General features: G+C 45.2%; 40 protein-coding genes and 1 pseudogene. 23 read left to right on the forward strand and 18 right to left on the reverse strand.

What is annotated here, in order from left to right; genetic code table 11:
• Nucleotides 1–271: 271 nt before the first annotated feature.
• The 6 genes from QUB64_RS20995 to QUB64_RS21020 form a co-directional block, all read right to left on the reverse strand.
• Nucleotides 272–1,135 carry a sulfurtransferase gene (locus QUB64_RS20995; RefSeq protein ID WP_333274642.1) on the reverse strand — a complete coding sequence of 288 codons (864 nt, stop codon included), beginning with the start codon at nt 1,133–1,135 and terminating at the stop codon, nt 272–274.
• Between the two features lie 14 nt (nt 1,136–1,149).
• A complete protein-coding gene (locus QUB64_RS21000; protein WP_333274645.1) occupies nt 1,150–1,626 on the reverse strand; it encodes a type IV pilin-like G/H family protein in 477 nt (158 codons plus the stop codon).
• A gap of 175 nt (nt 1,627–1,801) precedes the next feature.
• Complete coding sequence (mtnA, locus tag QUB64_RS21005) at nt 1,802–2,863, reverse strand: S-methyl-5-thioribose-1-phosphate isomerase (RefSeq protein ID WP_333274648.1); 1,062 nt, start codon at nt 2,861–2,863, stop codon at nt 1,802–1,804.
• 293 nt (nt 2,864–3,156) lie between these two features.
• Nucleotides 3,157–3,741, reverse strand: coding sequence for a TIGR04376 family protein (locus QUB64_RS21010; RefSeq protein WP_333274651.1), 585 nt, complete (start codon nt 3,739–3,741; stop codon nt 3,157–3,159).
• Between the two features lie 303 nt (nt 3,742–4,044).
• Nucleotides 4,045–4,209 carry a hypothetical protein gene (locus QUB64_RS21015; RefSeq protein ID WP_333274653.1) on the reverse strand — a complete coding sequence of 55 codons (165 nt, stop codon included), beginning with the start codon at nt 4,207–4,209 and terminating at the stop codon, nt 4,045–4,047.
• Nucleotides 4,175–5,500: a hypothetical protein gene (locus QUB64_RS21020; protein WP_333274655.1), complete on the reverse strand. Its 1,326-nt coding sequence runs from the start codon at nt 5,498–5,500 to the stop codon at nt 4,175–4,177. The genes QUB64_RS21015 and QUB64_RS21020 overlap by 35 nt, the downstream gene beginning before the upstream one ends.
• 1,003 nt (nt 5,501–6,503) lie before the next feature.
• On the opposite strand from QUB64_RS21020, the gene QUB64_RS21025 reads away from it, so the two are divergent.
• The 3 genes from QUB64_RS21025 (at nt 6,504) to QUB64_RS21035 (ending at nt 7,861) form a co-directional block, all read left to right on the forward strand.
• Nucleotides 6,504–6,695, forward strand: a complete 192-nt coding sequence (locus QUB64_RS21025) for a helix-turn-helix domain-containing protein (protein WP_333274658.1) — start codon at nt 6,504–6,506, stop codon at nt 6,693–6,695.
• A 14-nt stretch (nt 6,696–6,709) separates the two neighbouring features.
• Nucleotides 6,710–7,384: an RNA-guided endonuclease InsQ/TnpB family protein gene (locus QUB64_RS21030; protein ID WP_333274660.1), complete on the forward strand. Its 675-nt coding sequence runs from the start codon at nt 6,710–6,712 to the stop codon at nt 7,382–7,384.
• A gap of 153 nt (nt 7,385–7,537) precedes the next feature.
• Nucleotides 7,538–7,861: a zinc ribbon domain-containing protein gene (locus tag QUB64_RS21035; protein WP_333274663.1), complete on the forward strand. Its 324-nt coding sequence runs from the start codon at nt 7,538–7,540 to the stop codon at nt 7,859–7,861.
• A gap of 44 nt (nt 7,862–7,905) precedes the next feature.
• Here the strand turns inward: QUB64_RS21035 and QUB64_RS21040 are convergent, their stop codons facing one another.
• Nucleotides 7,906–9,051, reverse strand: coding sequence for a hypothetical protein (locus QUB64_RS21040; protein ID WP_333274667.1), 1,146 nt, complete (start codon nt 9,049–9,051; stop codon nt 7,906–7,908).
• A gap of 139 nt (nt 9,052–9,190) precedes the next feature.
• Between QUB64_RS21040 and QUB64_RS21045 the strand changes: the two genes are divergently transcribed.
• The gene (locus QUB64_RS21045) at nt 9,191–9,406 is read left to right on the forward strand and encodes a hypothetical protein (RefSeq protein ID WP_333274669.1); all 216 of its coding nucleotides are present in this window, start codon (nt 9,191–9,193) and stop codon (nt 9,404–9,406) included.
• A gap of 925 nt (nt 9,407–10,331) precedes the next feature.
• A complete protein-coding gene (locus QUB64_RS21050) occupies nt 10,332–12,338 on the forward strand; it encodes an MASE1 domain-containing protein (protein WP_333274672.1) in 2,007 nt (668 codons plus the stop codon).
• A gap of 176 nt (nt 12,339–12,514) precedes the next feature.
• Here QUB64_RS21050 and QUB64_RS21055 read toward each other — a convergent pair whose 3' ends face one another.
• From QUB64_RS21055 to QUB64_RS21075, 5 genes are all read right to left on the reverse strand, one after another.
• Nucleotides 12,515–13,072, reverse strand: a complete 558-nt coding sequence (locus QUB64_RS21055) for a hypothetical protein (protein WP_333274674.1) — start codon at nt 13,070–13,072, stop codon at nt 12,515–12,517.
• Nucleotides 13,059–14,177 carry an AAA family ATPase gene (locus QUB64_RS21060; protein WP_333274677.1) on the reverse strand — a complete coding sequence of 373 codons (1,119 nt, stop codon included), beginning with the start codon at nt 14,175–14,177 and terminating at the stop codon, nt 13,059–13,061. The genes QUB64_RS21055 and QUB64_RS21060 overlap by 14 nt, the downstream gene beginning before the upstream one ends.
• Nucleotides 14,178–14,255: 78 nt before the next feature.
• Nucleotides 14,256–16,178 (reverse strand): ABC-F family ATP-binding cassette domain-containing protein, encoded by a 1,923-nt coding sequence (locus tag QUB64_RS21065; RefSeq protein WP_333274680.1) that lies wholly within the window; start codon nt 16,176–16,178, stop codon nt 14,256–14,258.
• A gap of 1,292 nt (nt 16,179–17,470) precedes the next feature.
• A complete protein-coding gene (locus tag QUB64_RS21070; protein WP_333274683.1) occupies nt 17,471–17,719 on the reverse strand; it encodes a DUF5615 family PIN-like protein in 249 nt (82 codons plus the stop codon).
• Nucleotides 17,720–17,740: 21 nt separating this feature from the next.
• Nucleotides 17,741–18,043, reverse strand: coding sequence for a DUF433 domain-containing protein (locus QUB64_RS21075; RefSeq protein ID WP_293129049.1), 303 nt, complete (start codon nt 18,041–18,043; stop codon nt 17,741–17,743).
• 29 nt (nt 18,044–18,072) lie between these two features.
• Here QUB64_RS21075 and QUB64_RS21080 point away from each other — a divergent pair, with 29 nt between their 5' ends.
• The 15 genes and pseudogenes from QUB64_RS21080 (at nt 18,073) to QUB64_RS21150 (ending at nt 36,568) form a co-directional block, all read left to right on the forward strand.
• Nucleotides 18,073–18,243: a hypothetical protein gene (locus QUB64_RS21080; protein ID WP_333274687.1), complete on the forward strand. Its 171-nt coding sequence runs from the start codon at nt 18,073–18,075 to the stop codon at nt 18,241–18,243.
• Between the two features lie 325 nt (nt 18,244–18,568).
• A complete protein-coding gene (locus tag QUB64_RS21085; protein WP_333274689.1) occupies nt 18,569–18,904 on the forward strand; it encodes an NADH-quinone oxidoreductase subunit K in 336 nt (111 codons plus the stop codon).
• 9 nt (nt 18,905–18,913) lie between these two features.
• Nucleotides 18,914–20,356: a cation:proton antiporter gene (locus QUB64_RS21090; RefSeq protein WP_333274691.1), complete on the forward strand. Its 1,443-nt coding sequence runs from the start codon at nt 18,914–18,916 to the stop codon at nt 20,354–20,356.
• Between the two features lie 290 nt (nt 20,357–20,646).
• Nucleotides 20,647–21,033: a Na+/H+ antiporter subunit E gene (locus tag QUB64_RS21095; RefSeq protein ID WP_333274694.1), complete on the forward strand. Its 387-nt coding sequence runs from the start codon at nt 20,647–20,649 to the stop codon at nt 21,031–21,033.
• Nucleotides 21,030–21,296 (forward strand): hypothetical protein, encoded by a 267-nt coding sequence (locus tag QUB64_RS21100; protein ID WP_333274697.1) that lies wholly within the window; start codon nt 21,030–21,032, stop codon nt 21,294–21,296. The genes QUB64_RS21095 and QUB64_RS21100 overlap by 4 nt, the downstream gene beginning before the upstream one ends.
• 224 nt (nt 21,297–21,520) lie before the next feature.
• Nucleotides 21,521–22,792 (forward strand): RNA-guided endonuclease IscB, encoded by a 1,272-nt coding sequence (gene iscB / locus QUB64_RS21105; protein ID WP_333274700.1) that lies wholly within the window; start codon nt 21,521–21,523, stop codon nt 22,790–22,792.
• An 89-nt stretch (nt 22,793–22,881) separates the two neighbouring features.
• On the forward strand, nt 22,882–23,184 hold the full coding sequence (locus tag QUB64_RS21110) for a monovalent cation/H(+) antiporter subunit G (RefSeq protein WP_333274703.1): 303 nt from the start codon (nt 22,882–22,884) through the stop codon (nt 23,182–23,184).
• Nucleotides 23,181–23,795, forward strand: a complete 615-nt coding sequence (locus QUB64_RS21115; RefSeq protein ID WP_333274706.1) for a DUF4040 domain-containing protein — start codon at nt 23,181–23,183, stop codon at nt 23,793–23,795. Before QUB64_RS21110 ends, QUB64_RS21115 begins: the two co-directional genes overlap by 4 nt.
• On the forward strand, nt 23,792–24,454 hold the full coding sequence (locus QUB64_RS21120; RefSeq protein ID WP_333274708.1) for a Na(+)/H(+) antiporter subunit B: 663 nt from the start codon (nt 23,792–23,794) through the stop codon (nt 24,452–24,454). Before QUB64_RS21115 ends, QUB64_RS21120 begins: the two co-directional genes overlap by 4 nt.
• A 256-nt stretch (nt 24,455–24,710) precedes the next feature.
• On the forward strand, nt 24,711–26,438 hold the full coding sequence (locus tag QUB64_RS21125) for a DUF262 domain-containing protein (RefSeq protein WP_333274710.1): 1,728 nt from the start codon (nt 24,711–24,713) through the stop codon (nt 26,436–26,438).
• A gap of 697 nt (nt 26,439–27,135) precedes the next feature.
• Nucleotides 27,136–29,037: a M48 family metallopeptidase gene (locus QUB64_RS21130; RefSeq protein WP_333274712.1), complete on the forward strand. Its 1,902-nt coding sequence runs from the start codon at nt 27,136–27,138 to the stop codon at nt 29,035–29,037.
• Between the two features lie 1,426 nt (nt 29,038–30,463).
• Nucleotides 30,464–31,363 (forward strand): annotated as a pseudogene (locus QUB64_RS21135) (sensor histidine kinase); the annotation flags it as partial.
• Between the two features lie 384 nt (nt 31,364–31,747).
• Nucleotides 31,748–32,917 (forward strand): ABC transporter substrate-binding protein, encoded by a 1,170-nt coding sequence (locus QUB64_RS21140; protein WP_333274717.1) that lies wholly within the window; start codon nt 31,748–31,750, stop codon nt 32,915–32,917.
• Nucleotides 32,914–35,163, forward strand: coding sequence for an ATP-binding response regulator (locus tag QUB64_RS21145; RefSeq protein ID WP_333274720.1), 2,250 nt, complete (start codon nt 32,914–32,916; stop codon nt 35,161–35,163). Before QUB64_RS21140 ends, QUB64_RS21145 begins: the two co-directional genes overlap by 4 nt.
• Before the next feature lie 106 nt (nt 35,164–35,269).
• Nucleotides 35,270–36,568, forward strand: a complete 1,299-nt coding sequence (locus tag QUB64_RS21150; protein WP_333274723.1) for a sensor histidine kinase — start codon at nt 35,270–35,272, stop codon at nt 36,566–36,568.
• Nucleotides 36,569–37,044: 476 nt separating this feature from the next.
• Here the strand turns inward: QUB64_RS21150 and QUB64_RS21155 are convergent, their stop codons facing one another.
• On the reverse strand, nt 37,045–37,842 hold the full coding sequence (locus tag QUB64_RS21155) for a TetR family transcriptional regulator (RefSeq protein ID WP_333274726.1): 798 nt from the start codon (nt 37,840–37,842) through the stop codon (nt 37,045–37,047).
• A gap of 55 nt (nt 37,843–37,897) precedes the next feature.
• On the opposite strand from QUB64_RS21155, the gene QUB64_RS21160 reads away from it, so the two are divergent.
• Together QUB64_RS21160 and QUB64_RS21165 are read left to right on the forward strand one after the other, a co-directional pair.
• Nucleotides 37,898–38,890 (forward strand): Rieske 2Fe-2S domain-containing protein, encoded by a 993-nt coding sequence (locus tag QUB64_RS21160; protein ID WP_333274729.1) that lies wholly within the window; start codon nt 37,898–37,900, stop codon nt 38,888–38,890.
• 467 nt (nt 38,891–39,357) lie between these two features.
• Nucleotides 39,358–39,519, forward strand: coding sequence for a hypothetical protein (locus QUB64_RS21165; RefSeq protein WP_333274733.1), 162 nt, complete (start codon nt 39,358–39,360; stop codon nt 39,517–39,519).
• Here the strand turns inward: QUB64_RS21165 and QUB64_RS21170 are convergent.
• Complete coding sequence (locus QUB64_RS21170; RefSeq protein WP_333274736.1) at nt 39,488–41,749, reverse strand: DUF1796 family putative cysteine peptidase; 2,262 nt, start codon at nt 41,747–41,749, stop codon at nt 39,488–39,490. The genes QUB64_RS21165 and QUB64_RS21170 overlap by 32 nt on opposite strands.
• A 407-nt stretch (nt 41,750–42,156) precedes the next feature.
• Between QUB64_RS21170 and QUB64_RS21175 the strand changes: the two genes are divergently transcribed.
• A complete protein-coding gene (locus QUB64_RS21175; protein ID WP_333274740.1) occupies nt 42,157–43,641 on the forward strand; it encodes an acyl-CoA synthetase in 1,485 nt (494 codons plus the stop codon).
• 231 nt (nt 43,642–43,872) lie between these two features.
• Here the strand turns inward: QUB64_RS21175 and hsdR are convergent, their stop codons facing one another.
• From hsdR to QUB64_RS21195, 4 genes are all read right to left on the reverse strand, one after another.
• Nucleotides 43,873–46,317 (reverse strand): EcoAI/FtnUII family type I restriction enzme subunit R, encoded by a 2,445-nt coding sequence (gene hsdR / locus QUB64_RS21180; RefSeq protein WP_333274743.1) that lies wholly within the window; start codon nt 46,315–46,317, stop codon nt 43,873–43,875.
• A 99-nt stretch (nt 46,318–46,416) separates the two neighbouring features.
• On the reverse strand, nt 46,417–47,835 hold the full coding sequence (locus QUB64_RS21185) for an ATP-binding protein (protein WP_333274746.1): 1,419 nt from the start codon (nt 47,833–47,835) through the stop codon (nt 46,417–46,419).
• Nucleotides 47,832–49,085, reverse strand: coding sequence for a restriction endonuclease subunit S (locus QUB64_RS21190; RefSeq protein WP_333274749.1), 1,254 nt, complete (start codon nt 49,083–49,085; stop codon nt 47,832–47,834). Before QUB64_RS21190 ends, QUB64_RS21185 begins: the two co-directional genes overlap by 4 nt.
• Before the next feature lie 26 nt (nt 49,086–49,111).
• Nucleotides 49,112–49,459, reverse strand: coding sequence for a GIY-YIG nuclease family protein (locus tag QUB64_RS21195; RefSeq protein WP_333274752.1), 348 nt, complete (start codon nt 49,457–49,459; stop codon nt 49,112–49,114).
• Nucleotides 49,460–49,799: the final 340 nt, after the last annotated feature.

Here is a 49,799-nt window from a genome sequence, read left to right on the forward strand (position 1 = left end):
GCGTCAGCGATGGTTATTTCATTTATAATTGAAAATCTCTAAGCTGACGCACCCTACAACTGCGAATAAAACTGTAGGGTGCGTCAGCGATGGTTATTTCATTTATAATTGAAAATCTCTAAGCTGACGCACCCTACAACTGCGAATAAAACTGTAGAAACTGTAGGGTGCGTCAGGTATGGTTATTTCATCTCTAATTGAAAATCTCTAAGCTGACGCACCCTACAACTGCGAATAAAACTGTAGGGTGCGTCAGCTAAGGTTATTTCACCTACAATTGAAAAGCTCTAAGCTGACGCACCCTACGACTTTTTTCCAACGGATAACTATCAGCAGGCGAAGCCGACCATTCCCACATTGAACCTGCATAATTCTTAGCATCAAAGCCTAAATTTGTCAAGACAGAAGTCAACCACGCAGACCTAATTCCGCCACTACAATAACTCACAATCTCAGTTGACAGCGAAACTCCTTTCTGCTGCAAAATAGCGACAATTTCTCCGCGAGCCAGCAGTTGTCCCTGCTTGTCCATCAACTGTTTGTAATAAAGGTGCACCGCACCGGGAATGTGGCCGCCCCGGGTTTCTCCGTAAGGCGTTTGACCTGCATATTCTCGCGGCTCTCGGGCGTCAATAACTGCTAAACTAGCATTGCCTAAAATAGCTTTTAAATCATCTTGCTGAATTTCCCAAGTCGATCGCCGAGATATGATAAAATCTCCGGGCTGAGGTGGATTATTTGCACCTGTTACGCGATCAATTCCAGCTTTGACTAAAGCTCGATATCCTCCACCTACAAAAACGGCTTTTTCGTGTCCCAAAGTCCGCAGCATCCAAACAATCCGCCCGTCTTCGCCCCATCCTTTCACGGAATCGGCGATCGCGATTACAGGTTGGTCTTGACAAATTCCCAGTGCTTGCAGCTTTTGTGTTAAGATTGCGTCATCTTCGAGAATTTTGCCTTGGTGCGGAAAGTGCGATCGCGAAAATTCCTGCCAAGTTACGGGAATAGCTGGCGGGAGACGGCAAAACCACTTTAAAATAGGTTGGCGAGCATCGAGCAAGGTAGCTTTTCTTTCCAGCAATTGCTTGGCTAAATCTGCACCTACAATCCAATTGTCGGACAAATTACACATAAATTAGACATAATTTATTGAGAAAGTTTTACTGTACCAACACCGCAGTTTAAAACCACATTGCTATTGCTCATACCAATAATAGATGGAAGAGCTGGTTTAATCTTGCCAGGAGCAACATTTAGACACAAAATTGTTTGGGTTTTATTTCCTACGAACACGACTCCCCCCACCAAACTTTTGAGATTAGCTTGATTCGACACTGCATAATTAAATACAGCTTTGTTTGCTGTATCAATTGAATATTTGTAATTAGCTGTGTCAGCTTTAATGCCGAGAGCTAGATTAGAAACAGAACTTGTAAAACCCGTATTGTTGCGATAGTAGTCTTGCTGAGCTTTATTCATTTCTATCACATATTGTTTGGCTGCTGATTCCTGAGTTTTAAGGGTTGGCGACAACTGAGCCTGAGCCACTGTAGGAAACAAAACTGGTAGAATTAGAGTGGCGAGGGCAATTTTTATCTGCTGGTTACGAGAGCTATAAATCATGTTTTTACCATTGCTTAAAACTTGTAATTGCGGTAGGACACCGCATTGCCGTGTCCTTACAGATGTCCGGCTTTACCCTACATATTTCACGTTAAATTCATCGATAGACCTACTTGACCAAAGCAGTATTATTCGCAGAAATGACTGATGAATTGAGCGCTTGAGTAACATAGAATTAAACTAATTGTTTTGCTTGAAACTGTTTCAACTCTCCAGGATCAACGGTACCGTATTCTGTGATGATTCCCGAGATTAATGCCGCCGGAGTTACGTCAAAAGCGGGATTGTAAAATTCTACTCCTTCAGGACAAATTCGGGTAGTTCCAACTTGATACATTTCAACAGAATCGCGTTCTTCAATGGGGATTTGCCTACCGTCGGAAAGTTCAAAATCAATCGTTGACAGAGGGGCGGCGACGAAGAAGGGGACGTTGTGAGCTTTGGCAACAATTGCTAAACTGTAAGTGCCAATTTTATTGGCAGCGTCGCCGTTAGCAGCAATTCTGTCTGCACCGACAACTACTGCGTGAATCATGCCGAGTTTCATGCAGTGGGCGGCCATATTGTCGGCGATTAAGGTGACGGGAATTCCTTCTTGCACGCATTCCCAAGTTGTAAGTTTGGCACCTTGGAGGCGGGGGCGAGTTTCGTCTGCAAAAACTCTGCCGAGTCTGCCTTCTCGCCAAGCAGAACGAAATACACCTAAAGCTGTACCGTAGCCGGCTGTGGCTAAGGCACCGGCATTGCAGTGAGTCAGCAAGTTCAATTTTTCTGGTGTTGCTGGTAGAACTTCTAAACCTTTGTCACCGATATCTTTACAAGTTTGTACGTCTTCTGCTTGAATGGTTTTAGCCATTTCTAACAAAGTTTTCTGTACTTGTTCTACGGAACCGCTAGTTTGATTTGCTGTTTTGAGCATTCGGGATATTGCCCAAAACAAATTAACTGCTGTGGGACGAGTCGATCGCAATAATTCACCAACTTGTTCTAGTTTAGCTAGAAATTCCGTGCGATCGCCCGTTGCGATTTCTCGCGCCCCCAAATACATCCCGTAAGCTGCTGCTACCCCAATCGCCGGAGCACCTCGGACGATCATAGTTTTAATCGCCTCAGCCATATCTTGAGAGCTGCTAATTTCGACAGTGCCATATTCTTTCGGCAGTCGGTTTTGGTCAATTAGCAGAACTCGGTCTTCTGTCCAGGTGACGGGGGAAACCGGGGATTTTTGAGCGGTCATCGATTTCAATGATGTGAGGGACAAGTTTCTATGATGCCATGAAGGCGACTATTTCTCTATTTTATGAGGGACACGCTGGATTTGCCAGAAATCAAAGTCATAGGATTGGAGATTTAAGATTGGTTACATCTTTACGACTATATGGCTATAGAATTAACAAAAATTATTGTTAAGGATGGATAGCCTCGATCGGCTGTTGCGCATTTAAATTGTATATTTCAATTTTGATCGAAACTCCTCAAATCCTCTCCCCGAATCCCTCGAACATAGCAGACAATCTCTCCCTTGGCAGCTTATCGACCCATATTGCGCTTCATGCGATCGAGTTCTTCCTCAGCTTCCCAGTTTTGAAACTTTTGTTCTAGAGGGTCTGCCGCCTTAAAACTGTTATAATTAGAACTCTGATTCCAACCCTTTGTATCCCAATTCTGCTCAGTTTTATCTGCTTTAGCGGTAGTTTGAGTTTTCGCTTCCGCTGCTTTGGCGCGGACTTCTTTTCGGCGCAATTGAATTTGGCGGTACAATTCTTTGGCTTTCTCAATCCGTTCTTTGCAGCCTTGCATTTGTCCCCAGCGCTGATTTCCCTGACGCAGCAAAGCTGCTTGTCGCTCTTGGGCGGCTTGAGCTAGATCGAGCCTTTGAGCTGCTTTGGCTTTGTTGGCTCGATCGTTCCAGCGCTGAATTTCTTGGGCGGCGGATAGAATTTCGGCTTGCAGTTGTTTCTCTTGTTTCTGGATATCGAGAATCAGCCGCAGGGTGTCTTCTTCTTGTTCTTTCAGTTGTTCTTCTATTGCTTGCAATTCCAGGTGGGGGTTGCTGCGCAAAAATTCTTCTAATCTGGTTTCTAGAAAGCGGCTGACATCATCAAATATGCTCATTTTTTATAAGTCCTGAGTCATCGGTCATTGGTCATTGGTCATTGGTCATTGGTCATTGGTCATTAGTCATTGGTCACTAGCGATCGATTATCGGTCATTAGTTGTTAGTTATCGCAGAAGGAAGTTCGGCTTCCGTCGCAGTGTAAGGGATTTAATAATATAGAAGTTAAAAGCAATTAGAGCAATGGTTTCAGCAATATTATAACTGTTGTCATCGCTCGTGAGGTACAGCCCGATCGCTGCCCATTACCAATTGCCAATTACCAACTCCCAATTATCGATTACCCATTACCAAAATCTTAACTAATGCCCTGTTTGCCCTGTTTGGCCTGTTTGGCCTGTTTGGCCCATGCCCATGCCCGATGCCCGATGCCCCATGCCCGATGCCCCATGCCCCATGCCCGATGCCCCATCCCCCATCCCCCATGCCTGATTAGAACTTTTGTCCGACAAAAACCGATCGCACATCTCCACCCTTGCGGATAACTGCTTCTTGATTTTTGATTTCTGCCAGCGTCCAACCGCTAGCGCCGATGCTTTCGCCGACATAAATTCTGCGGGCTACCCCGTCTACTTCAAACAAAGCAGCCGATCGATCGCCCAATTCCAAAATCCCCACCAGCGTGTGCGCGGAAATCGGCGCGCTGCTAACAGCCGCTGCCGATTGCTGGGGCGCGGGCGCGGGCGCGGATTGCCCAGGTGCGGGCGCTGGTGCCGGTTCGGTTTCGCGAGCCAAAATCTTCGGCACTTGAGACTCCGACGGGTTCGGGGAAGTGGCAACGGTCTGGCGATTGCCAGTGGCGGCGATCGCCCGACCGGAGGCTGGGGCTTTAGGCGAGGGGGAAACTGTGGCGGTTTGAGGAGCCGGAGCCACCGTCACCTGAGCCGGAGGAGCCGGAGCCACCGTCACCTGAGCGGGGGGAGCCGGAGCCACCGTCACCTGAGCGGGGGGAGCCGGAGCCACCGTCACCTGAGCGGGGGGAGCCGGAGCCACCGTCACCTGAGCGGGGGGTGGGATAACTACGACTTGGGGTGCAGGGGATCCCGGCTGCGCGGCGACTTGTTCTAGGGCATTAGCGATGCGGTTGACTGCTGTCGAAAGACCTGCGGTTGCCGGCGGCGCACCGGAAATTGCAATGCTCGGCAATGTTCCTGGGGTGGCTGCTCCGGGAACTCCGGCAAGTTGCGGGTTTGCCTGAGATGCTTTTTTTTGTTCGATCGCTACTAGCGAGCGCTGCACGTATTCTACAAACTGGGTGTCTCGTGCTTTTTTCCCGTTTGCTGCTGGCGTTTCTCCTGTGGGGGCGACTGCGGCGGGCAAGCGCACCAGTCCCGACCTACTTGCCAACCACAATCCCATGACTAGCAGCAGCGACCCACAGGCTGCTCCCAGCAAAATTCTGTCGAATGATTGTTTCGACTGCTGTTTTTTAGTTGTTTCTAGGGCGACTTGGCGGGCGATCGCTTCTACATCTTTTTCGCCACCTCGCGTCGGCTGTGGCGTCAACTGCGACAAAACTATTTGAGGTACCGAGATCGATTTGAGCGCCACGAATTCCGGCGCCACCGGCTCGGCTGGCAGTCCGCCACTGCTGTCGAATGCTCGATCGACTCCTTCAAACAGTTCGTCCATCAACCGATCGGCGTAGGACTCTACTGCCACTGCTTCGGCTGGCACTGTTTCGACTCTCGCCACCACGGCGATCGGATCGGACGCTGATTCCAAGGACATCTGTTTGGCGATTACTTTTTGAGGCATAGTTTTCTGTTTGCTCCCGCTCCTCGACAACCCTGAGATTCTCAAGTTCAGACTTCTACAGGATACTTGTGATCTTGACCAATTCTTGGTTCAGAACAGGTTAATTGTAGCTCACTCATCACAATATTTTTAGTCCTGGGCTAACTTATACCATTTTCGATTTGAGCTTGGCGGTTTGAGATTGGCAATGACTTACTGCATAAGGGTTTGGTACACTGGCTTACAGTTGCATTCTTTTTCTGAGCTGGGATTGCTTTGCCCGATCGACTTTTTTACCTGGTTTCCACCTTTTAATCCTTCTTTTCTGCTGTCAGTCTTACCTGCTGTGAATTTTTACCCACATTTTACTGCTTTTGTCAACCCCCTACTCTTTTTCTCGACCGAGTCTTTGCCACAAAACTTTACTTTAACGGTCTAGTAAAAAAGCAGGTTTTTCCCGCTGTTTACCCTTTTATTCCATATTTGACAAGGGTTTCAGATTTTTAGCCGTCTTAACTTTGTTTCTCTGTTTGCTTCCGAGTTATAACTGGCTGCAGATTTTATAACTTTAATAGTACCATAGCTTCATCACAATTCAGTAATACAGCCTCAAACGTCGCAAAAACGTCCGATAAATAAGAATTATTCCTAATAAGTTTTTTGACAATTTTTTACAACACGATTCGTAACATTAATATAAAAAAATTACCCCCTTAAAAGTATATATTTTACTTATAATGGGGGTGAGTGCGATCGAACTTGCTCAGAAAATAACAGCAAACTCTAAATTTACCAAAAAATTGGGTCGAAAGCCCCGTCCCTTCGGCAAGCTCAGGGTAAGCCTTCAAGGACGGCTTTTCTAATTGCACTCATATTTCTAGTCAATTCTCGTTCGGATCTCTGTCTTTGTGCGTCCAACAGATTTGCAATAATCTTCAAAAATCTTAAACTCAAACTCTTCAATTCTCAAATCAACTCTTTTTTCCTTCCTATTTTCGGTGATTGGCTGTACAATAATAGCAACATGAAACTAAGATACCGCTACCGAATTTATCCGCTCGACTCACAGAAAATTGCACTCGCCAAATTATTCGGGTGCGTGAGAGTCGTTTGGAATGATGCGTTAGGTTTCTGTAAACAATCTTATCAACAAGGTAAAAAATACCAGGGAGGAGTTGAACTTCACAAACAATTTATAACTCAAGCAAAAAGCTAGAAAGTCGTCACTGGTTGGGAGAAGTTTCGGCTATTCCTCTGCAACAATCCATCAATGATTTAGGGCAAGCTTATCAAAACTTATTCAATTCCTGCAAGGGAAAGCGTAAGGGAAACAAAGTTAAGCCGCCTCAATTCAAGAAACGAAAATATCAACAATATGCTCGATTTACCAGAGGCGGATTCAAGGTACATCCAGACAAAGTTTATCTAGACAAGATTGGCAAGCTAAAAATAGTTTGGAGTCGTCCACTACCCTCGGCTCCTTCTAGCGTAACGGTAATTAAAGATAGTGCAGACCGCTATTTTCTCAGCTTTGTAGTAGATATTACTCCTGTAAAATTGCCCGAAAACGGTAAATCGGTGGGGATTGACTTAGAGATAATTGACTTTGCAACCAGGAGTGATGGTGAAAAGGTTAAAGCACCATTACCATTAAAGAAAAAGCTGAAACGGGTAATAAAACTGAATCGTAACCTTTCCCGAAAACAAAAAGGCAGTAAACGCAGAGAAAAAGCCAGGAAAAGACTTGCCTTACTGCATGGCAAAATTAAGAATACTCGCACAGATTTTCTTCAGAAGCTGTCAAATAAGATTGTTCGTGAGAATCAAACGATTATTTTAGAAGACTTAAACACATCAGGAATGATAAAAAACCGCAAATTGTCCCGTGCTATCTCAGATATTTAGGATCTGTAGTTTCCGAACTATAGCGGTTCTCAAAAAAGTGAGGTATGTCCGGTTTGGCCTATGCCCTATGTCCGGTTTGGCCTATGCCCTATGCCCTATGCCCTATGCCCGGTTTGGCCGTCAAGTACCTCATCTTTCTGAGAAAGGCTATATGTGTCGATAGCTAAATGCTCCATATATGGGAGAGATTTTCGGACGATTGACAGATGGGAGCCAACTTCTCAAAAATGTTCCTGTTGTAGGTTTAAAGGTGGCAAAAAAGAACTCTCAGTTAGAGAGTGGATTTGCTTAAACTGTGGCACTCAACATGATAGAGATATCAATGCTGCGGTTAATATTCTAGTCGCCGGTGGACAATCGGAGACTTTAAACGGACGTGGAGGAAAGCATAAGACTTCTGTTAAAGGAGCCGCATCCAGAGAAGCGTCAACCCAACCGGAATTTCGACAGTTATCAATTTTTTATTTGTTGAAGTAGATGGAATCCCCGTCCGTTTTACGGCGGGGTGGATGTCAACTGATTCAGCCCAGCAAGAAAATTGTCATTGCTGTAGCCTGACAGAGCATAAAAGCTGAAGGGAATATCCAGCGAAACTTGTGCAGCATCCCAAGCACGTTTTCTGGCTGCTTGCTGTGGGTCAGCCAGTAATGTAGGCTGACATTAGCGATAATCGACAAGAAGAAAAAGAGGTAAGAGATTAATATGTATGTGTCCATCAGAGTCATGTAAGGTACTCTCGGCAAAGCATTAGCAACCGTGAAGTTAAAAGTAATTGCCGTGAGCGTGCTGGTAAGGCCCACACTCATCTGAGTCGCAAAAACCGAGTTCGGATTCATCCAAAAAGTCGTCCAAGAAATCAGCGTAATTAGCAGCAGAGGAATGAATACCTTAAATATGTAATATTGGTAATTCCGCTGGAGCTTAATTTCAAAAGTGTATCGCGGGTAAGTTTTATCTTCTTTTTCAGCTTTCTTGCTAGTGACTGCGGTGTTGATGCCGATAATCTCCCATTCGGATAAAGAAACGTAACGCTCTTTGTTGTATCCAGTCGCCGTTTGATTTGCTTGCAAAACTATCTTTTGGGTGTCAGAAGACAAAGGTTCCCAGATAATCGCAGGAGTTTCCGAGTCAAAGGGAAACTTTCTAAAATCAAATTGCGCTGAGACAGTGGCGCTAACCTGTTCTAAATAAGTGACAGTACCGTCGGGTTTCGCGCTTAATTGCACCGTACCTCTTTTCGCGGCTGACTGAGAGTTAAAAATTGTTAAAGCTGGTTCCCATATTTGTTCGGGAGTGTAGCGAACAACTTGATCGCCAACTGTATTCGGGTCAAATGCTAGACGCGGATCTTGCCAAGTTGCGTACAAAAAACCGCTGACATCGAGAGTCTCATCGGTTTGATTGATGCGACCGAGGTTGAGCAGCGAGAAACCGACGGAAACTTCAGTGGGCTTGTCGGCGTTTGGGCGGTTTTTGATGGAAGGTTTGGGGGTTTGTTTGGGTTTTGCTTCTGGCTCTGTTACTGCGGTTGTTGTCTCTGATGCGGGAGAATCTATGGGAGTATTTTGAGCAGCAACTGGGGAATAACTTGACAACACCACAACTACAGTTAAGGCTAAGCTCACCAAGCCCGCCAACACTTTAGTTGCTAGTCGATTTTTGTTCATCGGACGGTACTCCTAGGACTAAAATGATTTTTTTTTAGAGTCGCAGACACAGGATGTGCTAAACAACTCGGTTTCTGCTTTGCGCAATTAAGCCCAAATCAGGCAATGATGTTAAGAAATCGGCTTGATGCGTTGAAGATTGTTTAAGTTGGTGCGATCGCCTCAAAATTTATCGGGAAAATTTCTGATGCTCGATCGCGCTTTTGATTTTTTACAGGAATTGCTTTTAAACACTCCCCAATTATTTTTATATCCTAAAAATATTTTTCTGTCAACAAGCTTCGGGTGCTGTGCGATCGCGGCTTTGAACGGGCGATCGCTCGTCCGAGCGATCGTCTGGCGCGCGATCGACTAATCAACTCGCCGTCAACGGGCGCTGATGAGGGTCAGTTTCCAGCCAAGCAGTGAGACCATTCTTGGTTCTTGATTCCGTAACTAAAGACCAGAACTTCTAATTTAATGGCTACAAATAAACATTACATGAGGACAGGGCTGGTTTGGCAGCATTCTATTCGTTTGTACCTACGATCTTCACGCTTAATATCCCCTACAAGATACTATGGTTGTGGTGCGATTACCTACTTACCGTTAAGTTTAGAGTTAAGGTTCAAGTCATTAGTCCACTAAAATTGTTAACTCTTGAATGCTTGAGTGCCCAGGGTTGCGAGTCACGCCAGTCTTGCTTTCGACTCGGAAAGCAATCGGGCGCAACTTTCTTCGCTCCCTGCGCCACAATCTCAAAGCTATTTTCGGTGATATATTAATGTATCGCTCGATCGCACATCTCGCCCTTTAACCTAATTGATTAGTCGGCTCAAACACAAGTACGCGCAGCTTAGCTCTCCCTAGGGAATCGAGCTTCTGTCAGCAGCAGCGAGTTATTGCATTCGATTGTGCGCGAAGCAAAACAATCCCGTTCGCTCTCACGCTCCCGAAGGGTAGGGAATCGCACTTGGACAACACCCACAATTCGTCACAACTTTGCTGGCGGTTCTCATCTACCATTTTCACCAAATGCCAGGGAGATCGAGTAACCTGTAAGTGACACTTTTTGCTCCAACAGGATATAAAGTATGACGCTGATTAAACTACTTCCAGCAGTTTCGCAACTCTTGCTCGATCCCTAGCATCAAATTTGTCCAGAGCATCGCCGATATACGTAAGTATATTGCACCTAACGAGAAATTTAAAAATTATCGCTTTCCCAATTCATTTGAGTGCTATCTGGAAGGATAGCCAAACAAAAAATACAATGATTTTTCTATTATTTCTTTGGGAACATGAAACTATATCCGAGAAAATACTTAGCTCGCCAAACGCAAAAAATAACTTTTGCCAGCAGATTAAAGTGGTTGGCAATTCTCAGCGCGATCAGCATAATTTACTACGGTGCGTGCAAACTAGGCATGGCCGTAGCTCTGCCGATTCCGCCCGGTACTATTACAGCCGTTTGGTTTCCTTCCGCGATTGCTTGGACTGCCATGCTGTGGCGAGGAGCAAACATTTTTTTGGCGATTTGGCTGGCTGATTTTATAGCTGCAATTCCCGGCTACTCTGATGGTACTCACGACCAATTGATATCGACAGTCGTCTGCTCTGTAGCCTCTTTAGGAGCCGCAATAGAGCCGGTATTAGGAAGTAGACTTATCCGGCGCTTAATCCCGATTACTACACCTTTTAATTCAGCTATATCCGTACTAAAATTTGTGCTAATTGTTGCTAATTGCACCGGATTAAATGCCACGATGGGAGTCACAGTAATTTGCTTTGGTGGACTTTCAGAATGGACAAATTACGGGTTTCTTTGGTTGACTTGGTGGACGGGAAATGTAATTAGTATTCTCGTTTTTTTGCCCATGCTGCTGGTTTGGCGGCGAGTACCCCCGATGCGTTGGCAGCGCCAGAAATGGCTTGAAGCCCTGCTGCTTTTGAGCCTGTTGATGGGGACTGGAAAACTTGCTTTTTGGGATAACTATCCCGTACAATATATGATGCTGCCTTGCCTGTGGTGGGCGGCATTTCGGTTTGGACAGCACGGTGCAACTCTTGCCATTGTCTTAGTATCGAGTTTGGCACTGTGGGGTACGGTGAATGGCACCAGTTCTTTCCTGCGCGCTTCCTTGAACGAGTCATTAATCTTGCTACAAACTTTCATGGGAGTTGTCGCAGTTTCAACGCTACTTTTGTCTGCTATTTTACTTGAGCGAGAACAAGCAGAAATTGGGCTAAAAGTGGCGAATGAAACGCTGGAAGAGCGAGTGGCAGAACGCACGCTCACTTTAACAGAAACTAATGAAATACTCCAAGTTGAAATTGCCGAACGCCAGCAAGCTGAAATTGCGCTGCGACAATCGGAAGTTGAGAATACTCAACTAATTACTTCTCTGCAACAGCAAAAAATGACTTTGGAGCGAACGCTGCAAGACCTGAAAAATGCTCAAGCGCAACTGATTCAAACTGAAAAAATGTCAAGTCTGGGACAACTGGTGGCTGGAGTCGCTCACGAAATCAATAATCCAGTCAGCTTTATTTACGGTAACATCGATCATGCCAGAGAACACTCTCAAGGGCTTTTAAACTTAATCGAGCTGTACCGACAGGAATATACCGATACTAATCCGCAGATTCAAGACTTAACAGAGGAAATTGAGCTGGATTTCCTCATAGAAGACTTGCCTAAATTGTTGAGTTCCATGAAAATGGGTGCTGAGCGCATCCGAGAGATTGTGCTGACGCTGCGGAACTTTTCGCGTCTCGATGAGTCTGATATGAAGGCTGTGAATATTCATGAAGGGATTGACAGCACTCTGATTATTTTGCAAAGCCGACTCAATCCCACAGCCGATCGCCCGCAGATTGGGATCGTGAAGCAGTACGCCAACTTACCGGCGGTGGAATGCTATGCAGGCCAGCTCAATCAGGTGTTGATGAATATCCTGAACAACGCCATTGATGCTTTGATTAGTCAAGCTCGCGGGAATCAGGGTTTTATGCCGACGATCGCGATCGCCACTGAAATTGTAGACTCCCAATGGGTTAAGATTGCGATTAAGGATAATGGCACTGGCATATCCCCATCAACCCAGGAACGCATCTTCGACCCGTTTTTCACCACAAAACCCGTCGGACAGGGTACGGGGCTAGGATTGTCGATTAGCTATCAGATTGTTACAGAAAAACATCGCGGACGTTTGAAATGCGTTTCCGAACCCGGACAGGGGACAGAATTTGTGATTGAGCTACCGGTGCAGCAACAAGTTCTAGCGGCGCAATTACAATGCCTGTAGTTGTCTGAATCAGGAATTAGTTAGTCGATCGCGCGATCGTCCTATCCCAGATTACACCCAAGTGCGATCGCGCGCGAGGATAAGTGGCAAAGGGCGATCGACTGAGTTAAAATATAGAAGTTAAATTCTCAATTTCCATAACTGACTCTAAAATTTAAAATTTAAAATGGCATAACTCATGGCTGCAAAAGTGGAAACAAGCGCTGCAATTCCCCACAAGCTGCCTGAAGCGATCGCGGCGCATCCTCTGGTAAGCTCTGAGAATAACATCGATCGGCTAAATGCTCAACAGATGTTTTGCAAACCGCCTCATTTTGCTCAAATTTTGGATAAGCAGCCTCCTCATTCACAGATTCTCCCTGCAAATAGTGTATCCAAGTCTCAATGTTGCGCTTGGGAACGAAAATCGCGATCGCCTCATCCAATCTCCTATTTTCCTGCTCATCCTCCTCAAGCATACCATCTAACTCATTAAGTCGAGCTTGCAACGTACCCGTATCTGCATCAATCAACACAACTAATCCAATCGACACGCGATTTCTATTCGGGCGATAAGCTTTCACTTCCACCGCATACTGACTGCGTACATACTGTTCTCCAGATTGGCTACCTTTGGGACAAATATTAGCCCGAAATAGACCTGTAAAACCTCGCTTTTTGAGGAAATAACGCGCAAAAACCTCCTGCTGTCTATCCTCGCAAAGAATCACAACCTGAACTCTACGCTGGCTCATTCAACCATCCCCGTGCAATCAATTCAGCAACCGGTAGTCCAGAATTATCAGCGACTTCACTGCTAATTCGTCTGACTCGAACCGGAGCATTACTTTGACGCTCAAACCAATAGCCAATCGGTGAAGCCAGCAGGTAATTAATTAACTCAGGATGGTGAGAAATCAGTAAAGCTTGAACTTTTTTTTCGCAACAAAGGTCATAAAGTTCAATCAGCCAGGGTTGGATTTCTGGTAATGCTAAAAAATTTTCCGGTTCATCAATCCACAATGTGTAATCTTCGGATTTGGTGCCGTGAATCAATGCGTACAAAGCAACTAATGTTTTTTGTCCGTCCGATAATTCGTTCAAACGATAGTCAATGGGCTGAGAATTATCTTTGTCTCCCAAAAATCGCAGCTTTAATATCAAATTATCTTCACTAACTCGCTCAAACTTAAAATTGGCAAATCCATCCAAAACCTTTTTTAAAATATTTCCAATTTCTGCCACCTTACCTTGATCTTCAGACAGATACCGATACCAAGAAACAAAGTTTTCCATCTTAGGAGTCAAACGCTTGTGTGCTTGATTGCTTTCATCATCTATCAAACTCGGAACCATTTGCACGATAATAAATCGCGCCATGCGTTCTCGAAACCAAGTTAACTTAGTGTTGTCATTTCTAGGCATTAATGAAGGTAGCATAGATTGCGACCAATCAAAGGGGTATTGCGGCCCTTCTGAATAATTATCTCGATATAGTTGAACTTCCCCTAATTCAAATTTTAGTAAAGGCTGGTTGTCAAACCACAGACGCTCGTACTCAACATGAGATTTATCTCGATTGTGACCAATTCCTAATTGATACTTGTAGCAGCCATCATTACCCATGATTTCTAGCTCGAAACGCTGAATTTGTAAAGTTTGCCAGCGAGTGCAGTCCGCAGGTTTAAAAATTCCTTCTACTTTACTATCGCCGCTGACAAATGCTTGTATTTTATGTAAAATTTCAAAAATTGTTGATTTACCAGAGCCGTTAGAACCCATAAATAGATTGATAGCATCAAGATTAAGTTCAAAATTTACCAAACAGCGAAAATTGTCAATATATATTCGTTTTAGCATGGGATTTTTTCCGTCATAATTTCTCTAGCTCCTGTCATTATTAGCAGGAGCTAAACACAACACTCGGACAACCCAAAATTACCCGACTCGTTCCGCTAACTCCAACCACCGCTCAGTCGCGCGATCGATATCCTGGGTCAATTTAGCCAAACGATCCGATAACTTCTTCACCTCGGCAAACCCGCTGGGAGCATTGTTGGACAAAATCTTCTCAATTTCTTGTTTCTCAGCTTCCAGCTTCGGAATTTGAGCCTCTAACTGCTGATATTCCCGCTGATCGTTGAACGAAACTTTGGTTGATTTTGTAGTAGAAGCTTTGGCTGGTGAATTGTTAGATTCAGGGGTGCGTGTAAGTTTTTCTTTGTCTTTTTGTCCTTTGATTTCCTTGGCTTCTTCGGCTTTCTTGTAGTCTAAATACACCGAGTAATTGCCGGGATATAAACGTAAGTTTCCCCCTGGTTCTAAGGCGAACACCATGTCGATCGTGCGATCGAGAAAATAGCGATCGTGTGATACTACAATTACGCAGCCGTTAAAGTCTTCGAGATAATCCTCCAAAACCGCCAGAGTCTGCACGTCTAGGTCGTTTGTCGGTTCGTCGAGAATCAACACGTTAGGCGCACTCATCAGCACTTTCAGCAGGAATAACCGACGCTTTTCGCCGCCCGAGAGCTTATGAATCGGTGCATACTGTTGGTTGGGCGGAAACAGAAATTTTTCCAGCATTTGAGAAGCGGTAATGATTTCCCCGTCCGCCGTTTGCACCAATTCTGCTACACTTTTGAGGTATTCAATCACCCGCTGGTCTTCATTCGGTGTCAAATCCTCTGAATGCTGGTCAAAATAACCGATATGAATAGTTGTCCCAATTTCCACAGTACCAGAATCCGGCTGGATGCGTCCGGTGATGATATCCATCAGCGTCGATTTTCCGGCGCCGTTACAGCCAATAATTCCAATCCGGTCTTCGGGAGTGAAATTGTAGGTAAAATCTTTGATTAAAGTGCGATCGCCATAAGCTTTACGAATATTCAACAACTCAATGACTTTCTTGCCAATCCGGCGCCCCGCTGTGGCAATTTCGACTTTACCGTTAACTGTTTTGAATTCCTGGGCGCGCATATCCTTAATGCGGTCGATCCGAGCTTTTTGCTTTGTACTGCGCGCTTTCGGCCCTTTTTTGAGCCATTCCAACTCGCGCCGCAAAACTCCCGCGTGTTTGCGCTGAGTGCTGGCGGCGGATTCTTCCGCTAGGGCTTTTTTCTCCAAATAATAAGCGTAATTGCCAGCATAATTGTATAGGTCGCCGCGATCGATCTCCAGAATGCGATTGGTCACGCGATCGAGAAAATAGCGATCGTGCGTAATCAGCAGCAGTGCACCGCGATAGCCGTTCAAATAGTTCTGCAACCACTCCACAGACAGGGCGTCCAAGTGGTTTGTCGGTTCATCCATCAACAACACGTCAGGTTCCGACAACAGTGCGGTTGCTAAAGCAATGCGCTTGCGGTAGCCGCCGGACAAGTCGGCGATTTTCGCATGAAAATCCTCAATCCCCAACTTGGTCAAAATCAATTTCGCCTTGGTTTCCAAATCCCACGCGCCCACCTCATCGATGCGCGCCGACACGGTAGATAAGCGCGACATCAGCTTGTCCGTATCGCCTTTACCGTGGGACAGTTGATCCGAAATTTCCTCGTATTCCCGCACCAAAGCCATTTGTTCGCCACTGTCGGCAAATACTTGCTCTAAAACTGTATGACTTTCGTCTAAATCGGGCTGTTGCGGGAGATAGACAATTGTAGACCCTGGATTGACCCAGCGATCGCCAGAGTCGATCGACTCCAAGCCCGCAATCATCTTCAGCAGCGTTGATTTCCCGGAACCGTTGGTGCCGATGAGTCCGACTTTATCGCCTTCGTCGAGGCTGAAACTGGCATTTGTCAAGAGTTCCTTGATGCCGAAGTCTTTTTTGATCGATCGCAGAGTAAAAATAGTCATGAGTATAAACAGTCATTTACCTAACCTAGTTTAGCGCTGACCTTCCCACTCCGGCACAAACCAGATTTTTGAGGGCATCCCCAAACAAATTTTGGATCAAGGCTACAGGCTTTTTGTCAGTTCCCCATCAGGTTGTCGAGTCTGGCCTGTGTTTGAGGCGGAATCGGCCACGAACCGGACGATCGAGGAAGATTACATTTTGATTCTGGCAGTGACGCATTGCAGTCGAGAGCCTGGATATTGGAAAAACCGCAAATAATAGAAGCAAGCGCGAGATACCGCGATCGCGAACCGCATCAACCCCGGATCAATGCCCTCCCATTGGTCTAAAATATCCTCTTTTTTTGAGTTCCTCTTGACTGGAAATAAAATATCGGGTAAATTACAGAAGAAATTAGGCTAAGCATTTTATAGATAGAAGTTGAAGAATGAAGAGATTAAAAATCTTTACGCTCGCTAGTTGCATGGTTATTCATGCTGTAACTGGAGCAGTAGCTAGGCCAGTTGAGAGAAAAGTAGTAAATTGTGAGTCAACAGTTCATAGCGTCCGGGCTTAAGCCCGGACGCTATGAACTTCTCCTAGAGACGGGTGGTGGAGCTGGTGCGACTTACAATAATTTCTACACTTTTGCTTCTGATCGAATTAGTAGAGATAAGCTTATTGCAAAAATAGCATTCACATTCTATTCTTCAGGCGGACGAGGGGTACAGAATAACTTCGTTGAATGGGCTAATGGTCAAAAGGAAGGAGTTAAATATAATGGTCTTAATTCTAGCTTTTATAAATTTGAGTACAGTTTTGAGAAGGGTGGATATCTTCGTTGCATTCATGTAAGTCGAGACTGAAATTAAAACCGTCTCAACAATCTTCCGACTCCCCAAAATCTTCCTCATTCAACTTTCCGCAACCTGAACCGCGAAACCTCATCTTTCTTGGCCATCGCCGTGACCGCGCGCGCGCTTCCTTATATGATCGCAATCCCTGCTAAAAGTGCTACAAGCTGCTAAGAATAAAACCATCCTTAGCGCCGATCGATACTCAATTGACAAACAAAAATAATCTGCGGTAAAATTAGAAATAAAGCACGGATAATTCCCAAATGAACGATCGATCTTCAGCAGAGTTGAGTTGGCACAGGCGCGATATGCCCGTTGGCGCTCTATTGATCATTGGCTCTAGGCGCAGTGACTTACACTAGCCATTTTTCAAATATTTACCCAAAAACTCTAACTGGTTCACCATTTCCTCTGCTGTTTTATTAGCAGTTAGTTTCAGAATAGCTCGAACTTGCTCACCGACAGAATAGTAAGAGTGAAAGCAGTGCAATGCCAGCATGAGATTCTTCTCTGGCGATGAATTCGGTATGTAGCTGGCAAAAGTCTCCGATATTGTGACTGTACAAGACTCTACTTTGAGTGGCAGCTAACCGAAGTTGTTCTTCGTCTATTACTCCTTCTGTTTGAGTTTCATTGACGGTTGTGACATCAACGTATTGGCGCTCGTAATGCTCGCAGTAGAGACTGATCTTGCGAGTCTTCATCTAGATCAAGCCGGATTTCACTCATGCTTTTTGACCCGACTTGTTGTGCAGAGCTTCTAGACGCTTAGCCTCTGATGCTTGATGGAGCAAATCGGCTTCGATTTCTGCGGTATTGGCATGGTAGTAGGTGAGTGCGGCGTAGATTTCGGCGAGGGTGAGATGTCCGACGCGATCGCAAATTTCTTCAGCGTTAAGTCCGCGTTTGTACCAAGTGACAATTCGCCGAACGGTGACACCTTTGCCGACGATGTGAGGACATCCGCCGTGCAGTCCGGGGGTGCGTGCGATCAGTGTACCAATGTCGATCGAGACTGCTGTTGTCATGGCGATCGCCTTTTCAAAAGATTGAGCTATTGTTACAGGATAACAGGTGCGCGATCGCTCTTTGTAGGGAGGGCGATCGCTCTTGCTCTGAGTGTCGCAGCCATAAATTGCCGCAACTAATTGCTCAAATGACTGTGGCTGTTGAATTCACGCTGTTTCTCGATCGCACTTTACCTCAATCTCTCCACACCTACCGCTGACAGCGATTGCATTTGAGCCACTTTCCCTACCGTTAAACCCATTCCCAAAAGTTACCCGATCGCATCCCGTTGAGTTTGCACAGGTGCGATCGACATTTATTATACTCGCATTCCGCTGCATCAAACTGCGAGCGCGATCGCCCCAGTTACACTCTGTACTCCCATTTAACACCAGCACCCAAAAGTAACATAACTTTACGATAGCTTTCCAACCCTGCTCCCATTAGTTGCCGAGTCAATCTCAAATCGATCGACTCACTCTACTTTTTTAGTAGCGCCCAAGTAATGTATCATTGTCACCAAACCTTAAGCAACAAAAATTTCCGTGTTAGAAGCCTTCGTCTTTGCCACAGTATTGTGCGGATTTTTTGGTATCATCCTTAAAAAGAACCTGGTGATGAAGATCGTCTCTATGGATGTAATGAGCACCGGTGTAATTGCCTATTATGTCGTGGTAGCATCCCTCAGTGGCTTGTTCACGCCAATTATGGGAGATGTCAAAAATAGAGCTTTCGCCGATCCAGTCCCCCAAGGGATCATCTTAACTGCGATCGTCATCGGCTTTTCGATTCAAGCCCTGATGCTGGTGGGTGTAATGAAGCTAGCACGGGATAATCCCACATTGGAAGCCAGCGAGATCGAGAAAAATAACACGCCGTAAACCCAATCCATGAATATTATTACGATCGCTTGGCTGACCATACCATTTTTTATCGGGTTCGTCATTTATCTACTCCCCAAGTTTGACAAATATCTCGCCTTAGCAGTCACCTTTATTTCTGCCGGCTATGCGCTACAACTATTTCTCGAAAAGTCGCCCCTCCAACTCAAGTTACTAGATAATTTCGGCGTTCAAGTAGTCGCAGATCAGTTAGGCGCTTACTTTATCTTGACAAATGCCATAGTAACTGCTGCCGTGATTTTCTACTGTTGGCACAGTGGTAAATCAGCCTTCTTTTACTCCCAGATGATTATTCTGCATGGCAGTATAAATGCTACCTTTATCTGTATAGATTTTATCAGTTTATATGTAGCTTTAGAAGTCAGCGGGATAGCAGCTTTTCTGTTAATGGCATATCCTCGCACCGATCGCTCTTTATGGATAGGCTTGCGCTATCTATTTGTCAGCAACACCGCCATGCTATTTTACCTCGTGGGCGCGGTGCTAGTCTATCAAAAACATAATTCCTTTCTGTTTGACGGTTTAAAAGGTGCGCCACCAGAAGCTTTAGCCCTGATTTTTCTGGGATTGTTGCTCAAAGGCGGGATTTTTGTATCGGGATTCTGGCTGCCGCTAACTCACTCAGAATCAGAAACTCCAGTCTCCGCCCTACTCTCAGGAATAGTCATCAAAGCGAGTATCTTACCTTTGTTGCGCTGTGCTTTGGTTTCCGATGACATTGATACAATCGTCAGGATTTTTGGTGTAGCAACAGCTTTAATGGGAGTGTCCTATGCCGTCTTTGAAAAAGATACCAAACGGATGCTGGCTTTTCACACAATTTCCCAGTTAGGCTTTATTTTAGCAGCACCAGCAGTCGGCGGATTTTATGCGCTCGCTCACGGTTTAGTTAAATCAAGTCTCTTCTTGCTTGCCGGTTCCTTACCAAGCCGCAGCCTCAAGGAATTGCAATCAAAGGCGATCGATCCTACCCTGTGGATTGCCTTAGTTATCGCCAGTCTCTCGATTTCCGGCTTTCCCCTATTGGCAGGATTTGGGGCGAAAGTGTTGACGGTGAAAAATCTCTTACCTTGGCAAGTCATCGCCATGAATATAGCCGCCGTAGGTACAGCAATATCCTTCGCCAAATTCATCTTTATCCCGCGCGGAGAGAAACAGGAAGTCAAGCCCGGTTTGTGGCCCGCCGTCATCCTCTTAATTGGCGGGCTAATTATCGCAAACATAGCGTACTTAGATGCTTATAGCATAGAAAGTATCATCAAAGCAGTCGGTACGATCGCGATTGGGTGGCTGATTTATGTTTTAATTATTAAACGGTTAGCGATCGCCCTGCCGCGTGCAGTTGAGAAATTCGATCATCTCGTCGGTGTGATGACTCTAACTTTGATCGTACTCTTTTGGATGGCATTAGCCACAGGAACCCACACTTAAATAATCGAAATTGCGATCGCTCGCAGTAAGGCTGTGCAAAACACCTCGGGTAAAAGTAGAAATCATCTTGTAATTATCTGCGTTTATCTGAGTTTATCTGCCTGATATAATGTCCGGTTAAATAACAATAATTTCTGTAGGGGCGGGTTCGCCAAAGACTCCAATCAAATCGATAGTTTGTGAAACCCGCCCCGACCCAGATATCGCAGTCAATCTACCGGACATTACATGATATCTGCGGTTTTCGTAACAATCCCAGAGTTATGCGAGAAAACTAACAAGGAAAAAACATGATTGGAAGTTTCATATTACGATTGACAATTTGGTTTTTGCTGACAGCCGATTTCACCGTACCAAATATCATCATTGGTATAGCGATCGCATTTCTCCTACCCCGCGGCAACACACCCCCGGAAAGGATAAAGGAATGGCTCAGTATGCTCAAAAAAATCCTGATTGCGATTCCAATAGCATACATTGAAGCCGTTGAAATTATCATCCGTCCCCATAACGGAGAAGACATAATTCTGGAACGGGCAAAAATGAAACGATCGCCGATCATGATATTTTTAGATGTATTCCTGATTACCTTTACCCCCAAAACAATTGTGGTGAGATACAACCAAGAAGGCTGCTACGAAGTCCACCGGGTTCTGCCGGGGAGGGAAAATCCATGAATTGGTTCTTGATTGCGATGATTGCAGCGATGCTCATCCCCATGTACGAGGCATGGGAAGATGATAATGTTTGGCAGAAAATGCTTGCTTTGGGCAGTATTTCCACCAAGGCAGGAATTATGGCTTTGTTCATATCTGTCTTGCGCGACGATTGGATGATTGGGGCAGTGGGGGCGATTATCCTCACTGTCGGAAATGCGGGATTAATGCTGCTGGCACACATCATAAAACGACTGGATGACCTGTCAGTAACTCAGCCCTAAATGGACTGAGCTTGTAAGAGAAATCGAGCAAGCTGTGCTGACCAGCCTAAGACCTCAGAGGTCTACGTTATTCGAGTCACGACACCAGGTGAATGCGAAGCTAGTTTCCTGCTCTGTCATCTGCAATTAAACAGTCTTAAAGTCACTGAGACAGTGTTGCAGGTTGAAAAAGCTCTTATAACATTAGCGAAGCTAACATTACACGCAAGTGGAGGGACACAACAATGTCCAATTTTATTTTCGTACTTGATACAAACAGAAAACCACTCACGCCTTGCAAGCCGTCAATAGCTCGTAAGTTGTTAGTCGCCGGTAAAGCGGCTGTTTTCAGAAGATTCCCGTATACCATTATTCTTAAGAAGGCGGTAACAGCAAGCATCGAATCAATCTCACTCAAATTAGATCCAGGATCAAAAACCACTGGCATCGCTTTACTGCAAGGCGAAAAAGTAATCTTTGGCGCTGAGCTAACTCATCGTGGTCAAGCTATCAAAGCCAGCCTTGAATCCCGTCGCGCAATTCGTCGAGTTCGTCGAGCTAGGCATACCCGTTACCGCCAAGCAAGGTTCTTAAACCGTACTCGGAGAAAGGGTTGGCTAGCGCCATCTTTGCAGCACCGGGTAGAAGCAACTTTAACTTGGGTCAACAAATTCATCAGACTTGCACCCGTAAGTAGTATCGCGATGGAACTGGTTCGATTTGATCTTCAACAACTAGAGAATCCCGAAATCTCTGGCGTTGAATATCAGCAGGGCGAATTACTTGGATACGAAGTTCGTGAATATCTGCTCAATAAATGGAACAGAAAATGTGCTTACTGCGGTGCTGAGAATTTAGGGTTGCAAGTAGAACATATTCATCCCAAGGCAAAAGGAGGCAGTAATCGGATTTCTAATCTGTGCCTAGCTTGCGAGAAATGTAATCTCAAGAAAGGTACTCAGGATATCAAAGATTTTCTGTTTAAGAAGCCGGACTTGCTCAAGCAGATCGTGGCGCAAGTTAAGCATCCGCTCAAGGATGCTGCTGCTGTAAACTCGACTCGATGGGCGTTGTTCAACCGACTCAAGCTAACAGGATTACCTGTCACGACAGGTTCCGGCGGATTAACTAAGTTCAACCGTACCAGATTAAAACTACCTAAAGCTCATTGGCTTGATGCTGCTTGTGTTGGTCAAATTGAATCCTTGTCCGTGTTAACAAGTAAGCCACTGCTAATTAAGGCAACCGGACACGGGACTCGTCAAATGTGTCGCACAGACAAGTTTGGCTTTCCATCTCGTTACGTGCCTCGCGATAAATTTGTTAAAGGTTTTCAGACAGGCGACATCGTAAAAGCAGTTGTCACAAGTGGCAAGAAAATTGGTGAATATGTTGGTCGGGTTGCAGTTAGATCAACGGGTTCGTTCAATATCTCATCATCAGAATTGGTGCAAGGAATTAGTCACAAATACTGCAAAATAGTTCATCACAAAGATGGTTACAGCTACTCATTTTGAGATTGAAGATTCAAGGCGGTTGAAACCGCCGGGTCGTTTCCCTCTCGGGACTAAAGTCGCCGAGTTTCCCACTTACCGTATTTCTTTTTATGATTGATATGTTGAGTTATCTGTTTATCGGTGCAGGCATAGTCTTCTGGTTTTGGGGGACTTCTCACATACTGGGCAAGCGATCGGTATTATTTAAGTTACACAGTCTTTCGGTTGCAGATACCTTGGGTTCGATCCTAATCGTGCTCGGGCTGCTGATTAAAATACCTAGTAGATGGCCGCTGCTAACTTTGGCAATTCTTTCCTTAGCAATTTGGAATACCATGCTGGGATATGTGCTGGCGCATTGTTCGAGTGAAGAGCAAGAAAATCAGACGGAGTTTCCCACAGAGACATTATGAATGATGATAGCTATATCTATATCTTAACTGCACTGTTGCCCTTGGCTGCTTGTATGGTAGTAGTTCAAGCTAATCCCTACTATGCCCTAGTCACTCGCGGCATATTAGGCGCGATCGCCGCATTGATATATTCCGTTTTTGGGGCGGCGGATGTGGCTTTGACGGAAGCCTTGATGGGTACGATGCTGGCAATCACGCTGTATGCGGTGGCGGTGCGATCGTCCTTGGTGATGCGTTTGGGCGTGTTGGAAGAGGAGAAAGTCGAGTCGGATGGCGATGTTTTGAAGGTAGAGTTGACAGTAGAGAGTCCCCGCGATTTTAACTCATTGATGAAGGATTTTCGCCGAATTTTTAGCAAGTATTATCTCCGCGTTGAGGTAGTACCTTTCACCTGTCAGGAGGCTTTACACCGCGCTCTGATGGAGAAAGAAATTCATGCAACTTGCGTACCTGTGCTAGATAGTGAGGCAGCAGGTGAGGCAGAAACCAAACATTATCGAACTGTGACTAGAATCCAACGGCTTTATGACATCATGCAAGCTGAAATTTCATCAATAAATACCAGTCTAACTTACAAAAATGCTACGGATTTAGCGGAGGATTTTCAATGAAATGGGTTTACATTGCGGCGGGGATAGTGCTTTACATTAAAATGCTATTTTTTGCCAATCCAGCATCAGGTTTGTCAGGTTTGGCGATCGTAGAATTGCTTGTCAAAGATAGCGGGATTCCAAATGTCGTATCGGCGATTATTTTCCGAAATCGCCTGTATGACACGATTTTTGAAGTGGTGGTATTTACGATCGCCATTATGGGCGCTAATTTTCTGTTAGCCACCGAAAGACCGTCCTGCACAATTTATCAGTTTATCGATCAACCTTCAATTGTGCTAGCCCGTTTGGGAGCGACTATTGCGGCGTTGGTGAGTATTGAATTGTCACTGCGGGGACATTTGACTCCCGGAGGCGGTTTTGCGGCGGGTGTAGCGGGGGGAACTGCGATCGGTTTGGTGGCGATTACTTCGTCATCCGAGTGGATGCAGCGGATTTACGAGCGATCGCACGCGGCGACTTGGGAAAAGATTTCGGTACTGGTTTTTGTGGTGTTGTCGGCGATTACTTTGTGTGGGTACGAGTTACCACACGGAGAGTTTGGGGCTTTGGTGAGTGGTGGTGTGGTTCCTTTGTTGAATATTTTGGTGGCTGTAAAGGTTGCTTTGGGCTCGTGGGCGGTGGTGTTGATTTTTATTCGCTATCGCGGTTTGTTGTGATGGATTTTTAGGGGATTTTGGGAGGAAACAGTGGTTCTAGGTTTGAGCGATAGGTGCGATCGGCTCAATTGTACTCGCCGGGGTGTTGTACCTGGGTGCGATCGTCCTTTACCTAAATTTAGATCCAGCTCGCTTCGTGGTTTTAGTTGGGATAATCTTTACACAAGCTTTATATATTGATTAGTTCAAGAGTTATAGTTTTAGCTAAAATTAGTTATTAACTTCATCGGGCTGCAACAGCGACAAATATTTTGCGATGGAAAACGGACAAAAGGCAATTAGCGACTTATTTGAACCCCGCAGAGTCTTTAACATTCCCAAATATCAACGTGCATATGCCTGGGAAACAAAGCAATTGCAGGATTTTATTAATGATCTTGATAATCAGATTCTAGGGAGAGACTACTTCTTTGGAACAATATTATTGCAAATTAGAGAGAATGAAGGACACTTCAAAGTTATTGATATTGTAGATGGTCAACAGCGGCTTACAACCCTTACCGTTTTTATGCGGCTGTTACTTGATAAACTTTCATCTTTTGGAGATGATATATTTATTCTTCGAGAAACTTATGTCCAATACCGAGCTGAATATAAGTTGCGAGTTCTAGAATATGACCAAGATTTTTTCCGAAAATGCGTTTTGGAAGACTGCGAAGAAGCGGAAAAATTAATTAAAACTCCTTCACAAGGCCGTCTTCTAGAAGCCAAAAAATTCTTTCAAAAAGAGCTAGAACCTCGCTCAGTTGAAAACTTACGAGAACTCCGTGAGAAAATTGAAAATGCCAAGGTACTTACATATGCTGTCCTTGATAATGCCGAGGCCACATTAATCTTTGAAACCACCAACGATAGAGGTAAATCACTTACTGATTTAGAGAAAATTAAAAGCTTCTTAATGTATAAGGTTTATACTGTTGCAGATGAGCCGGAGCGCCATCTCAAAATCATACAGGATCGGTTCGGTGAAATTTATAGAGATTTTGAAGAAATTCTTCGACATCTCACAGTGGATGAACGATTTATCCTGCGCAATCACTATATAACTTTTGAGTCTCATATAAAAGAGGAGGGTTTAAACGAGCATGGAAAGCACTTATGGCTAATCAAGAAAAAAATTAATGCTCTTACATCCCATCGTGAAACTTTTGCTGAAGCTACTAAATTTATTGATAATTACTCGGATGGGTTAAAGCAAACTTTCTCGATTGTAAAAAAAATTGCTCAGGATGAGAATAAAAACCTTAACAACCTATTGTATATTTTAGGCCGAGTTGCCAACTTATTTCCGATTCTTATTGCATCGATGAAATATGCTTGTGGAGAAAGTTATGTTAATTTTAGTCGGGTGACAAAACTTTTAGAAATTATGAGTTTTCGGGTTTATGGTATCCGAAAACGCAGGTTAAAAAACACTGTAATTTTAAAGCGTTTATATGAGCTATCTCAGTCATTTAATGGTGACTTTGAGAGTTTAATTTCATCTTTAAAAGATATTATTGGGGAGTTCTGTAGCGATCGTGAATTTCGTGTTCGGCTAGCTTCTCCAGACTTCTATGAAGCTATTTCAACGAATGACTTGAATTACTTGTTCTGGCAGTATGAAAATCATATTCGGAGAACTGAATATCGAGAGGAAAACCAGATAGGTTTTTATCAGTATAAGGGCCTCTCTATTGAGCATATTGTTTCCCAAAGACCCAGAGAAATCTCTAATTGGATGGCCGAGGATGTTTGGAGTAACTATATAAATAGTATTGGTAATCTAGTTCTCGATCTTTCTTGGGAAAATCAAGGTAAATCAAACCGAGACTTTTCTACAAAATACACATTTTTCTATCAAAATTCAAGATTTGTTTCCCAGAAGGAACTAACTCAGTTTAAAAATCCCGAAAATGGAGAATGGGATGTTTCGTCTATTGAAAACAGAAAAAACAAAATTATCGATTTTGCCTCGAAATATTGGGATCACAAAAGTGTGTAATTTATAAATAAATTATTCCTGGTTATTCAGAGTGGTCTAACAATTCAAATGCAGCAAACGGTTGGGAACCGCCGTATTATAGTTATCTGTAAGAGCCGGAATTTATCTGCGCCTCGTCAACTGTGCCGATCGCACACACACGCATTCCCCCAATTCCCGCCCTCTTTTCGTCGCAAGAGCGATCGACATTCATCAACTGTCTGCACCGATCGCTCCATAGGGTAAGATTGTAGCGATCGACATTGAGACTGCATCATCGGCCCGATCGCCCTTCACCCCAAGCTCTCCACATCAGCCACGTCTCCAGACAGCACCTGAACCACTTGCTCAACCCCCTCGCTGCCACGCCCGATCGCACATAGCCCCTAATTCTACACCCATTAGGTCGATCGCCTAATATCCGCGATCGCTAACGAGAGCAACAAATCGATCGCAACTTCCCAATTCATCTCGCAGACAACTCCATCAATTTTTGTAAACAGTGCCCGACAATCCGAAAAAATTGAATTAGGCTGGGTTGGAATAATAATTAATCTTGACTAAAGCAGCATTTTCCGCATCAAGTTTAACCTATAAAGGTTATTCGTTGGCATCGACCAGTTTTTAGCGGGGGTTATGGAAAACCTGAAATATCTCATACTTTTGTGCAATCAATATCATTGTCGAATCAACAGCACATATAAAACAACTATTTCCTATGGCAATCAATCAGAAACAGTTTGATAAAATGGTCAAAAATCTGGAAGAATTCTCGCAGCGTCATCCGGGGAAATACCGCTTGCGAGTTGCCCTGTTTGCAGTATTAGGTTATGCCTACATTTTTTTGATACTTGCTGGGTTATTCGCACTAATCGGGATGTTAGTTTTTGCGATCGCGTTTAGCCGTCACATCAATGGTTACATCATCAAGTTTGGCATTCTGTTACTGATTCCGGTATGGGCAATTGTGCGATCGCTCTGGGTAACTTTCCCCCATCCCCAAGGTTTGAAACTCAGTCGCGATCGAGTTCCTCACTTATTCGGGCTGGTAGACGAATTGACTGCTAAACTTGAGGCTCCCCGATTCCACAACATCTTGTTAAATCGAGAATTCAACGCAGCAGTCGTTCAAGTTCCGCGACTGGGTATCTTTGGCTGGCAAAAAAACTACTTGCTTCTGGGACTTCCCCTCATGCAGTCCTTGTCTTTGGAACAATTTAAAGCAGTTCTGGCACACGAATTAGGACATCTCTCTGGCAATCATTCTCGCTTCGCAGGATGGATTTATCGAATTCGCAAAACCTGGTTGCAGATTTACGAACGGTTATACCAGAGCGAGCAACATGGGGCATCAATGTTGTTTAATAGCTTCCTAGAATGGTATTGGCCTTCCTTTAATGCCTACTCTTTTACCCTAGCACGGATGGATGAGTACGAAGCCGATCGCTGTGCGGCCCAACTCGCTGGAGTGCGCCATGCGGCTGAGGCGCTAATTAATGTAAAAATCAAAGCCCGTTTTCTAGAAAGTTCCTTTTGGTTAGATATCCAGAAACAGGTTGCAGAGAGGGTCGATCCGCCAGACAATGCTTATTCTTCTATGTTAACTTTCCTGCACGGTGCGATCGCACAAGAACAGACCAATTTATGGTTAGAGCAGGCTCTGGCAGAAAAGACCGATAATGCAGACACCCATCCCTGTCTGAGCGATCGACTCAAATCCCTAGGTTATCTCAGGACTCGATCGCCAAAATTGCTTCAGTCAGTAACCATACAAACCAGTGCAGCAGAACATCTTCTCGGAAACAGCTTACAAGAGTTTGCTACCCAGTTCGATCGCGATTGGAAAGAAGCAGCATCGACACCTTGGCGGCAGCAGTATGCCTACTTACAAGAAATTCAAAGTAAACTGCAAGCTTTAGAGCAAAAAGCACAAGTACAAACACTTGATGAACCAGAAGCATGGGAACGCGCCCATTACACATTAGAAGTGCGAGGTGGTGAAGCAGCCGTTCCCTTGTTGCAAGATGTGTTAAAAACTCACCCAGATTGTGCAGAAGCCAACTATAGCCTCGGGCAAATCTTACTACAAAAAGATGATGCAGCAGGTATTGCTTGCCTGGAAAAGGCTATGACACAAAGGATAGATTGGGTAATAGACGGCTGCGAGCTAATTTACATTTTTTTCTGGCAACGAGGTCAAACTGACGAAGCAGATAAATATCGCGATCGAGCCGAGCAGCATTCTCAGTTGCTGGTAAAAGCTCGACAGGAAAGAGTTGGTGCGAGCGATCGCGACAAACTCAAACCTCATACTATCAAAGCATCAGAAGTAGGTGAACTCAAACAACAGTTAGCTCCCTATCCAGACGTTAAAGAAGCTTATCTAGTAGAGAAAGTTGTCACCTACTTTCCCGAAAAACATTTCTGTATCCTAGGAATCGTTCGCAAACGAGGTTTAATTGATGGTGAGGATGCCGATCAAAAGTTGGCTGACCTGCTGGCAAAAAATTTGCAATTTACAAATCAAGATTATGTCATCATCATTGTGAACCACAGTAGTTTTGGCAATTTGCAAAAAAAGATGTCCCAGGTGGAAGAGTCTTTAATCCTGAAACGTTAGTGCTATCAGTTTTCAACATTGAAGCTCGCTTTATGCGCTACAACCAACCCAAGGTACCGCTGCATCAAATTTCCCTAGTTTACCCCAGTAGACCTTCATCTGGAATACTTAGGATATAATTTACCTAAGTAGAGATGTAAATTTTGTTGGCCTAAAATGCGATCGTATATAGGTGTTGAGGCTGCCAACACCTATATGTGATAAAATAAGAACTGATTGGTAGTTATAGCCTTTCTCAAAAACAGTGCGGTAGGCTAGGATTTTGCGTAATTGGTAATTTAGGACTTACCTATGGGTAGCCAGAAACCGGGTTTTTACCAAAATACTAGCCAAAAACCGTAAATTGGGGTAAAAAACCCGGTTTCTTGAGCTTTGTGTGTAAGCCATGTAATTACAAAGTCCCCGTACTTCACTTAATTGAGAACCGCGATATAGCGGTTTTCAATTAAGTGAGGATAGCCCTATGCCCTATGCCCTATGCCCTATGCCCTATGCCCGTCAAGTACCTCATATGAGAGCTTGAAAGGCTATATCTCGCAAATGTCATATAATTAATCCTGATTCTGGTCTGGTTATCCGTGATAGCGGTAGGTTAAACATTAGCTGCTAGTAGTTCTCAACCGCCTTTTTTGTTATTTCCTCATGATTTAGGGGAAATAGGAACAAGTAAATGGTCTTGCCAACTTTTGATTTGTAGCGTTGAACTATGTCTCCTCACAAGCAGTCTTATAGTTGGTCATCTCTAGGCGTAGCAATCGCTGCCGTCGTGATATCAACCTGTGGTATCGCAACGTTGGATGCTAGGTCACATCGTGCAGCGGATCGCGAGCGAGAACTAAATCATTTGCAAGCGATAGCAAACCGTTTGGATGCTTTGGAGTGGAGAGCTGTTAATAAGAAAAAAGTTGACTCCGAGTTACAAGAAGCCTTGGAGAAGCAGCAAGAACAGGCACAACGCAGTTTGGAGGCATTACAAACAACTACCCCTTCCTTAGAGGAGATGCAAAAAGTTGAATCAGCCTACAATACCTATGCAACTGCTGTCAATCAACTCTTAAAGCTTCTGGAATCCAACCGCATTGAACAAGCGTTAGAAGTTGATAAAACCCTAGTCGATCCGACTTACGAGCGGTTGTATGAAATTGTCATCGACGCGACGGCGGAAGCTTCTCAAAGGTCTGCAAACCTTAGCTACTGGGCGAATTTTGGCTTTGTGTTGATTGTTCTGTCTCTGATTGTTACTCTGGTAATTGTATTTCGACAGCAATATCTGCGAGCTAACCAGCAAGTTCAGGACTTGATTCTGGAAAATATGCGCCGCCGAGCAGAGCAATTAGAAGAAGATCGTCAGCGTCTCGAGTTAAGGGTAACAGAACGAACTCAGGAACTTCAACAAACAAATATTGCTCTCTCCGAAGCCATCTCTGAGCTTCAACAATCGCAAATCCAGCTAATTCAAAGCGAAAAAATGTCCACACTCGGGCAGTTGGTGGCTGGAGTCGCCCATGAAATCAATAATCCAGTGGGATTCCTGGCGGGAAATATTCAACCTGCTTTAGATTACGTGAAAGATCTGTTTGGTTTAATTGACCTATATCAAGAGAAATTTCCTCAACCAAGTGAAGCAATTCAAAAGGAAATCGATGCTATAGATTTGGATTACATTCGTGAGGACTTACCCAAATTAATTGGCTCGATGAAAGAGGGCGTGATTCGGATTCGCGACATTAGCATTAGTTTGAGAACATTTTCTCGCGCCGATAGCAGTTATCCGGTTCTTTACAATATTCACGATGGTATTGATAGCACTTTGCTGATCCTGAAATATCGCCTCAAAGCCAACGAAACACGTCCGGCAATTGAAGTTGTTAAAGAGTATGGAAATTTACCGCTGGTGAAATGTTATGCCGGACAACTCAATCAGGTGTTTATGAATTTACTTGCCAATGCTATTGATGCCTTGGAGGAATCGAATCAGGGACGCAGTTTTGATGAAATAAAAGCTCATCCCAATCGCATTAGGGTTAAGACTGAACTATCGAATGACTCCCAATCAGCCGTTATTTCTATTCAAGATAATGGTATAGGTATGAGTGAGGACGTAAAACATAAAATCTTCGACCACCAGTTTACCAGTAAAGCAGTTGGTAAAGGCACAGGTTTAGGATTGGCAATTGCTCACGCGATCGTAGTTGACACCCATGCTGGGACTCTGGAGGTCAATTCAACTCCAGGTAACGGTGCAGAGTTTGCGATCGCAATACCTATCAAAGCCAAGCCGAAAACAGTTTCATCTGAACCGCTAATCAATGTTGATCCGTCATAACAATGCAGCAGCCGAGGGCTGTGTCTAAAACCTTCTCGCGCACGACGATCGCACATCCATCGCCTCAATTCCCGCCCCCCTGTGCGTCGCACCTGTCGATCGACCTTCACTCTAGCAACTCCCCATGCGTATCGGCCGTGCGATCGCCTTTTATCCCAATCTCTCCACATCTGCTAGCCACAACAGAAAGGCGATCGACCCACCGAACAGATACATATCGCAATATTACAGTTTTTGCCCCGACAAAATGCTAGAACTGACTCAGAGAGTTGACAACCAAAGATTGTCAATTTACTGCAACCGTATGTTTAGTAATGCTAAGCATAATTTAATTTTAAACTTTTCAAGTTTAACACAATAAACCCGATTTTTAAGTAAAAAAAGATGAAGACCGATCGATCGTTTAGCAAAATCCGAACGCTTTCACTAAAGCTGAGGGCGAGCGTTGCTTTGATATTCCAGATATTCGGCGCTGTGCGAATTGTGAGATACCTGCCCTTCACAAATAACGATCGAGCCGACGATCGCCAACTCCCAGCGCCCAAGCCGAAATTAGGCATCAAACCAACGTTTTTCAGTTTATGTGCGATCGCACTTACCTTGACATTTGCCCTTAATGCCTGTACTTTCGGGCACAACCAATCGCTGAAACCATTGCGCGTAGGAATTACAAGCTGGGTGGGATTTGATGTTGTACTCTACGCTCAAGCCTCAGAACTTTTTAAACAACGAGGACTCAAGGTGGAACTGGTGCGGTTTGACAACCAACAAGATTCATGTCGTGCGGTGATGAACAACAGATTAGATGCAGCCTTTGCTTCTTTCTGGGATGTGATGCAAGTTGATTCTGGCAATCAAATTCCTGTGGTTTTAATGACGACAAATATTTCGGCCGGTTCAGACGGAATTGTCGCCAAACCAGAAATTAAATCAGTAGAAGATTTGCGCGGTAAACGAGTCGGTGCCAAACTCGGGACAGTCAATCATTTAATTCTGTTAGAAGCATTGAAAGCTCATAAAATGAAACCTGCTGATGTGGAGATTATCGATTATTCCAATGAAGTCGCCGCCCAAAAAATTACTTCAGAAGACATCGATGCTGCCATATTGTGGGGCCCAATGTTAGGCGAAACGGCTCAAACTATCAAGGGTAATGTGATTTATACCACGAAACAAGTGGACAGCTTGGTGATTGATATTTTAATGTCCAATGACAAAACAGTGAAAGCGAAAAAAGCAGAACTAACACAGTTCATTTTAGCTTGGTTTGATGTGATGCACGCTGTTGAAACCAAGCCGAATCAAGTATTTGAACTGGTAGCAAAAAAACTTGGACAAAGCAGTGCATCCTTTGCCAGTGACTATGCTGGGCTGAAAAAAGGAGATATTGCCATGAATCAGCGGATGTTCCAGACAAATGGTCGGCTAAATTCGGCAAAAACCCAAATTATCCAACTGCTAAAAGAAGATCCGCGTCACGGTAGGGTGATTCGACAAGATGTGAAGATTGATGGCTCACTTGTCAGCAAAGCAATGGAGGTATGGAATCCATGAATCGCCAATCCAAATCATCAAAAAACTACTTATCCCGTCAACTGCTGACAAGTTTTGCTATTTCTCTGGCAACAGTAGGTTTAACCACGTTGGGATTCAACTACTTTCTGATTGAATCAAAGCTGGAACAAGAGCTAAAACAACGCGCTCAATCAATTACCCAAGGTGTCGGATTTTCGACAGAAGGTTTAATCGAATTGGGGAATGCGAGTATTATCAAGCGCGTTGTCCAGAACTATGCCACACTACCGACTGTGATGGAAGTGGCGATCGTCACTCCTGATGGAGAAACCCTAGCCCGCAGCGGAGCAGAATTACAAAATCCCCCCTATGCCTCGATTCATCCAGAATTGCTACAGGTGCTAGAACAAGCTTCTCAAACAGGCACAGATATCTGCTTCCGCACTACTGTAGATGGCAAGCCTGCATTGGTCGAAATTTTGCCTTTTAGCAGCACGTTGTTTCGTTCGATCGATCGCCGGGGATTGACGATCGCGATTCTCGACGTTGAACAACTGCAACAACAAGCATGGCAGACATTCTCAGCATCTACACTGACTTTAATCGTCGGGATGTCGGTAATTCTAGGATTGATGGCAGTGATGATTCAGCGATCGATCTTGCAACCACTCCAGCGATTAAATCAAGCCGTTACTGAAAGTCAAAGCACTGACTATTTTGTGATACCTAGTCGATTGTCCGATAACGAAATCCAATTCCTTGCCCAAACAATTCAAGATGCTGTGACTACACGAATTCAAGCCTATCAGCAACTAGAAGCAGAAATTGCCCAGCGCAAACAAATTGAAGCAGCATTGCAACAAGCCGCATTAGCAGCCGAAGTCGCCAACCGCGCCAAAAGTACCTTCCTTGCCAACATGAACCACGAACTGAGAACCCCCCTCAACGGCATCCTCGGCTATGCCCAAATCCTCCAGCGCGATCCCGCCACCAACGAGAAGCAACAGAAAGGTTTGGACGTGATTCACCAGTGCGGTTCCCACTTACTGACACTGATTAATGACATTTTGGATCTGTCCAAACTGGAAGTGCAGAAAATGGAGCTATATCCTCAGGATTTACACTTAGCTAACTTCCTCACCAACACAGTAGAAATGTGCCGGATAAAAGCCGAGCAAAAAGGTGTTGCATTCCATTACCATCCCGATGCCAACCTACCCACTGCCATCCATGCTGACGACAAACGTTTGCGGCAAGTATTGCTAAACTTACTGAGTAATTCCGTCAAATTTACCGACCGCGGCAGCGTCACATTTACTGTGGAAAAAGTCGAGAATATCGAACAGGAAAATACCGAATTAACCCGTCTGCGTTTCCAAGTAGAAGACTCAGGCATTGGCATTGCGCCGGAACAATTGGCATCTATTTTTTTACCCTTCGAGCAAGCAGGAAAACGCGATCGCAACAGCGAAGGGACTGGGTTAGGATTGTCTATCAGTCAGCAAATCGTGCAGATGATGGGCAGCACCATTCAAGTCAACAGCATACCAGGTAAAGGCAGCACTTTCTGGTTTGAGGTGGATTTACCCGCCGCGGCTAATTGGCTCAATCAGCCTCAGACAGCACATCAAAAGATTATCGGCTATCAGGGCGAACCGCGTAAAATTTTAGTAATTGACGATCGCCAAGAAAACCGCGCTGTGATCGTCGGAATGCTGCAACCGCTGGGCTTCAAGCTAGCAGAAGCCGATGACGGACAAACGGGACTCGATACCGCCCTGCAAATGCGCCCAGATTTGATTATTACCGACTTGATAATGTCTCAGATGAACGGGCTGGAAATGACTCGCCACCTGCGCCAACTGCCGGATTTTGCCGGGACTCCCATTATTGCTTCCTCAGCCAGCCTGTCTCAAGTGGATATGCAGGAAGCGATGGATGCCGGTTGCAATAGTTTTTTCCCCAAGCCGATCGAGTTTACTGGATTGCTGGCCGAGTTGCAGCGTCACCTAGAGTTGCAGTGGATTTACGCACTTGCACCGGAAACAATTGAATCATCATCTGTCACAGATTGCCAGACTGCGGATTGGATTTTGCCGCCAGCGACGGAACTAAAAGCCCTCTACCGGGCAGCAAAAGACGGTTTTATGGCGGATATTCAACAGGAAGCCGATCGCCTCAAACAAGTCGATCGGCAATATGTACCCTTTGCCAACAAAATGCTAGAACTAAGTCAGAGGTTTGACGACGAAGCGATTCTCAATTTGCTGGAACCGTATGTTTAGTAATGCTATGTTTAGTAACGCTAGATGGCATTAAAAATGTAAAATCTGGCGTTTCCCAAGATTTTTAATTTGTTTTTAATTTGTAATTTTTCTCAGGAGTTAACCCGTGGCATTTGAAACCGCAGCCCCAATCGGAACCATTCTCGTCGTGGATGATAACCCCACGAATATTCAGGTTTTATTTGATGTGTTGAGCGAGATCGGATACCGAGTGGCGATCGCCAAAAGTGGCGAAGCTGCCCTGCAACGCCTCGATTCCTATCATCCAGATCTGATTCTGCTGGATGTGATGATGCCAGGAATTGATGGGTTTGAAACCTGTAGGCGACTCAAAGCAGATCCTGCCACCTGCGACATTCCCGTGATTTTTATGACAGCCCTGTCGGATTCAGTCGATAAGGTGAAAGGGTTGAGCTTGGGTGCTGTCGATTATATTACCAAACCCATCCAACACGAAGAAACTCTCGCACGGATTCACGTCCACATGAAACTGCGCGATGCCCAAAAGGCAATGGAACAACGGACGATCGAGCTTTCCCAAGCACTCAAAGATCTCAAACAGGCGCAAGTGCATCTGGTACAAAGTGAAAAAATGTCATCCCTCGGTCAATTGGTGGCTGGTGTAGCCCACGAAATCAACAATCCCGTCAATTTCATCTCTGCCAACATCCAACCCGCCAAAGAACACATTCAAGATTTGATGACTTTTCTAGAGTTGTACGGGGAATGCCATCCCCAACCCCATCCCAAAATTCAAGCTTGGATGGACGACGTAGATGTCGATTATATCGCAGAAGATTTGCCCAAGCTGCTCAATTCTATGCAATTAGGGAGCGATCGCATCTGCCAACTCGTCCTTTCCCTCCGCAATTTCTCCCGGCTGGATGAAGCACAAGTCAAACCCGTGGATATTCACGAAGGCCTCGACAGCACTTTGCTAATTTTGCAACATCGCCTCAAAGCCAGTGCTGAACATCCCACCATTCAAGTCATCAAAAATTACGGACAATTGCCAATGGTCGAATGCTACCCCAGTCAACTCAACCAAGTATTTATGAATTTGCTCAGCAATGCGATTGACGCGCTGGAAGAGGGCATCAGGACAACACCCGCATGGCCTAATCCCACGATTGCCATCCACACCTTCATCACGGATGCTAACTGGGTGACGATCGCAATTTCCGATAATGGCACTGGGATTGGCGAAGAAGTGCGATCGCAACTTTTCGATCCCTTTTTTACCACCAAATCGGTTGGTAAAGGCACGGGATTGGGACTGTCGATCAGCCATCAAATCGTTACTGAAAGACATCGCGGTAAGATTGATTGTTATTCTCAACCGGGCCGTGGCAGCGAGTTTGTGGTGCAGATTCCCGTCGAGCAAAGAATCCCTCAAGTTGCTTAGGGGAATCTTGATGCTGGTGGCATGGAAATTGCGATGATTGAAGGGGTAATTTTGCTGAGATTGAAACTCTATTATACCTCTTGTATCAGTCGTTTTAACCAAATTTGGGTACGGGCGAGACGCCCGTACCACAACCAAAAAAATTGTCGGATGGGCTAAAAAATCGGTCATTACAACGAAGCAAACAAGAGTGTTTATTTTTCATAGAGTTTTCTCGGCTGGAGTCTCTTATCTCAACCGTATTGCGAACAATCTGAATTGATTTCACAGGTGTGTATATCTCAAAAATTCGCGATATAAAATTCATCACAGAGCCTTACGATCGCAAAGTTAATAACTTAAGCACTTCCTACAGTCCTCTCTCCTGTAGATTGCGAGCTAAAAGGAGGCAGAGCCTCCGGATCTACCTTACCAGGCAGAGCCTGGTAACAAGCAACAATTCGCGACATAAAATTCATCACAGAGCCTTAATTCCATCATATTGGGTTGTGTGCGATCGCTCCCCCGACTTTCTCGACAAATTGCTTCCCACAGTCCTTACAGCGATAGCACTGTTTTCCCCTACGATACCCATTTTTCGATAGCTGCGCCGATCGACAATGGGGGCAAATCATTACTTTCATTACATTGCTCGACTGAGCATCCCCAACATATGGCTCTAAATACGACACCAGCAAGGGTTCAATCTCCTCCATCAACCGCTGGCGGTGTTGCAGGTTGGGGGTACGGAGTGCTGCCAGCATTACCGCATTGCTGCTGTGGACGCACACCTCTGCCAACAGACTGCACTGCCCTTGACTCAAGCCCAAATTCCGCTGCTGTAACAGGCTAGCCATGAAGTTAATCGCTTCCTGAGTCATGCTTTCATCGATCGACTGGAAAATTTGGCGGGAAGTGTAAAATTGCACAAAAACCACGCGCGACACCGGGTGTTCAAATAAGTCTGCTACCGCAGAGGCGATCGCGTGAATCATTTCGCGCAGCGGTAACTGGACAATTTCCGGCGTATTTGTCTGCTCCCAAAAATGCTTGACGCGATCGATATGGCGCAACTCCATCGCCTTAAAAATGGCCGCTTTATCGGGAAAGAATTGATACAGAGAGCCGATCGCTGTTCCTGCTTTTGCCGCAATCAGATGCGTCGTCGCCGCCCCATAGCCGATTTCGTCAAATACTGCTGCCGCTGCGTCCAGAATTTTGTCAACCCGGTCTTTCCCTCGCTGCTGTTTGGGCTGACGGCGCAGATTTCTTGACGAATGTGAATGTTCTGTCATATTCTAAAAACACGACGGATATTTCATAATTTTACCTACTAATGCGGAGAACCTTATGCAGTCTATGCTTCCCGGTGCGCCCTGGTTGTTAGCGCACAAATCGATGCTGACAGTGAATCAACCCCGAAAAATGTCTTTGTACGGTACAGACTACGTGATGTGGCTAGACGCGGGTGGAGACATCCACGCCTTACCAAATGCCTGCCCGCACATGGGCGCGATGCTGTCAGCAGGATGGTGTGAACCTCAGGGCGATCGCGCGAGTGCAGTTGTTTGTCCGTTTCATGCCTTGAAATTTGATGCCGCAGGCTGCACCGTTTTACCCGGATCGAACAAGAAAACACTGCCTCAACTGAAACCCTTAAACCTGATAATTCAGGGAGATTTCATTTGGTCTTATGGGGGATACGAGCCGAAAATTCCCATCCCGACGATATTGAATGAGTTGGCGGCTGAATTTGAGTTTATTGGCTGCACAGCGGATGTCAGCGTCAAAACCAAGCTGTTGCCGATGCTGCTCAATATGCACGATTACAACCACCAAAACGGCACCCACAGACCGATGTTTGAGATTGAAGAAGTGCAGTTTCAAAAGTTTGTCGATGACGGGCATCATTCTCACGCGCACTACGAAATGCCGCGCAAAAAGCCTGGTTGGCAAGACATTCTGAAAAATCCGGCCCTATTGGCATTGCCACAAACACTCTCAGCGCATTTGGAAAACTTCTTTCCATCGCTGGTGGTATTGCACGGTCAAGTAGCGATCGGAAAAGCCAAGCAATGTCATATTTTTGTGCCAGAATCTGAAACCCATACGCGCACCTATGTATTGATGTTTGGCGAAGCGAAGCATCCAGTCTTTAGATTGCTGAAGCAAAATTTTCTCAATCTTGCTAAAGTTATTGTCGAGCAAGATGCAGATATTTTGGGCAAGATTTATGCGGATGCGCCACAGAAAATTAAACTCGACAACGAAGTGGGGATGGACTGGGTGCGACGTAATTTTGCCAGCTTTCCGAATGTCGTGGAACCTAACCTTTCCAAGTGAATTTCGGCGACTGTCTCACCAGATATTGATATTCGGTTGGAAACTATATAGCAATCCTAAATCATTTTCAATAACTGGTTAAGAGGCTAAGCGCCTGGGAAACCTATGTCCAGAGGCTCTGCCTCGCCTGCGAAAATGGAGGCTCTTCCTCCGGATCTGCGTTACCAGGCAGAGCCAGGTGACGAGTAGTCCCACAAATCATTTAGGATTGCTATAGCATTTCGATCTCTCATATGAGGTCTGACCGTAAATGGAGTTTTTGATGCGACCTTGCTATACAATCACTATCAGAGGGCCGGGGCCCAACAACGTACCTCATCTTTTTGACAAAAGCTATATGTTGCGATCGCACGATCGATCGACATTAGACTTGCATTGCACTCCCAAGCTCTCCGATCTGGAAACTATCTGCGTGTATCTGTGTTCATCTGCTTGAAATCTGCGGTGACTGTATTCATCAAAGATTTATGCAATGCAAGTCTATTCCTCATGCTCCCACTCTGCTGCATCGATTGTGCGATCGCACTTTACCCCACCCCACAGCCATCATCAGAAGGGGAAAATCGATCGCCCTTCACCCTTCTCTCAACCTATTGCTCACCCTTTTGACTGATTTTTCGGTATCTTAGGCGGACACCAAAACAGGTTTTTGCTAGAAACCCCGATCGACTCCAAAATCCCTCGCAGCACATCCGTGCAGTACATCCAGTGTCCCAAATCGTCATACATTCGATCGGGATTAAACTCATAATTGTAATGCAGCACATTATCAAGACCTGCAAACTCCTCGGAAGATTGCAAAGAAAGCAGCATCAATTGAAAAGGTTTTCCCTGACATTGTTTCTCCAGTTTGTGAATTAGATCGATCGCACCATTGCGATCGCAAATACCAGTGCGGACAAACAACACTTGGTCGCAATGCTCCAGCGCGTACCAAAACCGCTCAGAACGTGCCGTATATCGATCGCGCATCCGTTCGTATACCGGAGACATATCGTTAACAGGATCGTCTGTATCCTCAACTTCATGAGCAAAAGAAAGACCAGACCACTTGCTGTGATAGATTCTGCCAGCTTCAGCACTGTAGTGGAGACAAGCAGGATTCCACATATCATAAAAACGGCTTTCGATCGCATCAGCCACATCTGCAATCTTGGTAGTGCGCGTTAGATCGAAGGGAAAAGCGGGCCCATCGTACTCCATTTTATACAGCATCATCCGCACGGCACAGCGATCGCCCAGCGGCAAAATCGCCACACGGCTGATATCAGATAATTGACATTTATATTGAAACAAAACAGCCGACTTAGGCGGTGCTTTCACTCGGCTTTCGAGCCCATCTTTCCCAATCATCATCGTGCGAAAAGGTGCGTCGGGATGCAGCGGATCGTCATAGACACCTGATGGCATCGATTTCAGTATGCCGCGTACTTCCTTCCACATGGGTTGGATGTTGTATTCTTTGTCTGATTCGTTGATAATCCAAAGGCGCCGGTCGTCCTCTTTCAAAATCCCCAAATGTCCGTCATAGAACAACAGTTGTGAGTTGTTCGGCGCAAAAATATTGAAAGCAGCAGTGTATTCCAATTTGGCGCCGGCGGGAATTTCTAGTGTAGTTTCGATCGCGCCATTCTCTTGTACTGCAAAGAAAGATGGCGTCCCTGGTTGGGGATTTTTGGCAATGTAGATCCCCGGTATCAATCCTGCTTTCGATTGCAGTGCAGTTTGCATTTCTTGCCAATAGGGAGCGATTGTGTAATTGTTCGGTGATGGATTGACAATCCGCAAATGCTTTTCTTCCACACAACCAGAGACTTGAAAACCTTCAGTGTCCCAGTAAACTAGAACTTCTTGCGGTTGCCAAAAGTATTGTTTTTCTCGTGCTAATTCGTCTTTGTCGATCGCGAACCAGCTTAGATCGATCGTCTCATACATCAGGTTGTGACCGATCGTGTTAGGGTGAGCCGGATCGAAGGATATGCCAGGTTTCCAGCGTCCCTGTCCATCATCCAACACTCCCAACCAATCCAGGATCGGAACGCCCCAATTCAGCATCCGTTGGTGGGTATCTCGCAGCAGCCAATAATGTTCCGGCTGATAATCGCCGTGGGGATAGACAGCGCCTAAAATCGGACGTGCTCCCAGTGCCCGCGTCATTTTCACCAACTGCTGCAAACCGCTTTCAAACCGGCGTTGGGCCGCCCGTCGTTCGTGGGGGCGACAGTGGGCTAACCCTTCATTGCCGAGAGAAAGGGCAATAATCACGATATCTGGTTGTTCTGGGGCGATAACTGATGCAAATCGGGCGATCGTGCTGCTGACATTCGTCCCCGCTTCACACAAATTCACGAGTTGATGCCCGTATTTTTCCTGCAAAGTTTTTCCCAACTTGGAAGCCCAACCATTGAACATCCAGGCTTTATGGCCTAGTGCGACGGAACTGCCAATCACTGCGATTTTTAAATTTTCAGGCGCTTTTACTGAGGGCATTTTGACAGCGGGCTCCTCAAGGTATCCGAAGGGATAAGGCTGCAAATAACCAAAGGCGCCATCGTCAACTACCAGGGTGCTGGATTTGGCGTCTGGGTCGATCGGTATCCAGCGGTTAAAACCGAATCCTTCCCATTTTGCGATGCCGTTGGCATCAATATACACGTACTTATATTCTATTTTCTGGCGATCGGCTAACTCCACAGACATCTCAATGTCTATATCGGTGTACCATAAAGGATAGCGATCGGCATTTGTACGCAGGTGTACGCATTTCGTGATATCCCACAGTCCTAATTCGGGGGTAGAACCGACGAGAGCGATCGATTCGCCCGTCTGCGTGTGTCCAATAATCTGGAATCGATACATAGGTTTTTTGCCGATTTTAAAGATGCGATGCCGGACAGGAAGGCTGAATCCTCAAAGTTGCTGTGAGAATACCACATACAGTTTTTTAAATATGTTTTATAAATAACATTAAATAGTATTAATACTCTTCGCTCCAGCATTCCTCACGATTGTGTAGGGGCGAAGCGTTCGGGGGTAGTGGTGCACCACTAAGGCTGCCCGCATTCTTGATTTTTATACCCAAAGGGTTGCATCGAATTGCATCCTTGATATAGCAATAAAATTAACAGCTTTCTGGGTAGATATCCGATCGTCCAAGCAAACACTTTTGGCATCAACCTGATTTGTGAGCCTAAGTTCTATTACAATAAATTTCGACTTATTTTATCCGAACAATCACTAAATCAGCCCTAAATCGGTAAAGCAACATGAATCTCCCATTGATCGATCGTGTTCTAGAACACAAAGACCAAATTGCGATCGCCACCAACGAAGCAACCTATACCTATGGGGATTTGCTGCACGCATCCAGTCAAATAGCAACAAATCTGCTGGAGAATGCCACCGATTTACAGGAACAGCGAATTGCTTTTCTCATCCCTTCTGGCTTTGAGTATGTGGCTACTCAATGGGGAATTTGGCGCGCTGGCGGTATCGCCGTACCTCTGTGCGTGTCCCACCCGCGACCAGAATTAGAGTATGTTATCCTCAATTCTGGAGCATCAACGATTGTTGCTCATCCCAATTTTGAGGAGCTATTGCGCCCGATCACCCGATCGCACAACCTCCGATTTATCATCACCTCAGAAACTCTCCCAAGTCAGATTAGTCCTCTCCCAGCAGTCGATATTACCAGACGCGCCTTAATTCTCTACACCAGCGGTACCACTGGAAAACCCAAGGGTGTAGTCACCACTCATCACAATATTCAAGCTCAAGTAACTAGCTTAATTGATGCTTGGGAATGGACATCGGGCGATCGCATTCTCCACGTACTCCCCTTACACCACATCCACGGAATTGTCAATGTATTAACCTGTGCTTTATGGGCAGGGGCCCAGTGTCATATGTTGAGCAAATTTGATGCTGAAACCGTTTGGAATCGAATTGGTGAAGGCGATTTAACCTTATTTATGGCAGTACCGACAATTTATGTAAAGTTGATTGCTGCTTGGGAAACGGCTTCGGGCGATCGTCAAAAAAGCCGATCGGAAAGTTGTGCAAAAATGCGCCTGATGGTGTCTGGTTCCGCAGCATTACCAGTTCAAGTATTAGAAAAGTGGCAAAATATTAGCAATCATTTTCTGCTAGAACGCTATGGGATGACGGAAATTGGTATGGCCTTATCCAACCCTTTACATGGTAAACGGGCGGCTGGATCTGTGGGAAAACCTCTACCTTTGGTGGAAGTGCGATTAGTCGATGAAAGTGGAGATACAGTCGCACCAGGGACACCAGGAGAAATCCAAGTCAAAGGCCCCGGAGTGTTTTTGGAATATTGGCAAAACCCGGAAGCAACGGCTAAAACCTTCCGAGATGGATGGTTTTGTACTGGAGATTTGGCGGTAGTCGAAAATGACAATTACCGCATTCTCGGACGGATGAGTGTAGACATCATCAAAACCGGAGGCTATAAAGTTTCAGCTTTGGAAATTGAGGAAGTATTGCGATCGCATCCAGAAATTGCAGAATGTGCGGTGGTGGGGATTGAGGATCTAGAATGGGGTGAGCGGGTTTGTGCTGCGCTGGTATTGCGATCGCAGCCTAGTTTAACATTAGAATCATTCAGGAGTTGGGCAAAAGAGCGACTGGCGGTTTATAAAGTACCAACCAAAATTTTGATACTTGAAGAATTACCTCGAAATGCGATGGGAAAAGTGACGAAGCCGACAGTGATTCAGCTATTTGCTTGAGCTTCGTTATAGTCGAAGGCTGTTGAGTAAAACCGACGTTTTTTGCTAACGGCGGTTACAGGATGGGGTCAACTCCAGAGTTTCTCAACTTATACCCCAATACAGTTCAGTTAAGGTTGTTTTGTCATTGTGAGCGATCGTTTTGCCGATCGCATTACCTTAAACCCAGCCCATCGAAATATAACGAGAGTGCGATCGGCTACTGTATCCCAGGGCTAGCCATCTGTCGAATCAAGCGGCCCTGTTCTGTGCATACAAATACTGCTGAAACCCAATAAATACTTCAATTATATGCGGAATGCTCCCTAGTTCTTCCTGAGCATCGCCCACAGTATGATACTTTAACACCAGTAGTGGAGATAATTTAGATCGATCGAGTTCCCCGACTCCTTCTTTGATATATTGCTCCAGCACGAAGTCAAGAAATTCTTGCTGTTTGCTGCAATAACGCGAGAAAATCAACGCCTTATGAGCGATAACTCGCTCTCGACGGCTAACGGGTTTAGCAGCATAGGCAATATAGCTCAGCACGTCATACAAATCGCTGTTTTCAGCATCGATCAGGCGACTAATTTCGGTAAGTTGTTCGTTACCGTAACCTTTCTCTGCGAGTCCCTCCAGCAGAGCTTTGCGAGTGTCAGGGCGGCTCCAGATTGCTCTTAATTCGTCTTCATTTTTGAATAGTTGTGGGATTTCGCCAAACAGGCGCTCGATAAATTCTGCGGCTGACATTGGTTTGCCGTCTGGACTCCAGAAAGTAGTCGCCATCGTGTGCTGTATGGTGCGCTCTTTACCGTCTGCAAGTTTGATTTTGACTTTTTGAGGGCGGGTTGGTTCCCTCATCCCAAAATTGTCTATTTCTCCGTCATCTCCGTTTGAACGGGGGCGTGTTTCTCTGGGGATAATCGGTGTCGGGGTTTCCGGTTCGCCATCCCATTCGGGGTCATTAAAATGCTGATAAGCTTCTACGAAATCGTAAATCGTGAAATAGTCTTTTCCTTCAAAAAGCCGCGTACCGCGACCGATAATCTGTTTGAATTCAATCATAGAATTGATGGGTCGCATTAACACGATATTGCGAACGTTCCGCGCATCAACCCCAGTTGATAGTTTTTGGGAAGTCGTGAGAATGGTCGGGATGCTTTTCTCGTTGTCCTGAAAGGTGCTCAGGTACTGTTCGCCAAGTTTGCCATCATTAGCAGTGACGCGAACGCAGTAATTTGGAGCGGTGCTAATTTTCATCTGGTTTATCAAGTCTCGAACTGCGAGCGCGTGGTCTTGGCTGGCACAAAAAACCAGGGTTTTCTGATTTTGGTCGATGCTTTCCATCAACAGCCTGACACGATATTGTTCTCGTTCTTTAATCTCGATGATGCGGTTAAAATCGGCTTCGGTGTAACGTCTGTTTTCTTCTGCTTGCCCTTCTATTAAAATATCGTCCGATGTATAGGTATATTCATCAAGTGTGGTTTCAAATTGCTTGACTTTGAAGGGGGTGAGAAATCCATCGTTGATGCCGTCTTTGAGGGCGTAGGTGTAAACAGGTTCGCCAAAATAAGCATAGGTGTCGGCGTTATTGTTTCTTCTGGGGGTGGCGGTGAGTCCTAGCTGTACGGCGGGGGAGAAGTATTCTAGGATGCCGCGCCAGTTGCTTTCGTCATTCGCTCCGCCTCGGTGACATTCATCGATAATGATGAAGTCGAAGAAGTCGGGCGGATAGTCGCTGAAGTTGTATTTTACCGAGCTTCGGCTTCGCTCAGCTCTCATCTCTTGTGTTGATTGAGCTTTCATTTCTTGTGTTGATTGAGCTTGATTTTCTGTTGATTGAGCGGAGTCGAAATCAACATTCCCAGTCATGAAGGTTTGAAAGATGGTAAAAAAGACGCTGCCATTTTTGGGAACTCTGCCTCGTTTGCGGATGCTGTCGGGGTCGATACGGACGAGAGCATCTTCGGGGAAGGCGGAGAAGGCGTTAAAGGCTTGGTTGGCGAGAATATTTCGATCGGCTAAAAACAAAATTCGAGGGCGGCGGATGGTTCGATTTCGCTCACCAACAGTTGGTCGGTGGCTGAGGTTCCATCGGCTGTGGAATATTTTCCAGGCGAGTTGAAAGGCGACGAAGGTTTTCCCTGTTCCGGTTGCCATTGTTAACAGAATACGATCGCGCCCGGATGCGATCGCCTCTAAGACTTTAGCGATCGCGTTGTATTGGTAGTATCGCGCCTCCCAAGTGCCGCTTTTATCCTCGAAGGGAATGGCAGAAAAGCGATCGCGCCACTCGTTGGTTTGGGCAAAAGTAGCATCCCACAGTTCATCCGGGCTGGGATACTGGGTGATGTAGCTTTCTGCCCCAGTGTGCATATCGATTTGGTAGATGCCGGTGCCGTTGGTAGAGTAGCTGAAACGGGTTTGCAACTTTTCAGCGTATTGCTTCGCCTGTCCCACGCCTTCGGTGTCTGGTGAATCGCGTTTTTTGGCTTCGATGACGGCTAGCTTTTGATGGCGATACACCAGAACGTAATCAGCATACTTCCGCTTTCCTCGTTTCCCATCACCTACTAGGCGACCGGGGGCGATCGTAACTTCGCGACGGATGTAGCTGTCGGGGACAACTCCCCAGCCTGCGGCTTTCAGGGCGGGGTCAATTAGTTCGGCGCGGGTTTCGGCTTCGTTCATGGTTAGGTCATCTCGGTTTGCGTTAAAACACTTTTTTGTATATTCTGCAAGGGTTTCAGGTTTTGAGAGTCATCGATCTCGGTTTGCTTTAAAGCACTTTTATGCCCAAAAAGGCAGGTAGCGAGCATAACGGGTAGAGGTTGATTCAGATTCGTCTGTCTCGATCGAGCCAGCTTCTTTGGTAGCTTTGATAATCAGAGAAACGGTTGCTGTCTGTGACTCACTTAGACGAAACCGCTCCCGTAGAGTTTGGTTAGACATCCGTTGATTGCTGACGTACAGCAGACAGCAATGCTGGTAGCAAGCTCGAATTCGGTCTGTTTTGCTCATTTCGGCGAAATCTTGATGAGCAAACAGCACTGCGGTGGTGCGTGTGTCACCTACTCGAAAATCTGGTGCGGGTAGTTGAAAAACCTCTGCTGCGCTGACAACTTTGTCAATGCCGCTGCCTTTTTCTTCACATATACCAAAACGTCGCATGAGGTCGGCGAGTTGTTCGTTGCGGGAGCGATATTCATCAATAAATCGCTCTACCTTAATGGGTGGGATGCCAGGATTAGATATCTCTATGCGATCGCTATACATCTCAATCATCACTGAAGCTCCCGTCGCTAGAAAGTCCTGATGTACTAGCGCATTAGCAATAAGTTCTCTTAAAGCCTGTTCCGGGAACATCTTCACTTCTTCTCGCACAACTTCCTCGATAAAGCGATTTTGCGGTGCTGCTGAGTGGACAAAATCCACTAACCCCGCAAAGCCAACGGCATATCCTCGATTGTCTGTCTTATCGTCACGGGTTTGTAGCTTATTAATACCTTCGTAGATGACGACACGGGGTGCTTTACGAGCCAATGCAGGGGAAAAGGCATCCAGTTTTTTTGCCAAAAGCATAGCGGCTAGGTTGGTAATTGTCGAACCTTGTACTGTTTTTTGAATTAAATTTTGGTTTTCTAATCTATCAAGGACTGCATCGCGGGTAGTTGGATAGGGAATTTTTAGCAGCTCAAAGTATGATTGAGTATCTAAAAGGTTGATTACATCATCAGGACTGGCTTCAGATCGAGCAGGTTGGCAAAACCAATCTTGTTGGTCTTCTGCAAAAATTCTCTTGAGTACATCTGGTGTCATCGGGCGTAAATCTTCACCAGATCGCATCAAGTATGCACCATCAAATGTATATGCTTGCCCTACAGGACGAGGTGGTATTTCAAAGACTAATACTCGACCATCGACATGGGCTAATTCTGTTACGTCTACGCGGAATCTAAGTTTTTCTACAATAAGGGATTTAATTTGATTCAAGGAAGTCTGTGATGGAAAAGCTTGGGAACCTACAACTCGACGTGGTGGCTTATTGGTTATGCCGAAAACTAGATATCCACCTCCTTCATTGGCTAATGCTACACAATACTTGAGTAAGTCAACTTTATTAAATTGCTGCTTGGCTTCTTTAAATTCAAGGTTCTCGGTTTCAGCAGGTGCATTGAGCCATTGTTCAAGGGTTTCAAGGGTCATCATGCGGCAATTTCCTCCTCAGCAGTTTTCGGGGTGTCTGCGGTGAGTTCGCCTGTAAAGGCTTTTTGCAGGATGGATTGTTTGAGTTCTTTGAGGGCGGCGAGTTTTTGGCGGTAGATGGCTTCGAGACGTTGGGTTTCGGTGTATAGTTCGTTCAGATTATCTGCAACAACCTTTTGTTCAGCAATAGTTGGTGGAAAGCAAACTGATATAATACCTAATTTTTTAGGAGAGGTATGTCGGACTTTTATCCCTGAAGCACTGCTTTGAACTGCTGCTCTAAAAAATCTAGTGTTGAACTGATGGAAGAAAAAATCATTGTACCATTCAAAATCATTGGTAACTTGCACAAGACCCAGACGTTGATTATGTAAAAACCTATCTGACTCTGGAACTATTAGAGAACTGCCAAGAAGTCCAATTGCTTGCTCTGTCATTGCCAAAATAAAATCTCCCTTTTTGAGAATGTATGTATCTGGAATCTCTCCAACATAGTATTTTGTCTTTTCACCTTGATTACGGTAACCACCAATTTCATAAAAACACCCAGGTGTTAACAATATATAATCAGATTCCTCAGCAGTGAAAAACTCACCCTTAAAAGCAAATCCATGTTTTATAGAGCAAATATCCTCTAACTTCTTCTCTACCCACCCATCGCCTTTCTGAGTAAAGATGGCGTTCAGATAGCTTTCAAAGAGTTCGCGGGCGTTGGCGAGGTTTTTTTCGGTGTTGGCGATCGCGCGATCGATCGCCTCAAATGCCTCATCCAAAATCGCCACAATCCGCTTTTGTTCGAGGAGGGGTGGGACTGGTAAACTGATATTTTTTATTTTCGCTAGACTTAGATTTTTTTGTCTTACTCCACGTCTTTGGTTAAGTATTTTAAATCTTCCAGTATTTATAGCATACAAAATAAATTTTATATCGATATTTTCATTTGCTTTTACACCAGCTATTGCCTGATTGAATGCTGCATCTCTATCTAAAATAGACATTTTTAAAGCAGCAGTATCGTACATTCCAATTAGCAATGAACCTTTTGGGAAAACTTTCGCATTGGATCGATCAAGTCCTTGTTTGGTGATGAAGCTTTTAGATACCTTTGTGAAAGTCTCATTCAGTTCACCTGAAGTATACCACGGAATATCTCCAGACCAATACTCATTGTTTGCTTTAAGAGGTGTACCACCACTTTGAACCTCAGCAATCTCTCCAAGCATTTTAATCTTCCAATCTACTGTCAACTGCATAACATCCCCTAATTATCATGAGCCGTCTAATCCTCTGCTGTTTGAGCCTCAGTTGCTGGTTGAGCAGAGTCGAAACCAGCATTTTTATAATGCGAATCATTCTGACACTCCGCCAAAATATGAAGGCGATCCCAGTTACTCTCCATCAGAGCAATTTTTTTCCTTCGATTCCAACCCTGAACCTGCTTTTCCCGATAAAAAGCATCCGCTACACGATCAAAATACTCAGCATATACCAATTTTACAGGTAGTCGCTTTTGTGTATGATTAGCCCCCAACCCATTTTGATGCTGCCACAAACGACGTGGTAAATCTTTTGTACTTCCAGTATAGAAGGAGCCATCAGCACATTCCTGAATATACATATAGGGCATGGTTATAACCTCCTGTAAAAAACGGACTTCGACTTCGCTCAGTCCTCATCTCATCTTATCTTTTGTTGTTAATCCCGAGCTCTAATGGGCTGAGGGAAATCTCTAGCTGGCTGAGCGAAGCCGAAGCCATCCCTCTGTAAAAACCGGACTTCGACTTCGCTCAGTCCTCATCTGATCTAATCTGATCTCATCTCATCTTATCTTGTGTTGTTAATCCCGAGCTCTAATGGGCTGAGGGAAATCTCTAGCTGGCTGAGCGAAGTCGAAGCCATCCCTCTGTAAAAACCGGACTTCGACTTCGCTCAGTCCTCATCTGATCTAATCTGATCTCATCTCATCT

The sequence above is a fragment of the Microcoleus sp. Aus8_D2 genome, assembly GCF_036702665.1.
Taxonomy (GTDB): domain Bacteria; phylum Cyanobacteriota; class Cyanobacteriia; order Cyanobacteriales; family Microcoleaceae; genus Microcoleus.

Coding starts and splice junctions, on each gene's coding strand:
- QUB64_RS21000 (WP_333274645.1), bottom strand. CDS start 1,626: ATGATTTATAGCTCTCGTAACCAGCAGATAAAAATTGCCCTCGCCACT.
- QUB64_RS21100 (WP_333274697.1), top strand. CDS start 21,030: ATGAATTGGTTCTTGATTGCGATGATTGCAGCGATGCTCATCCCCATG.
- QUB64_RS21155 (WP_333274726.1), bottom strand. CDS start 37,842: ATGACAGAACATTCACATTCGTCAAGAAATCTGCGCCGTCAGCCCAAA.
- QUB64_RS21025 (WP_333274658.1), top strand. CDS start 6,504: ATGAAACTAAGATACCGCTACCGAATTTATCCGCTCGACTCACAGAAA.
- QUB64_RS21165 (WP_333274733.1), top strand. CDS start 39,358: ATGCAATGCAAGTCTATTCCTCATGCTCCCACTCTGCTGCATCGATTG.
- hsdR (WP_333274743.1), bottom strand. CDS start 46,317: ATGAACGAAGCCGAAACCCGCGCCGAACTAATTGACCCCGCCCTGAAA.
- QUB64_RS21185 (WP_333274746.1), bottom strand. CDS start 47,835: ATGATGACCCTTGAAACCCTTGAACAATGGCTCAATGCACCTGCTGAA.
- QUB64_RS20995 (WP_333274642.1), bottom strand. CDS start 1,135: ATGTGTAATTTGTCCGACAATTGGATTGTAGGTGCAGATTTAGCCAAG.
- QUB64_RS21160 (WP_333274729.1), top strand. CDS start 37,898: ATGCAGTCTATGCTTCCCGGTGCGCCCTGGTTGTTAGCGCACAAATCG.
- QUB64_RS21145 (WP_333274720.1), top strand. CDS start 32,914: ATGAATCGCCAATCCAAATCATCAAAAAACTACTTATCCCGTCAACTG.
- iscB (WP_333274700.1), top strand. CDS start 21,521: ATGTCCAATTTTATTTTCGTACTTGATACAAACAGAAAACCACTCACG.
- QUB64_RS21060 (WP_333274677.1), bottom strand. CDS start 14,177: ATGCTAAAACGAATATATATTGACAATTTTCGCTGTTTGGTAAATTTT.
- mtnA (WP_333274648.1), bottom strand. CDS start 2,863: ATGACCGCTCAAAAATCCCCGGTTTCCCCCGTCACCTGGACAGAAGAC.
- QUB64_RS21020 (WP_333274655.1), bottom strand. CDS start 5,500: ATGCCTCAAAAAGTAATCGCCAAACAGATGTCCTTGGAATCAGCGTCC.
- QUB64_RS21175 (WP_333274740.1), top strand. CDS start 42,157: ATGAATCTCCCATTGATCGATCGTGTTCTAGAACACAAAGACCAAATT.
- QUB64_RS21120 (WP_333274708.1), top strand. CDS start 23,792: ATGAAATGGGTTTACATTGCGGCGGGGATAGTGCTTTACATTAAAATG.
- QUB64_RS21110 (WP_333274703.1), top strand. CDS start 22,882: ATGATTGATATGTTGAGTTATCTGTTTATCGGTGCAGGCATAGTCTTC.
- QUB64_RS21075 (WP_293129049.1), bottom strand. CDS start 18,043: ATGACAACAGCAGTCTCGATCGACATTGGTACACTGATCGCACGCACC.
- QUB64_RS21095 (WP_333274694.1), top strand. CDS start 20,647: ATGATTGGAAGTTTCATATTACGATTGACAATTTGGTTTTTGCTGACA.
- QUB64_RS21140 (WP_333274717.1), top strand. CDS start 31,748: ATGAAGACCGATCGATCGTTTAGCAAAATCCGAACGCTTTCACTAAAG.
- QUB64_RS21190 (WP_333274749.1), bottom strand. CDS start 49,085: ATGCAGTTGACAGTAGATTGGAAGATTAAAATGCTTGGAGAGATTGCT.
- QUB64_RS21010 (WP_333274651.1), bottom strand. CDS start 3,741: ATGAGCATATTTGATGATGTCAGCCGCTTTCTAGAAACCAGATTAGAA.
- QUB64_RS21090 (WP_333274691.1), top strand. CDS start 18,914: ATGAATATTATTACGATCGCTTGGCTGACCATACCATTTTTTATCGGG.
- QUB64_RS21050 (WP_333274672.1), top strand. CDS start 10,332: ATGAAACTATATCCGAGAAAATACTTAGCTCGCCAAACGCAAAAAATA.
- QUB64_RS21130 (WP_333274712.1), top strand. CDS start 27,136: ATGGCAATCAATCAGAAACAGTTTGATAAAATGGTCAAAAATCTGGAA.
- QUB64_RS21065 (WP_333274680.1), bottom strand. CDS start 16,178: ATGACTATTTTTACTCTGCGATCGATCAAAAAAGACTTCGGCATCAAG.
- QUB64_RS21070 (WP_333274683.1), bottom strand. CDS start 17,719: ATGAAGACTCGCAAGATCAGTCTCTACTGCGAGCATTACGAGCGCCAA.
- QUB64_RS21040 (WP_333274667.1), bottom strand. CDS start 9,051: ATGAACAAAAATCGACTAGCAACTAAAGTGTTGGCGGGCTTGGTGAGC.
- QUB64_RS21115 (WP_333274706.1), top strand. CDS start 23,181: ATGAATGATGATAGCTATATCTATATCTTAACTGCACTGTTGCCCTTG.
- QUB64_RS21015 (WP_333274653.1), bottom strand. CDS start 4,209: ATGTGCGATCGGTTTTTGTCGGACAAAAGTTCTAATCAGGCATGGGGG.
- QUB64_RS21055 (WP_333274674.1), bottom strand. CDS start 13,072: ATGAGCCAGCGTAGAGTTCAGGTTGTGATTCTTTGCGAGGATAGACAG.
- QUB64_RS21170 (WP_333274736.1), bottom strand. CDS start 41,749: ATGTATCGATTCCAGATTATTGGACACACGCAGACGGGCGAATCGATC.
- QUB64_RS21125 (WP_333274710.1), top strand. CDS start 24,711: ATGGAAAACGGACAAAAGGCAATTAGCGACTTATTTGAACCCCGCAGA.
- QUB64_RS21195 (WP_333274752.1), bottom strand. CDS start 49,459: ATGCCCTATATGTATATTCAGGAATGTGCTGATGGCTCCTTCTATACT.